This is a genomic window from Bradyrhizobium sp. AZCC 1721 (assembly GCF_036924715.1).
GTDB lineage: Bacteria > Pseudomonadota > Alphaproteobacteria > Rhizobiales > Xanthobacteraceae > Bradyrhizobium.
The window spans coordinates 2179734-2237404 of the sequence record NZ_JAZHSB010000001.1; the positions used below are offsets into that span (position 1 = coordinate 2179734).

Sequence of the window (57671 nt, forward strand, 5' to 3'; positions counted from 1 at the left end):
AGCCAATCAAAGGCAGAATCCGCAGAAGACTCAGTTCCCATTAATTGCTGAACGGCCCGGTTTTTTGTTGGATTGGCATTCGTCATCTTTTCCTCCATGGCACCCAGACAACGACATCGACCAAAATCCAGCGCTGAAATCGTATTAAAGACGCGCTGAAACATACGAGGTCGATTTAATTTGGTTGGCGATGAGATAATTAAATTAAAAGTTGCATCGTGTCCAATCACATTTAATTTGTTAATGTGAGGGCAGCCGGGCGGCAATGAGCGCGGACGCGATTACGATTGCGGCGGGGCGTGCATCACCGCCGGCCGCGTGTTTCGCCATGAAATGGTTCCTTATTCTCGGTGGGGAACCCCCTGCTGGGCGGAAATGACATCTAATGACATCGCAGGCTTCAGTGGACTGTCGTGCAGGAACATGGACGCCCCAGCGCTATGCGTCTCTCATGCGTTTGACGGGAGACGGTTTGCGCGACTTCAGCTCCAGCTTCGCGAGTCTGCGGTCCGCCCAGGGCAGGTGGAAATGATCGGTGACAAAATCAGAGGCTACTTTTCCAACAGACAATCGACCCGAGCGCGCCTGTGTATCATTGAACATTGTCACTCGCTGATCGCTCCTGCTGAAATTGAAGAACAGCCGACGATCTTGTTGCCAAACTCTCAGGGCTCTCAGAACACCGCGCGCAGCATCCGCCGTGCTGAATCGCATTGCATAGCGCGCAAGTTCCCAAGCTTCGATAAGCTTTGAAGACAAATCGGCGGACGATATGCCCATCTGATGAGAGTGAGGGACGAACCCTCGACGAACTTGGCAGCGAAACTGAAGAAGAATCTGAAGCTGGAAGCTAAGTCGACGAGCTGCTGCACTAAATTCCGGCGCGGGAACTTTGACGGGACAATTGAGAAATCACCTTGGGTGGGCCGACATGTCGTCCCAAAAAAGCCTCCGCCGACGGCGACCTCGTCCGTCGGAATGTATGGTTGGCGACGACGGAACCACACAACACGGTAACGTTGGTCGGTACAACGGTTGCTCAATAGAAAACCGCTGCGTGCACGGATGCGGCGCTTAAGGAAACAAAACACGATGGCCACCTACGACAACATCCCTCTGAGCTGGAACGACCCGTTGTTGAGCGGGGTTACGAGTTCGAGTTCGGTCACGCTTAGAGATGGCGGGACGCTTTCGTACAAGAGCATTACCGACACTGGCTCCACGGCGTCCGTTGTCGGCCTTGGCTCGTTCAGCCTCGACCATATGCGTATTAGCTCAAGGGAAGGTGTGCGCATTGGGGGTGACGGTGACGTCACGATCAGCAATTCGTATCTCGAGTCGACGGGACAAGGGAGCGATCATGCCGATACTATTCAGATCTATGCCCCCGGCAGCACCGGGAATGTGACGATCACGAATACGACGATCGTCGCCCACACCACCGCTGCAACTGCTGGTATGTTCGTTGCGGATGATTGGAGTGGAACGCTCACGTTCGATAACGTGGTATTCCAAGGTGGTCCGTTTGGCTTGCGTATTGCCGCGGATGCGAACGATATCTCGGTAGCGCTCAAGGACGTGTATTTTGTCGGGCCGTTTGGTTACGACGATATTCTCTTTCAGGAAGTCAATGCGGACATAAACATTACTCAGTGGGAAAATGTCCGCTCCGCAACGATCGTAAATGGTGAACTCGTTCCGGGCGAACTTATCCCGCCGCCTTTCCCGGTGGAAGGGGGTGGTGGTGGCGCTGGGTTGACGACGATCGACCACTTCTCGAACGACAGCGGCACATCCGGTGATGGCATCACCAACGACAGTACGCTGACCCTGAGCGGCAGCGCGGCCGCGAACAGCACGGTGAAGGTGTTCGACGGTACGACCCAGATCGGGACCACCACGACCAACAGCAGTGGCGCGTGGAGCTACACGACCGCTGCGCTGTCGAACGGCAATCATAGCCTCAAGGCCACGGCCACCACCACGTCGGGCACCAGTTCGACGTCATCGGTGCTTGCCGTGAAAATTGACACGGTGGCGCCCACGGCCCCGACGATGGCGACGCCCACCAACAACGCCAACGGCGGCCTGAACCTGACCGGCACGGCGGAAGCGAACAGCGTCGTGAAGGTGTTCGACGGCACGGCCCAGATCGGGACCGCGACGGCCAACAGCAGTGGCGTGTGGAACTACACCACCGGTGCCCTTGCGGCCGGTTCGCACAGCCTCACCGCAAGGGCGACGGATGCGGCAGGCAACACCGGCGCGGCGTCTGCCGTGGTCACGGCCAGCACCGGCACCTCGGCACCCCCGGCTACGCCGGCTACGCCGACCATCGCGTCGTTCTCGAACGACACCGGAGCGGCCGGCGATGGCATCACCAGCGACAATACCCTCCAGCTCAAGGGTACCGCGGCCGCCAACAGCACCGTCAAGATTTACGATGGCTCGACCCAGATCGGCACGACGACCGCCAGTTCGACCGGGAGCTGGGACTACATCACCTCGGTCCTGACCAACGCCAAGCATGTGCTGACCGCGACCGCGACCACCTCGAGCGGCCAGACCAGTGCCGCATCCGGTGCGGTGACCGTGACGGTGGATACGCTGGCGCCGACGGCCCCGGCCCTGAGCAGCAACGCCATCGTCAATACCAATCAGGTCAAGCTGTCGGGGACCGCCGAGGCCAACAGCACGGTCACGGTCTACGACGGCACCACGGTCGTCGGAACGGGGACGACAAACTCGACCGGAGCCTGGAGCGTCACGACGAACGCCTTGTCGACCGGCACGCACGCGCTGACGGTCAAGGCTGCCGACGCGGCCGGCAATGTCAGCGCCGCCTCGCAGTCGGTCAGCAGCGTGATCGGTGGGACGTCGCCAACGCCAACTCCGGGTGAGCTAGTCGAATCGGCTGGTGTGACAAGTCTCGTTGAGAGCGGCGGCAAATATTACCTCAACAGCAGCAGCGGATCCGGCCCCACGTTGAAGTATGGCGGTGCGGATTTTGTGGACGGGCAAGATGGCACCTGGACGCCGATCGGTGCGGAGAAGACGGCGACGGGCTATCAGGTTGCCTGGAAGGAGGCGAGCACCGGTCAGTACACGGCCTGGAACACCGACAACAACGGCAACTACGTTTCCCATGTCAGCGCCCTGACCGGCTCCGTGTCGGGCGGCTCCGTGTCGGGCACGAACTATGGCCTTAAATTGCTCGAGACGAGCTTCCATCAGGATCTCAATGGTGACGGACAGGTCGGTGCTTCCAGTGCACCTGCGCCGACTTCGTCCGTCGAATTGACCACCATGTACAAGAACTGGAGCGATATCGTCACGATCAAAGGCGTCGCCGATGCCAACAGTCAGATCAAGCTGTATGATGGCAACGCATCACTGGGAACGGTGAATACGGCTGCCGACGGCACTTGGTCCTTCAAGACATCGTCCGCCGTATCCGACACGGTGCACACGTATACTGCCAAGCAGATCGATAGCACCGGTCAGGTTGTTGGTACTTCGGGCAATGCGATCCTCGGCTCGACAGGGAGCAATACACTGACGAGCAGCTCCGGCGACGATGTCTTCGTTGGGAATGGAGGCGCTGACACGTTCGTATTTGCGCCGAACTTCGGGAACGACGTCGTCAAGGATTTCGGTACATATGGACGGTCCCACGATGTGGTTCAGTTCAGCAAGAGCGTCTTCGACAGTTTCGCGAGCGTTCTCGCCCATGCAACGCAGGTAGGCCAAGACGTCGTCATTTCGGCTGATGCGGACAACTCGGTGACGTTAAAGAACACCAAGCTGGGCGCCATCAATAGTCATGACTTCCACTTCTCGTAGTAGCTCAGCCTGAAAGCGTTCGGATGCGCTCAGCCAAATTTATGAGCGCATCCGAAATATCGGCATAAGCGTTGGTCGTGCGAAGGATCGCCGGAGAAGCAGCAAACGCTGGCTCGCAAACCGCTAGCAGGCATTGATGATCTCCGATGAGCCAGCTAGCGACGGCAACCTAACGCGTTGTTTGTATGAACCTCTCGAACGTTGGCGCCACGGCCAGCAGGTATCAACCTGCCCAGCCGCTAGCCGCCTAATACCTGACTGAAATGACCGCACCCGCTCGATAGCGCCAGCAAGGTCCGTAATGCGCAGGTCCAGGATACCAGCCGGACCCGAAAAACGGCACGGTCAGGGGGGTAGCACCCCGGACCCCTTCTACTAGCTCGCACCGAGCATGGCGAGGTCCGACTGAACGCGGCGGTCTTGCGTACCAGCGGTGCGCGCTAACATCCGCTCCTGTCATCGAAGTCGGCTGAACGGCCCTATCTGCTGCTTCTATTGAGCTCGTGGAAATAGCCAGACATGCGGTCAACGAGACCGACAAAATGAGAATTCGAGGCGCAGTCGACATTACGGTCCCTCTTGTTGATGTGTCCCGAGACTATCCTCAAGCTCCAGCTTGGCCCAGCCCGATCAACAGGGGAAGGTCCCGCCCCGGTATCCCCAACTCCCACGGGATTCCATCCTGAGGCTCGAACTGCCGTGGACTGTTCCCGCTAGGTCCCCTGCCAAGTGCGTTGGCGGGAGCTGATCGGCCACCGTAGCATCCGACCAGATTATCGTCCGGCTTCTGTCGGCGGCCCCTCATTACAACGCATAAACTTCACGGAAACATTGAACCTACTTCCCGCCACCGTCGTCTAATCTTCTCGGGAATTCCAGCTTTCCTGATGCAAGGGGGGCTTCTATGGGTGACGACCTTACAAGCAACGCCTACAATAGAACTCTTCAGGATTCGCTCAAAACAATAAAGCAGGCTAACGAGCAGCTTCACGTTGTGACCAAGGCTAACGCAACACCGGCAGCCCTCACATCATGCATGGAACTTTACGGGATATTGCTTGGGGAAGTCACAGATATTCGCAGCAACTTAGTGACCTACCTCGAGTGCACGCGTGCAGCGGGCCAAAATTCCTACGCAATAAAATGCGTTAACCGCGACCGGCTTCAAGAGGTCTCGTCGTTGTGATTATCGTCGTCTGCAAGGTTAACGCTTTTGTCTATTACAAAGTCTTCCAACTTCCGTCCGGCGCTTAAGGCGGCGACCAGCCATCTCGGCTGCTTTCCGCGCCCAGACCACTTTTGCGAGGGCTGAGAGGGGTTCCAGTATTTTGGCTGAACTTTTGGATATTTGCGTCGCGGACGGTTGGCAGGCGAGCCCTCAATGTCGCGCATCTCTACGCGGCTCAATTGCGCCAGCCGCCGCCGCTCCAATTGAAGTTTTTCTGTCGTGATTTTTTCGGACAGGAGTTTGGTGAGCTGCTCATGCAAGAGCCAAAGCTCGTCAAAATCCATTGTCTCCAAGTCTGTCCTGCGCATCGCGGGTCCGTTAAGGCTAACAGATTGCGGTCTTTCCGGAAGCATCCAATCCTCGAAATATCGCTGGCGATGACGCCAAATACGTGCGAAGTTTGAATCGATAGGTTTAGGTTTTAAACATTATTTGATTGTAAATTTAATAATTTAATTCAGTTAAAAGCAAGGGCGTATTTAGGGTTTTGAGCAGAGCGGGTGGGCGTCGGAAAGGGAGCATGACACGCTGCTATGAAATGATTGGGGTAGGGTCGTTGCTGTAGAGTTTTTGTGTAGGTGCCCAAATGGATTTTCAGATGGATTCTATCGGTTCATCCCTTTCTCGCCTTCAAGATGCGGTTGGCCGCTGCATGGTACCGTCCGCCGCATCGAGTGATGTTAGCCAACTTAGACACCAGATTGAGCTTCGGCAGCGTGTCCTGAAGGATATCGAAGTCATAAGATGCCGGCTGTCGCTTTTCTTTCGCCACAGAGGCAAGGGGCCGCGCAGGAAAGCACAGCGCCGGCGGGGGCGATCGAGCCTTGACGCACGCCAGGACCACGGCTGGCGAGCTCCTCGTCCTTGACTGCAGCTTTTTGATCGGTGCAGTTCAAAGGGCCGCCCAGGCTGGGGATTTCGCGCGGCTAGATTTCTGTGTAAAGCAATCGCGAAGAACGCCAGAATAATCCATTTTCCCGTGGAACCCTTGTAATCCCCCTTGATTGTTATTCGGGGGTGTGACATCGCATTATGTTCTAAGGGGAAATCAAGAGCGACGGCATGGCTCCGAAGAAGATCGATTTAGAGTCCTGGTCTCTGGATGAGCTTTGGGCGCTTCACGGAGAGATCAGCGGGATTTTGTCAGCGCGGATCAGGGCCGAAAAAGGCGAACTTGAGAAGCGCTTGGCGGTGCTTAGTCGCGGCACAATTGTCGGTGATGATTCGGGGAATTTGCAACCGGACCGCAAGCCTCGCCGCAAGTATCCCCGGGTATTGCCAAAGTATCGGAATCCTCAAACCTCCGAAACCTGGTCGGGTCGCGGCAAGCGGCCGAGGTGGCTGGTTGCGGCGGTCAAGTCGGGACGCAAGATCGAAGATTTCCGGATTGGCGAGGCCGGCACGAAGGCTCGTCAGCGAGCGTGAGCTGATCGACGGGGTATTGTATTATTAACCACAAAATTAATGGGTTAGAGGCGCGGCTGGCGAACTGAGATAATTTGCCGTCAGGCATTATCGATGCGCGGCAGAGGCAAGCGGTGACCAATCGGGATTGGACAGAAATCGAGAATGAGCTGAATGGGCTGGTGCCCGGCCTTCCACAAGGCGAAAAGAGGACGTCGCGCACTCAAAGCGTTCGCCAAACGATCCAAACGGACGAACAGGCGCTTCTGGCGCACATAGCTGACGCTCTGGTCCAAGAGAAACAATACTGACGTGTAATTCCCGAGCTTGAGTTGGCGCTACGCCGGCCATGTTGACTTGCAAGGTGCCGCCTCATTGAGCGCGCTTTGAATCAGTTCGGATCAATCTGCTCGACCGTCAGGCCAATTCTAGCGTCTAGTAGGCGTTGCGACCGCGCAGCACCTCAATCGGTGTCCGGACCAGGATAGCCAGATCCAATCGAGCGCTCCAGTTGTCGATGTACCAAAGGTCGTACTCAACCCGCCGTTCAATGGAGGCGGCGGTGGGTGTGGGTCCTCGACACCCGTGTATCTGCGCCCAACCCGTCAACCCGGGCTTCACGCGCCGCCGAAAGGCATAATTGCGGACAACCTTGTCAAACTGGCCATCTTGAGAGATGGCGTGCGGCCGCGGCCCGACAAGTGACATGCTTCCGTAGAGCACATTGATGAGCTGCGGTAACTCATCGATGCTCGTCCGGCGCAGCCATTTTCCAACGCGAGTCACACGGCTATCGACCGGCCGCGCCTGGATGACCGATGGCCCGTCCTCCAGCACGCGCATGGTGCGGAACTTGTAGATTGAGAAACTCCGACCGTTGAAGCCACAACGTTGCTGCCTGAAAAGGACCGGACCAGACGAGTCCAGCTTGATCGCTAATACAACTACAGCAAGCAGCGGCGACAGAGTAACCAGGGCAAGTCCGGCGCCGACCAAATCCGTAAACCGCTTGATGGCTCTCTCAAAGAATGTAAGTGGCCCTCGCTGGATTTCCACGCATACCGTGCTGCCAAGGTCCCGCGTGGGTCGCCTGAACATCTCCGAAAGCGCGCCAACGGGTACAAACGAGACGGGAGTCGGCAGAACCCGCAGTTCGGAGACAAATGCACGCAATTCCGACCACTGGTTCGGATCTGCCTCAACGATGATTTCCTCGACGTTTGAGCCGCGAGCATTTTCAATTACGCGAGCGCTAAGCCGCTTGCGGTGATCAGAACCGAAACGAGGCGAAGGCAACCTGAAATGCTTGGTCACACAAAATCCGAGCATGTTCAGCGTTGGCAAAAGTCCCACATCACTAGACTGTGGTTGATCCGAAATCAGAATGATATTGCCGCCGGCGAATTTTCTTTTGCTGAGGCCTCTCATGAGCAAGCTCTTGATGAGAGCTCGTCCGACAACGAGTAATGCAAGACTGGTAAGGGCAAAGGCCATTCCGGCGCCGCGAGGGTATTCGTCACTAACGTTGAGCGAGCCGGCCGCAGCGGCTAGAACGATAAATGCGAATAGCAAGGCGCCGCAAACGGCGCGAACCTGACTGCGCAGGACCAGTAGTTCACTTGGATTGTACATACCTTGCATTTTTAACAACGATACGAACATCGCCGATACGACGATGGCCGAGCCAATGGCGTTTGTGAAGCCGGCCGCGGTCCAACCAATGCAGAGCCGATACAAGAAGACTGAAACGATGCTTGCGAGGACGATGGTACCGAGATCGGTACAAATCGCGACCAACTCGATAGACCGATATCGGATTGGCCATTTTCGCTGTGAGCCCGAGGGAGGGCTGTACAGTTCGAGGGCAATCTCCTCGTGGAGGCCGGCTGCAACCTGTCGGTTAATAAAGTTCATGCCAGAACCAGACTGTTCGAGGCTTTCTGCAATAAGTTTAATCTATTATTAACGCTTTAAATAAATCAAGCAAAAACCGCGTCGAATTAAATGAGTCGGGTTATTTTTGGGCGCTGATTATAGCGGGACCGGATTCTCGTGCGGGAATGATCCGTGCAGCAACTCGTAGTGGAGCGCCGCATCGCCCGCCGGTGATGATGATCCTCGCGGGATCGATCTGCCCAATACTGGTCGCCCTCCAGTCAGCGTCGGTTGCTGGCGGGTCTAGTCGTTATGCAGCGTGGCTGAGCGATGTTGCGCCGCTATGGCGCGAGTAGGACAACCAATACGAAGAGCAGTTCCTTGGCGGAAGCCGTGCCGGCGCGGTCGCTTGCCACTCACACCGATACTCAGATCTATTGGCCGCATCAGCCGCGTGTTCCGGTTGTTCAGCCGGGAACTCAACGATTATGGGGTGGTGGTCGTAATCGGCGGCGGCGTTGTGATAATCGTCGTCGTTCCGGTGCCCGAAGCAGCAGCTTTGAGAGCAAAGAAGTTGGTTGCGTAGATGATCGGGTCGTTCACGGTCGCCATGATGGTTCTCAGGAAGACCAGGAACTTGGTGGTCTCCACGCTAACCGAGTTAGATGTGTAAATGACGTCCTTGTTCCGCATGGCGAAGGACTGGGCCAGGAAATAGCCGGATGGATCCCGCAGATTCACGTGAAAAATGATCGGAATGATCTCGCCCTGAAACGGTCTGACATCGACACCTATCTCTTTAGCAATCGCCCGCGTTTCGCCGCGGTATAAATACACCGACGCTGGATCGGCTTGAGAATCATTCAGTCCGCCTTGTTTTCCGATTGCCTCGGCCAATGACAGGCGCCAGGCGTCGAACTTGAATAGGCCTTGGGTCCCGCCGGCGCCAAACCCGACGAAGGTCTGCGGCATATTGAATAGGTAGATGACATCGTTGGGGAGTACATAAATGTCATTGGCGGGCTCATACATCAGCGCGCCAAAGGGCACGCTCGCACGATGTCCCATACGTTTGAGTGAGACCCAGGTGTCGTAGCCTTGCGCAGATGGGCCGCCCGCACGTGCGATCGCATCGAGCACGCGTTCGCCAGAGGGACTGGCTGGAAAACGGCCGGCGGTACGCACGTCCCCTAGGACGGTGATCAAAGAAGTGTTCTGCGTCGCGAGGCTGACGACGACTTGCGGTTCTAGGGCGCGAGCCTTGAGTTTGTCCGTGATCTCCTTGCTAATCTCAAAGGGCGTGCGGCCCTTGGCCCGAACGGAGCCCGCGTATGGAACCGAGATATTGCCTTGTTCGTCGACCGCTTGGTTGGGAATGGTGACAAAATTGCCGGCGCGAACGCCCGCATCGGACGTGAAAAGACCGCCGGCTGCGGCCTCAAAAATCGTGACACTGACAATGTCGCCGATCCCGAAGCGAAATGCTTTCGGCGGCGTTTGAGCGGCAAACGCCGTGGATAGCCTGGGTATGTGGTTTCCAAGAATGTTGACGACTTCCGGGGTCAGCTTGACCAGCGCGTAGGGGAGGGCGGCCGGCTCGCTGCCTTCCTTGGCTCTTTGGACGTCCGCGCCCAACGGGCCGCTACCGGGCGTAATGATACACCCGGCACAGAATAGGGTCAGGATGCCGACCGCGATTGTCGCGCCAATTTGCAGCGTGCGGATCAGAGCCGTTCCCCCAACTATCAACTGAGACCAATCGCCGGGCACGTTGGCACCGTCGCGCGAATCGAACCAGCCTGTTCGCGTATCTATCTGAAAAGCAGTCCCCGTGTGTTGCGCGGCTGCAACAGTTGCGGCCGGCGCTAACAACTAATTATCACCGAGATAGAATAACAAATCCCTGCTTAGCCGGAGTTGGACAGGCCGTAGCGGGCGCAGTGGTCGTCGCTGTAGTAGTCGCGCAGATAGCTGTCGTAGCGAGCCATTGCCTTGATGTCGGTCTTGTTGAGGACAGTGCCGATCAGGCTGTCGTGGATGGTAGGCGCGGTGTGCAGGGCATGCTTGACGACGTCGATCTTCGTCTGTCCCCATTCGACAACCAGGATAAAGTGGTCGACGAGCTGTGTGGTGGCGCGAACATCAACCAATGGAGTCAGGGGCGGAAGATCGACGATGACGTAGTCATAGCTCGCCCGTAGTCGGTCGAAGAGCTTGTGCATCGAGTCAGTTGAAAGGAGTTCGCTGCTATGCAGCAGGTCACTCCGTCGAACGGCCGGCAAGAATGCCAGGTTCGTTGTTGGATCCCGCCAGACTGTCTCTTCTATCGACCGGCTGCCATTGGTGACCTCGATTATGCCGGCGGCTGCATTTGGGGCTAGACTGGAGGACAGCGAGGGATTCCTCAGGTCGCAATCGACGATGATGACGCTCTTTCCACCATGCCCAATGAGCTGCGCCAGCGAAGCTGCAATTGTTGTCTTGCCCTCGTTGGGCAGAGCCGAGGTGATGCCAATAACCTGATTTGAGGTCTTGGTCGCATTGAGGTCAATTGCCAGCTTGATCGAGCGTATCGCCTCGGCGAACCTCGATAGCGGCCTGTCAACGACGGCACGGTGGATAGCCGAATCCCTCGCAATGGTCCGCTGGCCCGAATCCCCTTCAGTCGAACGCGATTTGGCTCTGCGCATCGGCGAATGCGGCACGACGAGCTCCGGCACCAACGCGAGGCATGGCAGTCCCAGTTCGGCTTCGATCTGGGCGGAGGTGCGAAAGACCCGATCCATTAGCTCTCGGAACAAGCCCAACATGACCCCGAAGCCGATGCCGCCAATCAAGCCCAGCGCCATGACGACCTTGCTTTTCGGCTTGCTCTTGCTTTGCGGCGGTAAGGCAGGCTGGATCACCCTCGTCTCGGAGATGGGAAAACTCTCCTGTTGCTTGGAGCCGATGTAGCGCTGCTGGAACATGTCAGACAGGCTGCGCAAACCCTTCGCACGGTTTTCCAGTTCCCTTATGGTCAGTTCAGCCGCATTCGTTGTGCGGGATTGGACCACCGCCTCGGCGAGCTGTTTCTCAATCTGTACCTGTCGCTGCTTGGCAACTTCGACGTCATTTCGAGTATTTTCGGCAAGCCTCCTGACCTCGTCGAAAATCGAAGAGCGCAGGTCACGCATACGATTGCGGAGAGTGAGAACGGCCTGATGGCTAGGTCCGAATCTGGCCGAATACTCGTTTTCGCGCCTCGTCAGTTCAAGATACTGTTGCCGGAGGCCATTTATAATCGGATTACTGCTGACGTCGGAGCCAACTGCGTCCAGGGTACCCATCGAAGACGAATTTGCCGGGTTGGTGCGCAAGATGGCTTCATACTGACTCAACCTCGCCGATGCTTCGGTGAGCTGCGCCCGAATGGCCATTAGTCGATTATTGAGCTCTGTGACCTGCTGCTCGTCGATCGACTTTCCTTCCGGGGAAACGATGTTGTTCTGAGACTTATATTGGTTAACTTCCCGTTCGGCGTTGAGCGCCTGGTCGCCAAGATCGCGCAGCCTGTCCTGAAGCCAAGTCGTTGCACTTCGATTGGCTTCGAATTTCGCGTTCAACTGCTCCGTGATGTATGCCTTTGCTACCGCATTCGCGATTTGCGCGGCCCGTTCGGCGTTACTCGAATTGAAGCTGATCTCCAGTATGCTGCTCATGCCGACCCGCTTTGCTGAGAGTCGGTCCTGGAACGCCGCGATAACGGCATCCGACAGCCTTTCCGGAACACCGGCCTTGGATTGATCCGGCGGAGTCGAGTTCCCTGTTGGTGTTCCGCGCCATAACGAGGATAGCGACGGTCCGGAACCGCTGAAATCAGGGTCATTGACGAGGTTGAGCTGCGTGATCACTGAAGTTGCTAGCGCGCTCGATTTGAGCACCTGGATCTGGGTCTCGATCTGGTTGAGATCGAAGGCTGGCTCCGAAAGTATCGACTGCTGCTGAACGAACTGTGCCCTGGGGTTTGCCAGAAGGACTTGCACATGCGCGGTATAGGTCGGTGGGGTGATCCGCAGGTAGATTACGCAGGATGTTAATGCGAATACCGCGGTAAGGATGATCACGAGATATTGGCGTCGCAATAGACCCAGCGCGAGATTGACAAGCTCCGCCACACCGCCAGATCCGGCATCGTCGCTGGGCGCCGGACCGGTCTGAGGACTGCGGCTCTTCTCGGCGTTTAACATGTTAGTTTGAAGCATTGTGGTGCTCGCTGCGCCGCCTGTGATTTCGCCGCCCGGCGGCCGCACCACTAATCGTGTGGGGCCGGACGCCGGTGGAAGCCTCCGGCCGAGGATTTGAGGCATTTAAATATAACAGGAAAGAAATCTGCTGTCCAAATTAAATGATGGTAGTTAATGTGACGCTTCCAATGCGCTGTGGCTCAAAGGCATGGACCAAGGCGGTGAGGCGGATTGAATTTCGGGCGGCGTGACCATCCGTCGCGGATCTGGAGTACCACCCATGAACATGGCCGGCGCTGCTTGGGACAAGCTAGGCTCCGGCGCAAGATGCCCGGCACGGTTGCGGGATAGCCGTTGTTCGGGGGAGTATGGCGGTTCAATCGCGCGAGCGATTAGGGGGTTTGCGAGAATTCGATTTTTTCCGGGAATGTGGTTGTTTTGACCGGGCGAGCAGCCTCTCAAGTTCTTCTCGCAGGCGGAGAATTTCCTCGTAACGAACCGTCAGATCATCCTTCATGTGCGGCCTATCGCGCTTTGGCATGTGCTGCAACTTAGCGAGAGCCCAATCGCCTGCAACAAAACTCCTTGATTAAGCTTGATAGACACTCAGGAAGTTAATTCTGGAACCGTCGCTCGCCGCTACTTATCTTGCGGTGGCAAATGGATCCATCGTTCAGAATGGCACTCCGCCGCCGCTACATTGAATCAGCCCGATCGCGTTTCCTATAAACGATACCCTCATTTAATTTTTAGAATCGAATTGACGGCGCTATTAAATACAGATTAATGTATTATTATTCTGTCGGGTTGCCATGCTGCTGATGCAAAATGCTTTCCGATCCTCCTTTACGATTTAGCCTCGGACACAGGCACCTATCTGCGGCGGCTCGAGGCTGTTTGCGACCGACGCTTCAATTCGATCAGCTACGGCGCTGACCCAATCATCAGGCCAGAATTGGCAGCATAGGAGTCACGACAATGGAAGCGGAACTCTTTACGGACGGCATCGGTGAAATCACCGTGGGCGGCTCGATCGTACGTGTGGACCTGTTCAGTCTTTCACCGACGGAACGGGACGCCAACAACGCTCCGAAGCGGGTATTCCGTCAAAGACTGATCTTCTCGGTGGAGTCGTTCGCGAACTCGGTCGAGGTGATGCAGAAGGCACTTCAGGGCCTGGTCGATGCTGGCGCAGTTCGGCGCACCGAACCGTCACATGCTGGTTCACCTACGGGCCAACCTACTCCGAATAGCCCACGGTCTCCGAATGTCTCAAGCAATTTCCGCTGAAACCGATAGTGCTGACGCGTTGGAAGTGGCGTCGCAGGACGCGTGTCCACAGACGGCGCTAGACTGTCTTGCCAGGGTGGCCACCCACCACGGCATTGATTTGCCAGCCGAGCGCCTGCGGCATGGCTATGCGGTCGACGGCACTCCGACGTCGGTGGACCTCTTGCTTCGGATGGCGAAGGAGGCGGGCCTGCGCGCGCAGGCCGCCCAGCTTGATTGGGGCGTTCTCTTCCGGATGGGACAGGCATACCCGGTTCTGCTCCGCCTCTCGAACGGTAATTGGGTCGTCGTTCTTCGCGCCACTGAGAGATCTGACGGCACAGCGGCGGTCGTTGTTTTTGACCCTCTTGCCGAGCGTCAGAATGAGCCGCTCGTCGTTGGCCAAGAGCAATTTTGCGCGCGATGGCGGGGGGACGCCATTCTGATAAAACGCGAAAACATATTGTCGCATGGCCGAAAGAAATTCGGGCTTCGCTGGTTCGTCCCCGACCTGATGCGTCAGTGGCGGCTGTTCACCGATGTCGCCATTTGTGCCGTGCTGCTTTACGCGCTCGGTCTCGCGCTCCCCATCTTCTTTCAGCTCGTCATCGACAAAGTCCTGGTGCATGAGAGCTTCACCACGCTTTATGTGCTGGCGGCCGGCGCCGCCGCTGCGCTGGCTTTCGATGCGATATTCGGTTTCCTGCGGCGCTACCTGCTGCTCTATGCGACGAACAAGGTCGACATCCGCATAGCGACCAAGACATTCGGCCATCTGCTGGGCCTGCCTGTAACCTTCTTCGAGCACATTTCGGCCGGCGTTCTCGTGAAGCATATGCAGCAGGCTGGGCGAATTCGTGAATTCCTGACGGGGCGGCTCTTCCTGACAACGCTCGACGCGTTGTCGCTATTGGTGTTCATCCCGGTACTGGCGCTCTACAGCTTGAAGCTGACCTCTGTCGTTCTGGCCTTCACCGCTCTCAGCGGTCTCGTTGTTGCCTTGTTGATGGGGCCATTCCGCCGGCGACTTTATGACTTGTACCAAGCGGAGGGTGCGCGGCAGGCGCTGCTGGTCGAGACCGTACACGGCATGCGCACCGTGAAGTCACTGGCCATGGAGCCATTGCAGGGCAAGACTTGGGACGACCGCTGCGCACAAGCGGTATCCATGCGTTTCGGAGTCGAGAAGATTTCAGCGACCGCCCAGGCAGTCACCGGATTTCTCGAGAAGATGATGACGCTTGGGATCATTGGCCTGGGTGCGCTCGACGTCTTTAGCGGCGAACTGACGATCGGCGCACTGGTAGCCTTCAATATGCTGGCGGGGCGGGTTTCTGGGCCGCTGGTTCAAATGGTCACCATGGTTCACGAATATCAGGAAGTCGCTTTGGCCGTTAAAATGCTAGGCGAGGTGATGAACCAAAAGCCGGAAAGGGACGGCAACCGCGACGGGTTGCGGCCGGATCTAACCGGGAAAATTGAGTTCGAAAACGTCTCCTTTCGGTACGGTGCCGAAGGTGCGCCGGCGCTGAATGACGTGTCGTTCTCGATTGCGCCTGGCTCGGTATTCGGAATAGTCGGCCGAAGTGGTTCAGGCAAGACAACGCTCACGCGCCTGATTGCTGGAATGTATCCGGTGCAGCAGGGCTTGCTGCGGATCGACGGCTACGATTCCCGGGAGCTTGAGCTCGAGCATCTGCGCCGAAATCTCGGCGTAGTTCTGCAGGATAGTTTTCTGTTTCGAGGTACGGTTCGAGACAACATCGCCTGCGTGAAGCGCGATGCGACGTTTGCCGAAGTAGTACGGGCCGCGCAGCTCGCCGGCGCCGACGAATTCATCGAGCGCTTGCCGCGTGGCTTCGATACGATGATTGAAGAGAACGGTTCAAACCTGTCGGGCGGTCAGAAGCAACGTCTCGCGATCGCCCGGGCACTCATCACCGATCCCCGTATTCTCATTCTCGATGAGGCGACCAGTGCGCTGGATTCCGAGAGCGAGATGATCATCCGCCGCAACTTGCGGCGGATCGCCGAGGGACGAACCGTTATTATCGTGTCGCATCGGCTGTCGATGCTCGCGGACGCCAACGAAATCCTGGTGATCGACCGTGGTCAGATCGTTGACGTGGATCGTCACGATCATTTGCTTTCGAAGTGCACTATCTACCGACATCTCTGGAACCAGCAGACGAAGCAAATCGCATGAGCACGGAGAAACCGCGAGCCGTTGCGAAAGCGGATAAGTTGCCGCAGCCCCGAAAGGCTGAGCGGCGCCGGGGAAGGCTGTTCAGGGCCTCCAGACAACCGCGCGTGATTGCCGAATTCCAGTCCGATGCGATCGAAGTAGAGCAACGATCGCCACCGAGATTCGCTCGCCTCACGCTCTATTGTATCCTTGCACTGATTGTAGCTGCGGTTACCTGGGCCACGGTGTCACAGGTCGACATGATTGTAACGGCCCAGGGCAAGCTGGTCACCATGCGTCCCAACCTCGTGGTGCAGCCGCTTGAGACCTCGGTTATCCGCGAGATCCATGTCAAGGCCGGTGATCGGGTAAACCGCGGCGACCTGCTGGCGACGCTCGATCCGACATTCTCGCAGGCGGATCACGACCAGTTGCGAAACAGGGTTGCTGCTTTCGATGCATCGATTGCTCGTCTGAAAGCTGAGTTGGCTGGATCCGATTATGTCGTGGCCGATTTCGGCGATGCCGATTCTGTCCTGCAGCACAAGATGTTCCTCCAAAGGAAGTCGGCGCGCGAAGCGCAGATGCAGAATTTCGATGCGCAGATTGCTTCCGCTCAGGCCAATTTGAAGACAGCGCAGAACGAAGAAGCGGTCCTGGGGCAGCGGCTTGATAACATGCGGTCGATCGAGTCAATGCGCAGCACGTTAATGGACAAGGAAGTCGGATCGAAGCTGAATTTCCTGCTTTCCCGCGATGCCCGCCTCGACGTCGAAAGCAATCTGGCTCGTGTTCGCGGCAATATCGCCGATTACACCCACCGGGTCGACAAAGCACGAGCCGATCAGAAAGTGTTCGCCGAGGATTTCCGCCGCACGGCGTACCAGGACCTGGTCGAGGCACTGACCAAGCGAGACAGCGCATCGGAAGAGTTAAAGAAGGTCGAGCTGCGCAGACAACTGATCGTACTCAGGGCCCCGGCAGACGCTATCGTGCTGGAGATTGCCAGCCGTACGATCGGTTCGGTCGTGCGCGAGGCGGAAACGCTTTTCGTGCTCGTCCCGCGAGATGTACCGCTTCAGGCGGAGGTCAACGTCGAGGGCAGGGATGTCGGGCAGATATCAATCGGTCAGCCGGTGCGGATCAAGTTCGAGCCTTTCCCCTTCCAGAAATACGGGACGGGAACAGGAACGGTCCGCGTCATCAGCCAGGATTCATTTGCGCCAGATCCTAAAGCCGAAGCTGCGCGTCGCACGACAGTTCCCTATTACCGCGTACTGATCGATTTGTCCGACGTGCAACTTCGGCTGCCCTCCGCCCGTACGCACCTGATCCCCGGCATGGCCGTTACGGCCGAAATGAAGGTCGGGCAACGGAGCGTGATCTCTTACTTCCTCTATCCATTGCTACGTGGATTGGACGAAAGTATCCGCGAATATTGAAGCAATCATAGCATGGCAGTCATTTCATGAAGATGGGTTCAAAAGTTTGCGTTCGACTGGTTGCAGGTGGGGCTCCGAGTGAGCCGTCACGAACTCGAACTTGGTGAACTATGCGGCGAGAGGTCTCCGGCCGTGCTGTTGCGCGAGCGCGGTTGCTGGTCGCAAACCCACCATTTCGATAAGCGCCTGCTGCGGCGCCGCGAGCCGGAGTTAAGACAGGAAGAAGGAATCGAGGACAGCTCATGCAAGATAGTCGTGTTGGAATAGGCGTTGTTGGATATGGCTACTGGGGGCCGAATCTTGTACGCAACTTCGTCGGCAATCCGTCCGCTCGCCTCGTCGGCGTCGCGGATTTTGATCCGGAGAAGCGCGCAGCGAGCGAGCGTCTCTATCCGGGAGTAGCTACCACTGGTTGCTACGAGGACCTGCTCAAGAATCCGAGCATCGATGCGATCGCCATCGCTACTCCAGTGCGAACACACTACGAATTGGCACTTTCAGCTCTCGAGGCCGGCAAGCACGTTCTGGTGGAGAAGCCTTTGGCACCAAGCGCGGAAATGGTGCGCCGACTAATCGATGAGGCTGATCGGCGTGGGCTGACGCTGATGGTCGACCACACGTTTCTCTACACGCCGGCAGTTCAGAAGATACGCGAGCTCGTGCAAAAGGACGAACTGGGCGACATCTATTACTACGACAGTACGCGCTCAAGCCTTGGGCTGTTCCAAAGCGATGTCAATGTCATTTGGGACCTCGCGGTCCATGATTTGTCGATCATTCAATACATTCTGAATGAGGATCCTGTAGCTGTCTCGGCGACGGGGTCGTGCCATGTGACCGGCACACCGGAGAACATGGCCCATATCACGCTGTTCTTTGATAGCAAATGCGTGGCTCATGTAAGCGTTAACTGGCTCTCCCCCATCAAGGTTCGTCAAACCTTTGTAGGCGGCAGCAAGAAGATGATCGTCTATGACGATCTCGAGCCGAGCGAAAAGATCAAGGTCTATGACAAGGGCATTACCCTCAGCGGTTCGTCCGAGAATGCCCATCAATTCCGGATCGGATATCGTGCCGGTGACATGTGGGCGCCTCATATCTCCGCGAAGGAGGCATTGCAGACCGAGATCGAGCATTTTATCGATTGCGTGCGTACAGGATCGCCGCCAATCTCCGGCGGCATGTCGGGCCTGCGTGTGGTCGAAATTCTTGAGGCGGCATCACGTTCGATAGCCGACCAGGGCCGTCCCGTTCCGCTGACGGGAAGGCGAAGCCCAGTAAGGCCGGTCAGAGCGATGGCCTGATACATGAGCGACCTCGATCAGCCCGATCCGTCAAGCGTTGCGCCAGGTTCGCAACGCTCGGTGCACCGTTCGATCGCTTTTTCCGCGGTCGAACGGTACGGCAATCTTGTGCTGTTCTTGGTCACTATTGCCGTGCTGGCACGTCTGCTGACGCCCGCTGAGTTCGGTATCTATGCGGTCGTCAATGCTGTGACGGCAGTCGTTGCCGCGTCCTTCCAGGAGTTCGGAGGTGCCAATTACCTGATTCAGAAGCGCGAGTTGTCGCGCGCCAGTGTGCAGACTGCTTTTACGGTCACATTTGGAATTTCGGCACTTGTCGGGCTGGCGCTGCTCGCACTTTCGGGCGTTCTGTCACATTTGTTCGAGCAGGAAAGTTTGCAGAAAGGGATCGCGGTCTCGGCGCTGAGCTTCCTGCTTGTACCATTCTCTGGAACGATTACCGGTCTGTTTCGCCGCGATATGGAGTTTGGAAAGCTCGCCATTTGCAATCTTGGATCGGGCGCCGTTGGGGCCGCGGTATCTATCGCACTAGCAATGTTGAGCTTTGGCTTTATGGCCCCGGTCTGGGGCGGCGTAGCGGGCAACGTGGTCTTGACTATCATGTTGCTGAGGCAGCATCGCGATCTCGGCGCGTTCAGGCCTTCAGTTGCACAGTTCCGCGATGTCGTGGGCTTCGGCCTGTATTCCAGCGGCGTAAGCGTCATCAACGTGCTGTACAACCTGTCGCCGCAGCTCTTCTTGGCGAAGATTCTCGACTTTACTTCTGTCGGGTTGTACAGCCGTGCCACGAGTATAACTCAGATTTTCGACAAGCTCGTTGTGCAGGTTTTGAATCCCATCATCATGCCCGCCCTTGTCTCGAGGAGCAAAGATGCATCGAATTTGAGGGTTGCCTATCTTGACGCGGTTGAGCTGCTCTCGGTTGTACAATGGCCCTTTCTGCTCTTCATCGCGATCATGGCGCATCCGATCATTCTGATCTTGCTCGGTCAGAACTGGCTGGAAATCGTGCCACTGGTTCGCTTGCTCTGCGTCGCGAATTTGGCTCTGTTCGCAGCCTGTTTGACCTATCCTACACTGGTGGCTACCGGAAGCGTGCGCGATGCGCTAACTTCGTCATTGATCTCCCTGCCGCCCTCGCTTCTCGTCGTTCTGTGTGCCGCTTTCTTTGGGGCCCAGGCCGTGGCAGCATCAGCATTGTTGACCCTGCCGTTCCAGGCTGCGGTGGCTTTGTATTTCATCGGGCGACGGCTTACCATTAAGCCAAAACACCTTTCTTGTGCGTTGCTCAAGAGCGCCGTGGTGACGGTTATGACCGCTTCAGGCGTCATGGTCTGCGCGGCGCTCATCGAGGCGAGGATCGTACCGTCCTTCGTGGGCCTGATCGCTGCGGGCGGTGTCGCGGCCCTCTGCTGGTGGTTAGGGCTGACGGTTACCGGACATCCCTTGCTGCATCATCTTCATCGAGCGGCAGGTGGGTTGGTCGTGAGTGCGCCGTGGCTTAGGCTGCGGCGTCTATGAGACTGTTGCAAGGTTGTTGAAGAGCTTGGAGATAGCAGATGCCCATCGCGAAGGACGTGCAGCTCGGTCGCGACGTCCGAATATTCCATCCGGATCTCGTTAATCTCTATGGCTGCTCGGTCGGAGACGACACGAGGGTAGGAACTTTCGTGGAAATTCAGATCGGCGCAAAAATCGGCGCGCGCTGCAAGATATCTTCGCACAGCTTCATCTGTGAAGGCGTGACCATCGAGGACGAGGTTTTCATCGGGCATGGCGTGATGTTCACCAACGACAAATACCCGAGGGCTACCACAGCGGACGGCAAGCTGCAGGGACCAGCAGACTGGAAGGTGGAACGAACTCATGTCGGCCGCGGGGCATCCATTGGCTCCAACGCCACCATTCTTTGCGGTATCACGATCGGCGCCGGGGCCATCGTGGGCGCCGGCTCGGTGGTGACAAGGGACGTTCCACCACGGGCTATTGTTGCTGGCGTACCCGCGCAGGTTCGAGAACCGCGCCACGTTGCAATGGAATCCGCGGACCGTTAATCAAGGATTAAATTCAACCTAAATTCCCCTGCGCGGCTATTTTCATTGCCTCGTTTATATGATTTAATTTTGCCCGAAAATAATGGTTTAAATGAATTTAATGGATCGGGCTCGCCCGGCGAGGATAACCACTTGATACCTTTTCTGGATCTGAAGGCTCAATATCGCCAAATCAAGCCACAGGTTGATGCCGCGGTTTTGCGGGTCATCGACAGCGCTCAATTTGTTCTGGGACCGGACGTCGCTGCCTTTGAGGATCGCTTTGCGGCTTATTGCAACGTTGATCACTGCCGCGCGGTCAATAGCGGAACCTCGGCGTTGCATCTTGCGCTGCTCGCGGCCAACGTTGGGCCGGGCGATGAGGTCATCACGGTGTCGATGACGTTCGTCGCTACGACAGCAGCCATCCTGTACAGCGGCGCCAAGCCGGTCTTCGTCGACGTCGACCCTGTCTCCTGGACAATGAACCCGGAATTGATTGAAGCCGCGATCACGCCCCGAACGAAGGCGATCCTGCCCGTGCACTTGCACGGACTGATGGCGGACATGGATCCGATCATGGAGATCGCCCGCCGCCGTGGGCTTGTCGTCATCGAGGACGCGGCGCAGGCTCATGGTGCAGAATACAAGGGTCGGCGCGCCGGATCCATCGGCGATCTCGGCTGCTTCAGCTTCTATCCGGGCAAGAATCTTGGAGCGTACGGAGAGGGTGGAGCGGTCGTTACCAACAGCCCGGACCTCGCTCGACGAATTTCGCTGCTCCGTGATTGGGGCCAGGAATCCAAATACAATCACGTTGTCGCCGGCTACAATTTCCGCATGGACGGCATTCAGGGCGCCGTGCTGAACGTCAAGATGGACCACCTCGAATCCTGGACCGAGGGGCGCCGGACAGTGGCCATGCAATATGACTCTGTGCTGGAGAAGCTTCCGTTCGAACGTCCCCGAGCGCCGACCCACAGCCGGCACGTCTACCATGTGTATGCGGTGAGGCTGCCTCGGCGCGACGAGACGCTGAAGGTGCTGCAGGAAGGCGGGATTGGCGTGGGCATTCACTATCCCGTTCCGGTTCATCTGCAGAAGGCCTACGCGAATCTAGGCTATCGCGCAGGCGATTATCCCGTCACTGAGCGGCTGGCGAACGAATTCCTCTCGCTACCGATCTATCCGGAACTTCGGCCGGATCAGGTTGCAGAGGTCGTGGCTCAGCTACAGAGGGCGGCAGTCGTCGAGGCTGCCTAAGGCATCCCGGTCGAAGCGAACGTCATGCACGTCTGCTTGCCGAGACCAAACAATAGGAGGGCATCTTGGCTGATCTGAAGGGTAGGCGCATTCTGGTTACGGGCGGGGCCGGCTTTATCGGTTCGCATATCATCGACCTGCTGTGCAACGAAGGCTGCGCCGAAATCGTTGCGCTCGATAACATGGTGCGAGGGCGGCCGGAAAACCTTCGGCGCGCCGTCTCGCGCGGGCCCGTGCGTCTGGTTCACGGTGATATCCGCGACCGTGAGCTCATGGCAGGGCTGGTGCAGGCGGCGGACATCGTCTTTCATCAAGCAGCACTTCGCATCACCCACTGTGCGGCCGAGCCGCGCCTTGCCATGGAAGTCATGGTCGATGCAACCTTCGATCTCCTGGAACTGTGCGTCGAGCACAATGTCGAAAAAGTCATCGCTGCGTCCTCGGCATCGGTGTACGGCATGGCGGAGGAGTTCCCGACGACGGAGCGCCAGAATTCCTACGACAACCGTACCCTTTATGGGGCGGCCAAGGCCTTCAACGAAGGGCTGTTGCGCACGTTTAATGAAATGCACGGGCTCGATTACGTCGCCTTCCGTTATTTCAACGTCTATGGCGACCGCATGGACATCCATGGCCGCTATACCGAGGTCTTGATCCGCTGGATGGAGCGCCTGGAAGCCGGCCTGCCCCCGATCATCTTCGGCGATGGTCAGCAAACCATGGATTTCGTCCATGTTCGCGATGTTGCTCGCGCAAATGTTATGGGAGCGAAGGCGAAGCTTACCGACCAGGTGTTCAATGTCGCGAGCGGGACCGAAACCAGCCTGCTTCAGCTTGCTGGGACTCTTGCATCAGTGATGGGTCACCGTGGCCTGACGCCGGAATTCGCGCCGGAGCGATCGGTCAATCCGGTGCCGCGCCGGCTGGCCTCGACAGGGAAGGCGGAGCGCCTGCTGGGCTTCCGCTCGAGTGTGCCGCTCGAACAGGGGCTTGGCGATCTTGTGAAATGGTGGCGAGCCGAACGCGGATCGCTCGTGGCAACCCACCAGAGGGAGACGGTGGCTTCGTGATATCGAAAGCACTGCCGCTGCTCGCGGATGAGGAGGCAAACGCCTCCAGTGCGGCGGTGCTGTCGGGATGGGTGTCGCAAGGTTCGCAGGTGGATTTCGCAACGCTGTCAGTGCAACGTTTGCCCGCACCGCACCCGCGCAAGGTCACATGGTGAGGCTGAAGCAGTGCCTTGAGGTTGACCGAAGCTATGGCAGCCTCAAAGACGCACTCAAGTTTAATCCACTTCGACCTGGCTAGTCATGATTTCGATCGTCGTCCCAGCCCACAACGAGAGTTCTGTGATTGCACGGACCTTGAATCCATGGGTCACCAACTCGGCTTCGGGCGAAATCGGCGTGGTCGTCGTTTGTAACGGGTGTGTAGATGACACCGCGAACGTCGCCCGGCGCTTCGGTCCAACCGTCCATGTTGTCGAATCGGATATCGCAAGCAAAACAGACGCCCTGAACTTGGGAGATCAAATTTCAGGCGTGTTTCCGCGGATCTACGCTGACGCCGATATTGTTATTACCGTCGATGCTATTCGAGCTCTGGCAAGACGCCTGGGGCAAGGCGACGTTTTGGCGGTAGCACCCACACCCCATATCAATCTGACGGGCTGTTCCTGGCTCGTTCGCAAATATTACGGAATTCGGTCACGGCTGCCATCTTCGCGCGAGGGGATTGGTGGGTCCGGCGTCTACGCCTTATCCGAGGCGGGGCGTAGGCGATTTGGACAGTTTCCCCACGTCATTGCTGACGATACCTATGTTCGCCTTCAGTTCAAACCAGAAGAGCGAGAGACGCTGCCATACGCGAGGTCCACGGTATTCCCCCCACGTACTGTGCTGCAACTGATCGCAGTCAGAACTCGTGCCTATAGGGGAACATCCGAGCTCGCCCGGCGCTTTCCAGAGCTGCGCGTGAACAGAGGGGAAGGCAATAATCGGACGCTTATTGCATTGTTCAAAAAACCTCATTTGTGGCCCGGATTGTTAATTTATTGTGCTGTCAACATTGCCGCCCGGTGCAGGGCGACCGTAGGTTTGCGAAGTGGAGTTCATCGCTGGCAACGCGACGAGACTTCGCGCACAGCACTATCGGCAGATTCACTTAAATGAACGCATAAATGAGTACGCCAGCTCGGTGTTTGATCGGGCTGATGAAATCGGCCGCGCGTTTACTACAGAGAAATATCTTGATTTTAAATAATCCGACCTTTATTTTGAATATTGAATTTAAACTAAATAAATTAAATGCAGGGATCCGCGGGCACGAGCCGAAATCCGACCCGCCGGGGCCCGTGCGAGTCTCGCAGCGTTTTAGGAGGCCAGCCGATGTTTCGGAGCACGGTCTTTCACCGCAAGAGGTTGCGGAACAACAGCACGCCACAGTCGCGCAGCGTTCGCACAAGATTGCTGGCGGTCTCTTCGGGCGGAGGGCATTGGGTGCAGCTATTGCGTATCAAACGCGCTTTCGAGAACTGCGAAGTCACGTTCGTCACTGTCCATGAGTCATATCGCGCGCAGGTGCCAGGCCATAAATTCTACCTGGTCAATGATGCCAACCGCTGGACTAAGATCGCGCTATTGAAGGCTGCGGGCAGGTTGGCTTGGATCGTTTGGAATGAAAAACCCGATATCGTGGTTTCGACCGGTGCGGCTCCGGGATACCTAGCGCTGCGGTTCGGACGAATGATGGGTGCGCGCACCATCTGGCTCGACAGCATCGCCAACGTCGAACGGCTTTCGATGTCTGGAGACAGAATTGGTCGTTGCGCTGACCTCTGGTTGACCCAGTGGCCTCACCTGGCGCGACCTAATGGACCCCATTACACAGGCTCGGTGCTATGATTTTCGCGACAGTCGGAACGCAGGGGCAGTTTGACCGTTTGATCCGAACAATCGACGAGTGGGCCGGCGCGCACGGAAGAACGGATGTCTTTGCGCAGACGGGCCCATCAGACTACCATTCCAAACATATCCGCGCAGAGCGGTTTATCGATCCGACCGAATTCCGGAAACGCGTCGAAGCGGCAAGCCTTGTGATTTCCCATGCCGGAATGGGCTCTATTATTACTGCTCTCGAGCTTGGAAAGCGGATCATAGTCATGCCTCGTCGGGCGAGTCTGGGCGAACACCGCAACGACCACCAACTCGCAACCGCAAAGCGCTTCGCTGAACAAGGCTGCATCATGGTTGCTTTCACCGAACATGAGTTGGTCGATAAGCTGGATCAACACCAGATCTCCGACGAGCCCGAGCGGCTCAGCGCGCTAGCGTCGCCACGCCTCATATCTACAATTCGGACATTTATTGAGACCGGCCGCATTGGTTTCGAGAATAGAGACATTTCGTCGTAGGCCAGAGTCAGGTAAAACGTTGATACCCCGTAGACAAGAGGCGCTGGCTTCATGATCCCGATCGCAAAACCGTGTCTCGACGAGACTGAAGCCGATGCCGCGCGCGAGGTCACTCTCTCCGGCTGGATATCGCAAGGGCCGCAGGTGGCGGCCTTCGAGCGCGAATTCGCCGCAATGGTTGGCGCGCCTCACGCAGTTGCGGTGTCAAACTGCACTACTGCGCTGCACCTCGCACTGCTTGCCTTGGGCGTCGGGCCCGGCGACGAGGTGATCACCGCGAGCCACTCCTTCATCGCAAGCGCCAACAGCATCCGCTACTGCGGCGCGACCCCGATCTTCGTCGATATCGATCCAGCCACCTACAATCTGGATCCGGAGCGCGTGGCCGAGGCCATTACCGAACGCACCCGTGCGATCCTGGCCGTTCACCAGATGGGCATGCCGTGCGATCTGACCTCACTTGTCGCATTGGCAAATCGCCATGGTGTTGCCCTGATCGAGGACGCCGCCTGCGCAATCGGCAGCCAGATCAACGTCCATGGCGATTGGGAGTTCATCGGGAAGCCGCACGGAGCGATGGCTTGCTTCTCCTTCCACCCTCGCAAGGTCATCACGACCGGCGAGGGCGGCATGTTGACGACGTCCGATCCCGATCAGGACCGCAAGCTCAGGCTCTGGCGTCAGCATGCAATGGACGTGCCCGACACGGTGCGGCACGGCTCACCGCAAGTCATCTTCGAAAACTACCTGTTTGTCGGCTTCAACTATCGGATGACGGACATGCAGGCTGCCATTGGGCGAAAACAGCTCGAACGGCTTCCTGATCTGATCGCGCGTCGGCGCGCACTCGCGGCCCGTTACAGCGAACTCCTGGGCAATTTGGAAGGATTGATCCTGCCGCACGAACCGGAGTGGGCCCGATCCAACTGGCAGAGCTACTGCGTGCGCCTGCCGGACCGGGTCGATCAGAGAACGCTGATGCAGAACCTTCTTGATCAAGGCATTGCCACCCGACGCGGGATCATGTGCGCGCACCGCGAGGCGCCCTATGCAAGCGGCGAGCAGCGCCACGATTTGCGTCAATCCGAACTCGCGCAGGATCGCGCGATCTTGCTTCCGATCTACGCACAAATGGCCGAGGGGGATCAAGTGCGTGTCGCAAACGCGTTGAGATCCGAGCTGGGGTACTGAGAACCCTCCGCTTCCTCTTCGCTGACATCTCCGAGCGAGGCGTGAGGGCGCCGGCATTTGATATGCACTGGCGCGGAACATTCATGCGGGGCTATTTTGTACTCGCACGTTCACCTGAGAGAGACAGCATCTCGCTACGCTTACCGTTCGCAAGGACTGCGGCTATCAGGTCGCGGGCGTTGCTGTCATCGGTCGACGCGTTGCCAACCCATCGTTGATATTTTCGCCCGATTTTGCTGCCGATCAATCCAGCGGAGACATGGACGATGTCCGAAAGCACGCGCTCGAAAGGCTCGGGATTCCGCATTGCTGACGAGTACAGGTTCTCGATGACTTCGGCTGCATGATTCAGGCTAAATCGTTGCTCCGCCAGCCGGCGGCCAAGAAGCCCTAACTCGCACCGCAGCTCCTGCGACCTGACAAGCCGCTCGAGCGCTATGCGCAGCGCCGGTGCCCCCGCTCCGAACGAACCGGATCCGAGACCATACCATCCCTGCTGCAGAAAGACCGGTGCACTTTCGGGCGTCAGCAACTCGCTGAAGCCTTCCTCGCCGATAACCACAAGGGGCTTTCCGAACGCCATTCCTCGCAATGCCGAGCCACCTTGGCCGATGATCACATCCGCCGCAGCGTAGGCAGGGCGTGGATCGGCCATCTCGCCGGCCATCAGCACGACTTTGTAACCAGCAGCCGCGTTGACCTCTTCGGCACGTCTGCCCACATCGCCGCGCGCCCGGCCGTCACCAACGATCATCAGCCGTACCCGATGGCCCGCCACCGCCAGCTCACGAACTGCATTGCAGGCTGACAATAGACCCTCGAGCTTGAGGTCTGGCACCAGCCGGCAAACCATGGCGAGAAGGACTTCATCCGGCTCGACACCTTGATCGGCGCGAAAGCTCCTCCCGTCGATGGACGGATTGTCGGCTCTTGTATCCACCGGTGGCTCCAGCAGCTCGACGTGCCGGTGCCCGGCGTCAATCGCTGCCTGACGGATGAGCTCGGTCCCCACCGTCAATGGCACATTGCGGGGCAAGAAAGACGCCACGGACATCGACATCACAGTCCCGACGACGGCAGTGCGATGGGCCACCTTTCCGCCGAGGAAGGCCTCGATGATGGGAGGCCACTCATATCCGTGTACCACGTCAATACGGCGACGCTGCACCAGATGGCCGATCATGCGGATCACTTTCGGAGACGGCCGGCCCCGTTGCGCCGGAAGCTCGATGTGTTCGAGCGCCATTTTTCTTACTCGTTCCACCAGCGGGCCGGCCTCCGAAAGCACGATCACTTCGTGCCCCCGATCGCGGATCGACCCGGCCAACTGAATAGCGTTGAGCTGTGAGCCCCCCAGTTCCATCGAATGAGGGTAGAGAAGCACCTTCATGCCCGTTTCGCCTTTGATCCCACCCGGAGAGCGCCAGCCAGCCATATGTCCGGGATAATAATCGCGTTCGCCAGATAATTCATCGCAATATTAATATTGGCTATCAAATTATCCTATGATGCTGTTTTTTCGGAGGTAAGACAATCCATTCTGTATTATATTATTAAATATGACGTATTATTAAGATAGGTTTATTTTGCTGCGGCAACCAGGAGAGAGCGATCACTGGCGTCGCGAGATCGATCATGGTTCGGTTTCGAAGAAGGAATTATTTTCGACATGACTGCGCTTCATGAAGATGGCCGAGACGCATCGCTGAGAGTTCTCGTGGCGCTGGCTAGTTATGGCACGTCCAACGACCGGTACCTGGAGCGGCTGATTCGCGAATACCGGTCCATGCCATTCGACATCGACATCGTCGTCCTCTCAAATATCGACAAGTCCGGTCAGGGCGTCGAATGTCGCGTGGGCACCCCAGCCAAGAATCCCTGGTCACTGCCTTTTGCGCACAAGCCGCTGTTCGCCGAGCGGGCCAACAAATACGACCTGTTCATCTATTCCGAAGACGACATCCTGATAACCGAAAAGAATCTTCGGGCCTTCCTGGATGTCACCGCGGTGCTTCAACAGGACGAAATTGCGGGATACTTGCGAATAGAAAAGGGAGCGGACGGCGAAGAGAACTACCCCGACATCCATGAAAATTTCCATTGGGATTCGACCTCAGTCCGTTCCAGAGGCCGCTACACGCTCGCCCATCTCACTAACGAGCATGCGGCCTGCTATGTGCTTACACAAGCCCAGCTCAGGACGGCTATCCAGTCGGGAGGCTTCCTGGTGGATCCGTACGAGGGCAAATACGACCTTCTTTGCACGGCGGCGACAGACCCATACACGCAATGTGGTTTGAAGAAGTTTGTTCCGGTTTCTCACGTCGACGACTTCACCGTTCATCATCTGTCCAACAAATATGTCGGCCGGGTCGGCATCAGCGCGGCTGAACTCAGAGATCAGATCGAGGCGCTGATCCGGATTGCTGAACGGTGCAAGACACCACCTCCGCTGTTCAACACTGAGACGAAGCTGTCGCGTGGGCTTTACTCGAAGGACTATTATGAGCCCGTCAGTGAAGATGTCATTTCCGCAATTCCGCCAGCGGCGCGCAGTGTCTTGTCAATCGGATGCGGATCGGGAGCGACGGAGAAAAGACTGATCGAACGAGGATTGCGAGTCGTTGCGATGCCCTTGGACCCCGTCGTCTCCAGCGGCGCCGCCGCCCGTGGCGTCGAAATGATCTATGGAGATATCGACGAGCTGGCGACACTTGCGCACGGAGAAAAGTTCGATTGTATCCTGTGCTTGAACGTCCTGCATCTAGCACACGATCCCGTAGCGGCGTTGTCCACGTTGAAGGATTGCCTATGCGACAGCTCGAGTGTGATCATTCAAACACCGAGCATGCTTTCTCTTCGAACCATCCGACAGACGTTCCGCGACATGCCCGTTCTTCTTGGAAAGGGCTACTCCTCGACCGGGGTGCATTTGAGTACGGCTCGCGCGGTGAAGAGCTGGTGCACCAGGGCAGGGATGAAAGTGAATCGGACGATCGGGACATTGAATCGCCAGGAGACAAGCAGGCTTGGCAGGATCGCGTCGGCGGTCGGTGATTTCCTTCCCGCGCCGCTTGCAATCTCGATGGCAACATCCATCGTCGTGTCGGCGAGACGGTTGCCGGATGAGCGCAGTCAGCTTGCATCCCAGAGCATTCGCGCACACGACACAAGGAGAGCTTTGTCATCCAGTGAAAGCGAAAGTCGGACAGCTCATTTCTAGCTGATCCGCACAACTCACAAGTTTGCCACTCCCCGTATCGGTGACTGCCTTGTGTAAAGGAACAGAATGAATCAGAACCACATCTCCGGCAGCCAGGTAGCGCGGCGAATTGCGTTCGCCACGATCGGCGATGCGAGCGAGGTCAGGTTCTGGTCCGGCACTCCATTTCACATGTCGAAATCGCTCGCCAGCAAGGGTCACGAGGTGGTTCATATCGGTCCCCTGAGCGCACCGATCCTGCCTCTGTACAAGGCGTATTCCAAACTTTGCCGTACCTTCCGCACGCGGGGCCTTTCTCCATTCCATGCGGGGCCTGTCGTTGCCCAATATGCAGCGGACGCTGCGCGCAAAATCAGCGCCGTCTCGCCCGATATCGTCTTCGCGCCTGCCGGATCAACCTTTGCCTGGAGCGTGCCTAAGGGCGTTCCGCTCGTGTATGCGTCCGACGCGACCTTTCGGCTTGTCGAGAACTATCATCCTAACTACCGGAACCTGTCACGCGCCGCCCGGGAGATCGCTGAACGTCTGGAACGCGACACAATCGCGCGTGCGGATCTGGTCCTCTACCCGTCTGAATGGGCCGCCGAATCTGCGGTTAGGGATTACGGCGCCGACCGTGCGCGGGTGCATGTCATTCCTTGGGGCGCCAATCTCGAAGAGGCGCCCGATCGCGCCTCTGTGTTTGGACGCCGCAAGTCGGGTCCGTGCCGGCTCCTCTTCATCGGTGCCAATTGGGAAGAGAAGGGCGCGGACATCGCGATTGGGGCCCTCGCTGAACTGAGGGACAGGGGCCTGGAGGCGGAGCTAGTGATTTGCGGATGCACTCCGCCCGGGCCTGTCACCCAGGAGGGCCTGACGATCATCCCTTACCTCGACAAGAATGATCGTGAACAGCGCAACCGACTGGATCAACTCTATCGCGACGCGGATTTCTTTCTGTTGCCAACCCGGGCAGATTGCTACGGTATCGTATTTTGCGAGGCGGCGGCCCATGGCGTACCGAGCATTGCGCCAGCGACGGGTGGCGTGCCCAGCGCTATCCGCGACGGGGAGACAGGCATCTTGTTGCCGCCGAATGCGACGAAGGGGGACTATGCGACGGTCATCTCCGAGACTTTTGCAAACCCGGACCGGCTGGCACGCCTGCGACAATCGAGCCGCGGCGCCTTCGAGGCCCGACTGAACTGGCAAGCCTGGGGCCGGCGTGTCTCAGATCTGATAGAAACTCTATGATTGTCCTGAACTATCACGAGCTGGTGGAAGCCTCGCCTTCGAATGCGTGGTGCCTGACGCATGAAACATTCGATGCGCATCTTGCGCTTTGGGGGGACAGGCTGGTCTCGCCTCAGAGATTTCTGGAGCAATGCCCAGATCCGAAAGCCGGCCGCACCGGTGCGGTCCTACTCACCTTCGACGATGGATTTCTTTCCGACTACACGCATGTCTATGCTCGCTACGTGAAGACCGGTCTGATTCCGGGCTTCATGTCCTTCATTCCGGTAAATTTCGTTGGATCGCCGGGACACATGAGCTGGGAGATGATTGAGGAACTTGGCAGGGGTGGCGTTGCGATTGGCTCACATGGCATGGCCCACGTCGATTTGACCACTGCCTCGGATGTCGAACTAGATCGCGAACTTAGGGGTTCGAAATCGATGCTCGAGGACCGCCTTGGCCGACAGGTTACTCTTTTCGCCTTCCCATACGGGCGCTTTTCCCGACGGGTTTGGGACGCAGCTCTGAAGGCCGGCTATACGCACCTCTTTACAATCCAGCTTGGGTATCATCGCGGGTTCGAATCCTTTCTCTATTCCCGCCTTTGTCTGACGAACAACATGGATGCCGAATACATGCGCCAGCACTTGCTCGATCCGGATGCGAAGCGCGGCGTTGCCTGGAAGATCAGCACGAACCTGGGGCTCTATCGCCAACTGATGCGCTGGCGGTATCGGTAGCGTCATCGGGCCATCGCTCTGAAGGTGGCCTTAACTCTCCCCGGTGTCGATGTGCCTATTCGGCTTCCAGCATCGAGACGGCGAAGACATTGACATAGCGGATGGTGACGGTGGAAAGCATTGCAACAAGGGCGCTTAGTCAGGCTGAAAGGTCGCGAGCTTCTGCCGGCGGACAAGTGGCGGCGCAGTCGACGCGGAGCCGGAAGACCTCTGCGCTCATTCCAATCTTCGTTTTCTCGCTGGCCCTGCCGGTTATTTTCTACATCGGCCCGACACGCTTGTCCCCCTACCGGCTGGTGCTGGTACTGACCTTCATTCCGTGTTTGATGGCTTGGCTTTCTGGATCGGTTGGGCGAACACGGCTGCCGGACATTTTTGTGCTGTTGGCGGCGATATGGGGCGCGATCGTTTTGGTTAGCACTCACGGCATCGACAAGGGTCTGCAATCCGCAGGCATATTTGTTATTGAGACATTCGGAACGTTCCTGTTCGCAAGGCGATACATTCGAGATATCTTCGCATTTCAGCGGATGGTGAGATCTCTCGTGTTCATGGTCCTTTTCCTTCTGCCATTTGCACTGTACGAGAATGTCGCAGGCTCGCCGATCTTGATTGAATTGTTCGGCAAGATCTTTTCCGTTTACGATATCGTTGGCAGTGAAGCGAGATTCGGACTTAGACGAGCTCAGGGCTCCTTTGAACACTTCATTCTGTTTGGCATCGTTTGCTCAAGTGCGTTCGCCTTGAGCTTTTATGTGTCAGGTGCCACCGCGCAGCTGGGGGGGCGATTAAGCTCGGGTCTTGTGGCAATGGCGGTCGCCACTTCCCTTTCCTCGGGGGCAATTCTGTCGCTTGTCGTCCAGGCAATGCTGATCGGTTGGGACAAGGTCACGAAGAGCGTCGCGCGACGTTGGGGAATATTGGCCGCAATTGCAATTGGTGCCTACTTTGTCGTGGACTTGAGCTCCAATCGCAGCCCTTTCGATGTCTTTATTTCATATCTGACGTTCAACTCGGACACTTCCTACATGCGCGTGCACATCTGGCACTACGGGACACAATCAGTGATGCACCACCCGATCTTTGGAATTGGCCTGAATGATTGGGTACGTCCGTCGTGGATGGGCGGCAGCATGGATAATTTCTGGTTGGTTACTGCCGTTCGCTACGGTATCCCCGGCTTCGTGTTCATGGCCGGCGGCTTTCTTTCGATTTGCTTCGGTTTGGGACGGCTGAGAAACCTCTCATTCCAGGTGGCCCAATGCCGAAAGGGTCTGATTATCACGATTTGCGGACTGGCTCTCGCGGTCTGCACGGTCCACCTATGGGATGCTCCTTACGTCTTGATCATGTTCCTGCTCGGCAGCGGCATGTGGATGTTTGACCCCGGCAACAGGGCCGCTCCCGTCTCCTCCGCCGAGGGCACTCAATCCCGTTGGGTCACTCGTCCCAGGCTGTGAAGCTGTTTGGTTTGCTGGCCTATCGCAGGGGGTGACTTCGCTCCCCTTGAAGAGGCCCGCCACACCCTCATGGCCGTTTAATGAGATCTCCAAGGACGAGCTCATCGCCCCGCCAGCTCGCCCAGCGCACGTTCTCCCACTGCTCAATGTTGATGCGCCGACCGTTGACCACGTCGAATTGGTACGCTCCGTAGCGGAAGGAGCCACGCACAAAGTAGACGTTCTTCAGGCTCACCGAGGAGCCCCCGTCTGCCGGGATACGGAGTCCGTGATTGCCGCCCTCGAACAATACGTTCTCGAAGACGTGCGAGCCTTGCCAATTGTCGGCCGAGAAGTAGCCCGCGGTCGTTGCTCCGGCCATCTTGAACGTCGAGTTCTTGACCGTGACCGCGCCTGTAGATCCCGGGGAATAGCACTGCAACCCGTCCGCATGATCACTTCCGACTCCGGTAGCCGTGATATAGACCCAAGTTAGATTGATATTGCCGCTGACGCAGCGCACGCCCTCTCGTGACTGAATGCGAACGCGCGTGAGACTACAAGAGCCTTTGCAAACAATGGTCGGCTCCCCCGAGTTCTCAACGATCGACAAGTCGGTTCGGGACGAACCCGGCGGCAACGTGATACGACTCGTGCCGCTCGTGACGTTGGCATAGACGGAATCGTTAAAGCTCAGCGGAACCTCGGCCGAATTCGGCGCCGGATGAGGCATAGGGACGGGCGTCGGGGAAGAAGTGGCCGCCACAGGTATAGTTGCGGTAATCCCAAAGCTGCTGGGGCGCATCTCGAGCGCCTGCCCGGGGGGGGCCAAGGCGTGATTACTGCAAGCCTCCTCCGCCCTGTCAGCTCCTGTGTGCCGTGAGAGTGCCGCGCCCGAGGAATCACGGCACCTCCACAGAGCAGATTCTGTCGAGGTAACGGTGGATTGGACAAGAGCCACCCCTGCCGACAACAGGGCCAGCGTCATCAAGTAGCGCATGAAAGCTCCAAAGCGGATTTTCTACCAAATCTTTGCAAAGCCATCCAGCCCGGACGGTTTGATTTGATCGGCCGAACGCCGCGAAGTACCCGTAGTTTTGTTGGACAAGCGATCACGTCGGGTGCCGGAGCTCTGCTGCTGCGGGCGACGGATCGGATGAGACTGCTCGGGCTCCGTCTGATCGGAAACTACCCTCCATTGCCTACCTCGCAGGCCGCAATTATGGTGGACAATCGTGGCCAGCTTGTCTTTCTTGACCAAGAAATTGCGATTCGTAAGACTATACTGACCGTATTCCGCGCCGCGAAGGGGGCAGAAAATCACCTATGTCGGCAAGGATCGGTTCAAGCTCGCTGGCCAAGGCGCCTGAACAAACCGCGTTGACCCCGTATAGCGGGGTCGAGCAAAAGCGTGGCCATTTTGATCATTCGCCGACGTCCTTGCCGAGTTGAATGTGCATTAGTGGATCGCGACGTCTTCTCTGGGACGGGCTCTGTCGGCGGCCGCGTTCGAATGTGCTCAGGCCCTTGCGTGGGCGATGGTCGCTGATCGGCGTCGAGAAGGTATCTGGGCTATGTCAAACGCTAGCATCAAACTCGCCATCATCATCGTCTCATACTGCAATGTCGATGATGTCGATCGCTGTTTGAAGTCGCTCGCTCGTTCGGATTACGATCACTTTGAAGTTCTCATTTGCGAAAATGGGGGTGAAGCAGCCTACGGGAGATTACTGGCTGAGCTCGTGGGATCAGATCGAACGCTGCAGCGAATTTCCGATGCGTCGGACACCCTTGACCAGCCGCAGAAACGATTGGCCTCAGTGGCGAAATGCCGATTTCAGACTCGCGCAAATGTCGTCCGAGTTGGGCTCGCGACCGAGAACCTTGGTTACGGAGGCGGCGTCAACGCGTGGCTTGAGCCATTACTCGGCGCCCCCGGTTGGGGGGCAGTGCTTGTGCTGAATCCTGATACCGAAGTGGATAGCCGCGGCCTGGCTGAATTGATAGCCAAGTCTGCTGAGGGATTCGGTATGGTTGGCGCAAGCCTCGTCTTCGACGACGCCCCCAATAAGGTCATCAATTACGGACTGCATTGGTCTCCTATGACGGGCCGTGTCATCGCCGTGGGAAGGAATGCGGCAGTTGGCAGTGCACCGTCGGTCGAGGATCTTGCCAGAATCGATGCGGTAAGCGGGGCGTGTGTTCTGGCAACGCGAGCGTTCGTCGAAGACGTCGGTCTCATGGCCGAAGACTATTTCCTGTACATGGAAGATCTGGATTGGGGACGTCGCCGGGGAAAGCACCGCATCGGCTTCGCGAGCAAAGCCATCATTCGCCACATTGGAGGAACGACTATCGGATCTGCCGTTACTCCCGAGAAGCGTTCGCATCTTTCGATCTATCTGTCTGCCCGCAACGGCATTCTCTATGCTAGGCGCTTTGCGGGATGGCGTTGGATCTGCCATTTCGGAGTCGGCCTGTTGTTCGCAGCGCGATATGCGCTCAAAGGCTCCTTGTCGGCCGGACAAGTCGCTTTCGCGGGGTTGCTCGATGGTGCAAAAGGCAAGACCGGGCGTCCGGAGGCAGGGCTCGGGCCGCAACAGCCCGGCTGATCGGCGCGTCATCCCAATCGCGATCGACGGCACACCCACAGATCTGAGAACCTATGACAAGAAGGCGGCAGCATCCCGATTGCTTTTCCATGTCGGCAGTCGAAACGAAATTAGCACGATGAGTATGCTTTTGAATTTGGGAGCGATCGTCTCCCACGTGATATGTGTATTCCTCTGGCCGGGAGCGCCTCTTTTTGCAGAATAAAGTAGAGGACACTTCTTGAATTGGCGGGAGAATGGATTTTGATGAGGCAATACATTTGGAAGAGTATTTTTCTCCATTTTAATTGAGGCTCGTGCTTTGGAAGCCGTGAACCCGAGGAGCCGCAAGCCATTCCGGCAAGTATCGGATCCTATCAAACTCCTTATTCCGACATTTACTCTGTGCAGCAACTGCCAGGCTGCTGCCGTTTTCTCGCAATCAAATTAACTGAGCCGAAATTGTCGCTCCTTACGATGAAATCCATGATTAGCGGTGCTTAGAAGCCGATTTTTTCATCATGTGGCTTTTTAAGCACACGGGGCGGATGCCTGAGTGAATTATAAGGAATTGCTGTCGCTTTAAATCTGTGCGGTGAGACTTTGGCCAAGTAGCTGAGAAATTACCTTGGATGGGCCGTCATGTCGTCCCAAAAAAGCCTCCCCGGACCGAGCAAGACGAATGCCTTGGTGCTGCGCCAATAAAGCCGCACCTGGGGTACTGTCGCGCGGGGAATTTGAAATTGGGCGCGCCCCTGGGGACGAACTGGATCGAACCTACCAGGAGAAAACTAGATGGTAGCCATCCCTCTGAGCTGGAACGACCCGTTGTTGAGCGGGGTTACGAGTTCGAGTTCGGTCACGCTTAGAGATGGCGGGACGCTTTCGTACAAGAGCATTACCGACACTGGCTCCACGGCGTCCGTTGTCGGCCTTGGCTCGTTCAGCCTCGACCATATGCGTATTAGCTCAAGGGAAGGTGTGCGCATTGGGGGTGACGGTGACGTCACGATCAGCAATTCGTATCTCGAGTCGACGGGACAAGGGAGCGATCACGCCGATACTATCCAGATCTATGCCCCCGGCAGCACCGGGAATGTGACGATCACGAATACGACGATCGTCGCCCACACCACCGCTGCAACTGCAGGTATGTTCGTTGCGGATGGTTGGAGTGGCACGCTCACTTTCGATAACGTGGTATTCCAAGGTGGTCCGTTTGGCTTGCGTATTGCCGCGGATGCGAACGATATCTCGGTATCGCTCAAGGACGTGTATTTTGTCGGGCCGTTTGGTTACGACGATATTCTCTTTCAGGAAGTCAATGCGGACATAAACATTACTCAGTGGGAAAATGTCCGCTCCGCAACGATCGTAAATGGTGAACTCGTTCCGGGCGAACTTATCCCGCCGCCTTTCCCGGTGGAAGGGGGTGGTGGTGGCGCTGGGTTGACGACGATCGACCACTTCTCGAACGACAGCGGCACATCCGGTGATGGCATCACCAACGACAGTACGCTGACCCTGAGCGGCAGCGCGGCCGCGAACAGCACGGTGAAGGTGTTCGACGGTACGACCCAGATCGGGACCACCACGACCAACAGCAGTGGCGCGTGGAGCTACACGACCGCTGCGCTGTCGAACGGCAATCATAGCCTCAAGGCCACGGCCACCACCACGTCGGGCACCAGTTCGACGTCATCGGTGCTTGCCGTGAAAATTGACACCGTGGCGCCCACGGCCCCGACGATGGCGACGCCCACCAACAACGCCAACGGCGGCCTGAACCTGACCGGCACGGCGGAAGCGAACAGCGTCGTGAAGGTGTTCGACGGCACGGCCCAGATCGGGACCGCGACGGCCAACGGCAGTGGCGTGTGGAACTACACCACCGGTGCCCTTGCGGCCGGTTCGCACAGCCTCACCGCAAGGGCGACGGATGCGGCAGGCAACACCGGCGCGGCGTCTGCCGTGGTCACGGCCAGCATCGGCACCTCGGCACCCCCGGCTACGCCGACCATCGCGTCGTTCTCGAACGACACCGGAGCGGCCGGCGATGGCATCACCAGCGACAATACCCTCCAGCTCAAGGGTACCGCGGCCGCCAACAGCACCGTCAAGATTTACGATGGCTCGACCCAGATCGGCACGACGACCGCCAGTTCGACCGGGAGCTGGGACTACATCACCTCGGTCCTGACCAACGCCAAGCATGTGCTGACCGCGACCGCGACCACCTCGAGCGGCCAGACCAGTGCCGCATCCGGTGCGGTGACCGTGACGGTGGATACGCTGGCGCCGACCGCCCCGGCCCTGAGCAGCAACGCCATCGTCAATACCAATCAGGTCAAGCTGTCGGGGACCGCCGAGGCCAACAGCACGGTCACGGTCTACGACGGCACCACGGTGGTCGGAACCGGGACAACAAACTCGACCGGAGCCTGGAGCGTCACGACGAACGCCTTGTCGACCGGCACGCACGCGCTGACGGCCAAGGCCGCCGACGCGGCCGGCAATGTCAGCGCCGCCTCGCAGTCGGTCAGCAGCGTGATCGGTGGGGCGTCGCCTGCGCCGACGACACAAATCGAGTCGGCTGGTGTGACAAGTCTCGTTGAGAGCGGCAATAAATATTACCTCAACAGCAGCAGCGGTGGGACCGGGCCTGCATTGAAATTCGGCGGCACGCCGGTGACCGAGGGCATGTGGGCGGGCTGGGCACCGATTGGCGCTGAGAAGACCGCAACGGGCTACAATGTAGTATGGAAAAACGCGGGCACCGGTCAGTACAATGCTTGGAGCACTGACAGCAGCGGCAATTATATCGCCAATACTCTCAGCTTCGTGTTAGGGACCAACACCACGCTAAGATCGCTCGAGACCTCTTTCCAACAGGACCTCAACGGCGATGGCACAATCGGCGCGCCCGCCGTGGTGATCGAGTCGGCCGGCTCGACCAGCCTGACCCAGATCGGGAGCAATTATTTCCTCTACCAGGCCGGTTCTGGTCCCGTCTTGAAATTCGGAGGCACGCCGGTGACCGCGGGCATGTGGGCAGGCTGGGCGCCGATTGGCGCTGAGCAGACCGCAACGGGCTACAATGTAGTATGGAAAAACGCGGGCACCGGTCAGTACAATGCTTGGAGCACTGACAGCAGCGGCAATTATATCGCCAATACTCTCAGCTTCGTGTCAGGGGCCAACACCACGCTAAGATCGCTCGAGACCTCATTCCAACAGGACCTCAACGGCGATGGCACAACCGGCGCGCCCGCCGTGGTGATCGAGTCGGCCGGCTCGACCAGCCTGACCCAGATCGGGAGCAATTATTTTCTCCACCAGGCCGGTTCTGGTCCCGTCTTGAAATTTGGAGGCGCGCCGGTGACCGAGGGCATGTGGGCAGGCTGGGCGCCGATTGGCGCTGAGCAGACCGCAACGGGCTACAATGTAGTATGGAAAAACGCGGGCACCGGTCAGTACAATGCTTGGAGCACTGACAGCAGCGGCAATTATATCGCCAATACTCTCAGCTTCGTGTCGGGGACCAACACCGCGCTGCAATCGCTCGAGACCTCCTTCCAGCAAGACCTCAATGGCGATGGTTCGATTACTAATTCAAGTGGGAATGCGCCGATTTCGGCCGTCGCCTTGACCACCATGTACAAGAACTGGAGCGACATCGTCACCATCAAAGGCGTCGCCGATGCCAACAGTCAGATCAAGCTGTACGATGGCAACACGTCAATTGGAAAAGTTACGGCGGCGGCCGATGGTACCTGGTCCTTCCAGACATCGTCGGCCGTGTCCGACACGTTACACACCTATACTGCCAAGCAGATCGATAGCGCTGGCCAGGTCGTTGGTACTTCAGGCAGCGCGATTCTTGGCTCGACAGGCAGCAATACGCTGAAGAGCACCTCAGGTAATGATATCCTGGTTGGCGGCGGCCAGTCCGACACTTTCGCGTTTGCCGCAAATTTCGGCCGCGACGTCATTAAGGATTTCACGGCCAGTGGAAGCGCGCAGGACACGATCCAGTTCAGCAAGACGGTGTTCGACAGCTTTGCGAGCGTTCTCTCGCACGCGAGCCAAGTTGGTCAGGATATCGTCATTTCTAGCGGAAGCGATACACTCACACTGAAGAATACCAAGCTGAGTTCGCTGAGTAGTCAGGACTTCCACTTCGCCTGAGCAAGGTTTGTAAAAGGGAGTTGGTATAAATCTGCCTTGGGGATATCACCTCAATAAGGGCATGGTTCAAGGGGCAAGTACCATGACTGATGTCGCACGGCGGGCGGAAATCCTCCCGTCTGAGAAGTTAGACGAGATAGACGTATCGAATTGGGCGGTATTTGTCGCCGCCTTGGGGATTCTGGCGAAACGTGCGCGCTCGCGCTTGCGCATTTCAGAGCTGATTGGATCGGCAGAGCGTTTGGTCGAAGCCATTCGACAGCGCCTATTCCCGCGATGGCGCTCGACGCGGGACTACGATGAACCGCGATCTGAGATGAAGGCCTTCTTGGGGTCTTGCCGGCGGATTTTTTGGGGCCTGGCAATGTTCAGTGGCCTGAGCAATCTTTTGATGCTCACGGGCTCATTCTTCATGCTCCAGGTCTATGACCGGGTGCTACCCGGACGGAGCATACCGACATTGGTAGCGCTCTTGCTCCTTGCCACAGTGCTCTACGTCTTTCAGGGGGGCCTGGATCTGGTCCGAAATCGAATAAGCGCGCGCATTGGCCGCTTCTTCGACGAAACGCTGGGGGCGCGAGTCTTCGATTCGATGGTTCGTCTTCCGCTGAAGACCCGGGGCGACGGTGACGGCATGCAGCCTCTTCGGGATCTTGATCAGGTCCGAAGCTTTCTTTCGGGAGGCGGACCAACTGCGCTGTTTGACCTGCCCTGGATGCCCGTTTATCTCGGCATCTGCTTCCTTTTTCATTTCTGGATCGGCGTGACCGCCCTGATCGGTGGGCTATTGCTGGTCTCCATAACAGTATTGACAGAAACGCGAACGCGCGGCCCGGCAAAGGCATCTGCGCAGTTGGCGGTTTCACGTAGTGCGCTTGCTGCGGAGGGGCGACGAAACGCCGAAGTTCTGCAGGCCATGGGCATGAGGCGGCAGGCTGCGCAGCGTTGGCAGGCCACGAATACCAAGTACCTTGCCGCACACGAGAGAACGAGCGATGTGGCGAGCGGGCTCGGTGGGCTGTCCAAGGTGTTTCGTTCATTTCTCCAGTCGCTAGTCCTTGCCGTTGGCGCGGTCCTTGTCATCAATCAGGAATCTACGGCCGGCATCATCATTGCTGGATCGATCCTGACGGCGAGGGCACTTGCCCCGGTAGAGACGGCGATCGCCAACTGGAAAGGTTTCGTCGCCGCGCGTCAGTCCGGACAACGGCTGGATCAGCTGCTTGAACTTCTGCCCAAGGAGAAGGAGCCGCTCGCGCTGCCGGCGCCGACCGAAACGTTCGTGGTGGAGCAGCTTTATGTCGCGGCGCCGGATTCAGACAAGCTGATCCTTAATGATGTTTCGTTCCATCTGCGAAAGGGCGAAGCCGTCGGAATCATCGGGCCGAGCGGTGCCGGCAAGTCGACGTTGGCCCGTGCGCTTGTTGGTGTCTGGCCACGGCTTCGTGGCAAGATCAAGCTCGACAACGCTGCGCTGGATCAATGGTCCTCGGAAGCATTGGGTAAACATATCGGCTATCTGCCGCAGGATATCGAACTGTTCGAGGGCAGCATCGCCGTTAATATTGCGCGATTCGATCTAAAAGCCACCCCGGACGCCGTCCTGGAAGCGGCGCGAATTGCAGGCGTGCATGATCTCATCCTTTCATTCCCGGAAGGCTATAGTACCCAGGTTGGTGAGGGCGGAATGTCCTTGTCCGCTGGCCAGCGACAGCGGATCGGGCTTGCGCGTGCCTTCTACGGCAACCCCTTCCTGGTTGTGCTTGATGAGCCGACCTCAAATCTCGATGCAGAGGGGGAGGCAGCGCTAACCGAGGCAATCGTCAACGTGCGTAACCGCGGGGGCATTGTCGTAGTGGTTGCCCATCGTCCAAAAGCGCTTGAAGCCGTCGATCACGTATTGGTGGTGGGCGATGGAAGAGTGCAGTCGTTTGGTCCGAAAGAGGAGGTTCTCAGGACCGTGCTACGGACACCCGTCCCGCTCAAGGTGGTGGCGGATAGCCAGGGAGGCGGCAGATGGACAGTGCGGTAACCCCGGCGCTGCACTCGATTCAGCGATACATGGTCGTCGGGATCATCATGACGACTTTCGTGACGTTTGGAATCGGCGGCTGGGCAGCAACTTCGCAGTTGTCAGGCGCCGTGATCGGACAAGGCGTCGTCGTCGTCGATTCGAGCGTGAAGAAAGTTCAGCACGGCACCGGCGGCATTGTCGGCGAACTGCGGGTGCGGGACGGAGACAAGGTTAGTGCGGGTGACATATTAATTCGTCTTGATGAAACTCAGACGCTGGCTAGCGCGACGATCGTCACCAAGAACCTCGACGAACTGCTCGCTCGCCAGGCTCGCCTTGAAGCAGAACGGGACAGCGTCGACGAGATCGCATTTCCGAAGGCGCTGCTGGAAAGGATGAAAGACAGCCGTTCCGAAGCCGGGCGCGCCATCGCTGCCGAACGGGCGTTATTTGACCTTCGCGGCCAGGCCCGGAACGGGCAGAAGTCGCAGCTCAAGGAACGACGAGCGCAGCTACAGGACGAAATCAAGGGCTATACAGGACAAGCCGAGGCCAAGCAGAAGGAAGTTAATTTCATCCTTGGAGAACTGGAAGGAGTTCGCGGCCTCTGGCAGAAGAATCTCGTGCCGATCGCTCGGCTCAACGCGCTGGAGCGCGACAGCGCGCGTCTGGAGGGCGAGCGTAGTCAATTGGCTGGGATGATCGCGCAGGCAAAGGGTAAAATTGCCGAGGTCGAACTTCAGATCATTCAAATCGATCAGGATTTGCGAACCGAGGTTGGCAAGGATTTGATTGAAACCCGCTCAAAGCTGTCCGAACTTGCTGAACGCAAGATCGCTGCCGTAGACCAGCTCAATCGCATCGACATTCGAGCACCCCAGTCTGGCCGAGTTCACCAGCTTGCGGTCCATACTGTCGGAGGCGTGATCGCCCCGGGCGAGCAGATCATGCTCATCGTGCCGGATGCCGACGCCCTCGCAGTTGAGGTCAAGATTGCTCCCCGAGAAATTGATCAGGTCTATGTTGGTCAATCGGCAACGCTTCGGTTTGCGGCCTTCAATCAGAAGACAACCCCCGAGATAGATGGGGAAGTCGCCGTGGTCTCAGCAGACCTCACACAGGAACAGCGGACCGGCGCGAGCTACTACACGGCTCGGGTTCTGCTCAAGCCCGAGGAACTGGCAAAGCTCGGATCGGCCAAGGTGGTGCCAGGCATGCCGGTCGAGGTCTTTATCAAGACGCCGTCGAGAACCGCGCTGTCCTATCTGCTCAAGCCCTTGCAGGATCAGGCGCAGCACGCGTTGAAGGAACGCTGAACGTTCCGTCCAACTGAATCTCGTCACTGGCTAACCGGGTAACGGCAGTGTTTTCGATGACGATGCAGGTAAGCCGTCCTGTTGCGTAGGCTCCCGTGTCGATATTGATCCGGTTCAGCCGCAGATCGGGCTCGTTCACCGGTGTATGGCCGTGCACTACGAAGCGTTCGAACGGCTGTTCCCAGTTGAGAAAATCGTCACGGATCCAGAGCAGATCATCCTCGGTCTGCTCGTGGATTGGAACGCCGGGGCGAACGCCGGCATGGACGAAGAGAAAGCCGCCACAGCTAAACGTCAATTCGAGCGCTTGCAGAAAATCGAGATGCTCTCTCGGAAGAGTTTCCGCGAACTCGGTCGCCAGCATGGTCTGTTCGTTTCGATCAGGATTGATGCTCGGTTTAAGACCGTAAGACAGCAGGGTTTCGAGACCGCCGTACTGTCGCCATTCGTCCAAGCTTCGTGGATCGGTAAGGAAACGCGGCAAGAATGTTTCATGGTTTCCGCGAAGGAAGATTGCTTGGTGGGACTGCTGCCATCGTAGCAGCAGATCGAGCACACTTCGCGAGTCGGGTCCCCTGTCGATATAGTCACCGACGAAGACGGTAATTGGGCGGGGGACCGGACGTTGTTCGCAATCGGCATCGATTGCGGCCAACAGCCTCTGCAGAAGATCGGAGCGGCCGTGCACGTCGCCCACTGCATATATTCGAATACCTTCGGGGAGTGCCGCATGCGTTTGGTTGCCCTGGCCAAGCGTGCCGGTCGAGAGGTTAGCCTTCGACATGGATTGCGCGCGTCGCGAACCCCAAGCTCGATCCGCCGACGCCGCTCTAAGGTGGCGAATGTACGAGCGCCACAACTCCCACCTCCGAACACGTGTCGGTTCGGAGCTACGGGGCAGAGGCGGTTTTGACCTCTCGTCGAGCGGAGCGGTCAGCACGTCCTTCTGTCGTGCCGTTTGCTCGCATTCGAGCTGCTCGATACCCAAATCAGGCGTCACGTGAGCGCTTTGATCGTTTGCAAAGTAGCGTCCACTAAGCACATCCATTCGCCTGTGATGAAACGTCATCGCTGCGATTGAAACGAGTAGAACCACTTCCATGCCAATAATGACAAGGAGCCCTTCGAGCATAAAATAAACTAACTCTTATTTTAAATACCAATATAATATATTTAAATGTAGCTTGCGAGGGGATTGGATGCAATATAATATCTTATATTAAATTTGAGGTATTTAACGTGGTTCGCTGGTTGTTCGACCAGGTCACTTGGGATGGGCAAGCTCTTCTGGTGCCTGCAACAACAGATTCCGGCCAAATAGTATGCAAGGTGCCGCGCAACACGATCCATATGCTGCGCCTGTATTCCGACGCGATCGGTCGCGAAATACATCTGGAGCGGCAGAGGATCGCCGAGAAGCTCGCGCCGTTTTTGGCTGCGAAGTTGTCGCAGGCCCCTAACGTCGAAGCGGTGGAGTTATTTCCTTGGGAAGTCCGGGATTGACGAGAAAGCGTTCCTGAGTGGAAGACTGCTCGCGCGTTAGATATGCAGGAAGCGGGATTGCTTCCATAGGACGCCGGGTGCGACAACCGGCAACTTCGCAATTCCCATGAGATGTCAGAACGGGCAGCTAGGTCGAGACCCTATTCATCTTCGACCTACCTTGAATTCGCGATGATAGTTGGGCAGATTGACGCATATGCAAACCCGGTTCCGTTGTCCGACCTGCAGCCGAATCCCGAGCCAGTAACACGCGGAGAGCGCGGAAGCCCAATGGACTCAAGGTTTGATCATCGGATAACCGAAGAACAGGCTGACGAATGGTTGGCGCTCTGCCGGCGCTTTTTTCAACTTCTTGCAGCTCGCAAGAAGCGACAGTTCAATCGAAGAGTGTCGATCGCGGACCTACTTTCCGAACGCCATGACAACGCTGCCGCTTGTGGGTTCGGAGAGGGCACGACAATGTATGATAATGTGCTCGTTCTGAGTGAGGTCACCGTTGGACGAAATACTTGGATCGGTCCGGGCTGCATTCTGGATGGATCGGGTGGGAGTCTTGAGATCGGCGATTGGTGCTCCATTTCCGCCGGTGTTCAGATCTACACACACAACACCGTGAATCGCTCTACCTCGCTTGGAGCGGAGCCGGTCGACTACGCGCCGACAAGGATCGGTCACGGGGTCTACATCGGTCCAAATGCCATCATTCAGATGGGGGTCACGGTAGGTGACAGAGCGGTGATCGGCGCAAACTCACTGGTCAATCGGGATATCCCACCAGGAGCTAAGGCGTTCGGGTCTCCTGCACGACTTTACGGCATTGAAGCATCTCGGCCGAAATCCGGACGGCCCGACGAGTAAACTAATCCCTCAATGTTTGGCAGCAATCGGAGCCGGGCGATCGAGGACTTAGTCCAAGTCGCCGAAGCCTCGTGAAGCGAGCAAACCATCGATCTGACAATCTGACATGCCGTTCCGCAGCGAGGCGTCCATTTCTCCCTGTCAGGCCACAAGTTGCGGACGGAACAGAACGTCGACGCCATAACTCGTGGAGTTGTAGCTATTCGTTGGGAAAAGGGCGCCTGATCCATAAGCGTACACGCCGTTTCCTCCACTCGTCGCGGACGATGGTGCAGTCAGCGGTCCGTTGGTAACCGCCGAGTTAAACAGGCCGGGATCGGCGGCGTAGTTTCCTGACGTGTGATAGGACGCAACATACGTTGTCCCGGCCGTGATCGTCACCGGTGTGGCGAAGTCCACCTGCTGCCAGCCGCTCGCCGTCTCGTTGGTAAAGGTGGCGGTTGCAAGCAGGGTACCGGTGCTGGTCCAGAGATGCGCGACATGGGTGCCGGTGTTCGACGCGCCCTTGTAGAAGCGCAGCCCTGTGACGTCTCCGGTACTGGACGCCTGGAATTTGAGCCCGAGCTCGACTGAGTTCGGGTCATTGACTGATACCAAGCTCGGTGTCGGATTGGAGCTGAACAGGCTTACGATGCTCGCAGATGCCGCGTTGACGGTCAAAGAAGCCGTTGCGTTGGCCGTCCCGCCGCGGCCGTCCGAGATGGCATATGTAAACGACGCCGGTCCCGTATAGCCGGAGTTGGGCGTGAACACTACCGTGTTGTTTTGGGCGTTGAAGCTTGCGGTGCCGTTGACACCGCTACCTGCGCCCGTGATCGTCAAGGTATCGCCGTCCGGATCAGTGTCGTTGGCAAGCAAGCTCGACGCTGCCACGGAAAGTGGGGTGTTCTGAGTAACATTGAAGCCGGAATCATTCGACGCAACGGGTGCCTGGTTAGTTCCGCTGCTTGCGGGGCTGAAGATCACGTCGACCCAGTAGTTGGCTGCACCATAGGTGCTCGTGGGGAACAGATTGCCGGTCCCGTAGACGTAGACGCCGTTGTTGCTGGCAGGCGCCGTGAGCGGTCCATTCACGCGCGCGGTAGTGAAGTAGTTGCCAGTAGCTGCGTAATGGCCGTTGCTGTGATAGCTGGCCACGTAAGTAGTCCCGGCGTCGATTGCTACCGGGTTACTGAACGTCACGGTCTGCCAGCCGCTCGCCGTTTCATTTGTGAATGTTGCGGTTGCGAGCAGAGTGCCCGTGCTGCTCCACAACGAGCCGGTATGGGTACCGGTATCGTTGGCTCCCTTATAGTATTTGATCCCCGTGATGGTGCCTGCCGAGGATGAGGTGAACCGCACGCCGAGATTAACCTGCGCCGTATCGGGGTCCGATAGTATCGCCGGCGTGTCCGAACTTGAGAACAGGCTCACGGTGAGCGGCGTCACCACGATGTTGAAGGTCTCATTGGTGGTGAGGCCGCCAGCGTCGGTAACTGAAACCCGCACACCGACCGTGCCGGTCGAGGTGGGTGTTCCGCTGAACGTCCGTGTCACTCCGTCAAACGTCAGCCATGCGGGAAGTGCTGACCCGTCGAGGGCAGTCGCGGCGTAGGTCAACGTGTCGCCGCTATCGACATCGGCGAACGTGCCGGCAGGTAACGTCAGGGAGAAGGTCGAGCCGACGGTCGTGTTCTGATCACCGGTCTGGACCGCAAGCACCGGCGCATCATTTGCGCCATGAATAGTAACCGTAAGTGTCGTCGACGAAGTGGCGCCGGCGGCATCGCGCATGGTGTAGTTGAAGACCTCGGTCAGCGTGTTGGTCGATAGCCGCAACGCCTGCACGGCTGAGGCGGTCTCATTGACGGTGTAGGTGTACACGCCCGAAGCATTGAGCACGAGACTGCCATACGCACCGGCGAGTGCCGTGCCGAGCGTACCCGCGGTCGCGCCGAAGCTCACGGCTGACACAGTCTTGGTGTCGCCCGCATTCTCATCGGTGTCGTTGGTCAGCACATTGCCGGTGGCGACCGAGCCGCCGGTGGCGTTGTTGGTACCGCCTCTTTCGGTGGCGTCGCCGGTATCGGCTACCGCCGTCGGTGGCGTATTCGGCGTCGACATCACAACAATATTGAAGGTCTCACTGGTGGTGAGGCCGCCAGCATCGGTAACTGAAACCCGCACACCGACCGTGCCAGTCGAGGTGGGTGTTCCACTGAACGACCGTGTCGCTCCGTTAAACGTCAGCCATGCGGGGAGCGCTGCCCCGTCGAGGGCAGTCGCGGCGTAGGTCAACGTGTCGCCGCTATCGACATCGGTGAACGTGCCGGCGGGGAGCGTCAGGGAGAAGGCCGAGCCGACGCTCGCGGATTGATCGCTGGTCTGGACCGCAAGCACCGGGGCGTCGTTTGCGCCATGAATAGTAACCGTAAGTGTCGTCGACGAAGTGGCGCCGGCGGCATCGCGCATGGTGTAGTTGAAGACCTCGGTCAGCGTGTTGGTCGATAGCCGCAACGCCTGCACGGCGGAGGCGGTCTCATTGACGGTGTAGGTGTACGCGCCCGAAGCATTGAGCACGAGACTGCCATACGCACCGGCGAGTGCCGTGCCGAGCGTACCCGCGGTCGCGCCGAAGCTCACGGCTGACACGGTCTTGGTGTCGCCGGCATCCGGATCAGTATCGTTAGCCAGCACATTGCCCGTGGCGGCGGAGCCGCCGGTACCATTGTTGGGGCCGCCTTTTTCGGTGGCGTCGCCGCTATCGGCCACCGCCGTCGGCGCGATGTTGCTGGTGCCGCTCGGCGAAAACACGACATCGACCCAATAATTTGCGGCGCCATAGGTATTGGTCGGGAAGATGCCGGTCGTGCTGGTGCCGCCATATGAATACACCCCGTTGCCGCCGGCGACCGTCGTGGTGGAGGGGGCAGTCAAGGGGCCGTTCGTGACGGCCGTTGTGAAGTAATTGTTGGTCGCCACATAGGCGCCGGTCGTGTGGTAGGAGGCAACGTAGGTGGTATTGGCGGCGATGGAAACCGCGGACGACAGATTCACCGTCTGCCAGCCGGAGGCTGCCGTGTTGGTAAAGGTCGCGCTGGCAAGAAGGGTGCCTGTCGAGGTCCAGAGATCAACGACGTCGGCGCCAGTGTCGCTGGCGCTGCGATAGAACTTCAGCGCCGTAATCTGACCGGCCACGGAGGAGGTGAACTTCACCCCGACCTCGAGCTGTTGCCCGTCATTAAGGCTGGTCTGTGCCGGTATATTTGACGCGCTGAACAGGCTTACCGGAGCCGCTCCGGGTGGTGCTACCGTGAAGCTAACCTGCGCTGTAGCGGTCCCGCCGCGTCCGTCCGAAATCGTGTAGCTGAAGCTAGCCGGACCGGTATAGCCGGAATCGGGCGTGAATGTGATGGTATTGTTCTGCGGATTGGGCTGGGTATTAAGCACGACGGTGCCGTGCGTTGGTGCGCTCACCCCGATGACACTCAATGCATCGCCATCGGGATCGCTGTCGTTGCTGATCAGGGACGATGCTGCGATTGTCGCAGCCAAATTCTGTGCGATGGTTGGCCCGACGTCGTTCGCGGCCACCGGTACGCCATTGACGGTGGACGGATTGAACATCACGTCAACCCAGTAATTCTCTCCCGAATACGTATTTGTCGGGAACGCGCGGTTGCTGCTGTAGACATACACGCCGTTGCCATTGGCGAAAGCGGTCAGTGGACCGCTTGTCACATTGCTCGTGAAATAGTCAGGGCTGACGGAGTAATGGCCCACATTCGTGTGATAGGAAGCGACATAAGTGGTGTTCGGCGTCAGTGTGACCGGATTGGAGAAGGTCACGCTCTGCCAGCCGGATGCGGTTTCGTTTGTAAAGGTAGCGGTCGCCAGCAAGGTACCTGTACTGGACCAAAGTTCGCCTGTGTGGGTGCCCGTATCCTGGCTACCCTTGTAGAAGCGGATCCCGCTTACAGTACCGGCCACCGAGCTTTGAAACTTCACGCCTAGCTCGACCGCGCTTGCATCCGTGACGTTGACGATAGCAGGAGTTGCCGAGCCCGAGAAAAGCGTAATGTAAGATGGAGCAGAGACGACTACGGTGCGACCTGCTGAAGGCGTTTCCAGATTGATGGAATCGTCGACCGCGCGGCTCTTGATCGTGTAGGTCCCGGCAACCTGCGGCGACCATGTATAGGTCCAATTCTCGTCGCCGATTGCATTATACCAGGTTACTCCACCGTCAGTCGAAACCTCTACGGCGCCGATCACGCCACCACCAAGGTCCGATGCCGTACCGGAAATTGTGACCACGCTTTGCGCGGTAAAGCTTGCTATCGGATTGATGGTGGAGGTTGGAGCGGTGGTATCGGTTGAGGCGGTCGTGGGGACCAGCCCCGACTGAAGCGTTCCCGGCTGGATGCCCATGTCGGCCAGAAGGTTGACCATCGCCTGTTGGACGCGCGGGTCGCTGGGAGTTGGTTGCAGGTCGTGATTGTCGCTCAGGCCCCACGACCAGTAGACCGTTCCGGCGCCGAAGACCAATGCGCCGCTCGGCGCGCGATAGAGGGTTAGATTATGTGTCGAGACGCCAGCTCCGACTGTGTTGCCGTAGTCGAGTAGATAGGTACTGACTGGGAGCGTTGTCGAGGAGAGCCGGACCAGGCCGGCCGGATCGAACCCGTTGTCGGGCGCTTCATCCCACTCATAGCCGAGATAGTTCTTCGTCAGCGTCGCCGTCTGCCCCTGCTGAAGATTGGCGACGCTGGTATTGCGCCAAAAGCGCAGGTTGGCGTCGTCGTAGGGAATGGTGATTGCCTTCAGGGCGTCGGGTTGGGTGACGCCGACATCATCGACCTGGAACAACTGTCCGATCAAGGCATTTTCCGGAATACCTCCGCCGGTCGCCGGCGGGCTGAAGCGCGGATCACGAAACGTTCCGGTCCACTGGTTTGTCGGATCAATCGACGAATTTGCCCAGGTCTCTTTATAGGAGATCAATGTGCGGTAGGCTGTGCCGTCGCTACTTATGCTGTTGCCCCAGCGCGTGCGCCAATACATCTCGTTGCCGCTCCAGAACGACAAATTCACGCCGGCATCGCGTGCCGCCTGGACGTTGTCGCGTTGCTGCCCCGACCAGTATTCGTCGTGGCCAACGTCGAGATACATTTTGTGGTTAAGGAGCAAGCTGCCGTAACGGTCAGTATCGACGCCTGCCATGTAGGAGACATCGTAACCGTTCTGCTCCAGCCAGTAGATCGCCGAGTACTCGGCCCCGAACAAATAATCTTGTGGACCGGCGGCCTGACCAATTCCGCCACGGGTGGCAATCGGACGGTTGTAACTCACCGCATACGCGCGTCCTGCGCCTTGACCCGTTGCTGGACCGTTGCCGCCATAGAAATTTGCTCCGCCCCAGCCATTATAGGCCTGCCACGTCGTGTCCGACGTTTGGAAAATGATGTCGCTGGTGCTGCTGTCATCCCTCACGATGAATGGGATATGATTTTCGCCGAAGGTTCCATCCTGGCGCACGAGCTTCGCAATGTAGACGCCGGACACTGCATCCGCCGGAATGTCCCAGGATGCGGAAACAGACCAATTGCCGGCATCGACTAGGCCCGTGGTCGCGTCGCGCAGCGGCGCAGGCTGATTTTGTACGCCCGTGTGCTGGATCGTGGTGACCAATCGAGCGCCCATGCCGCCGTAGTATCCGAGGCGATAGATCTCGATCCGGTAGTTCGATGAGTTCGTATTGATCTTGAAGTCAACTCTGTTGCCATTATCGACGCTGATGTCGGTAGCAAAGCCTTCGATATTCGAACTGCCAGCGCCGTCGATATCCCACACGCTTTGTGGGGTTCCTTGCTTCTGATTCTCGAGAACGATCGCGTTTGTGGACGCTGCCGCGGCGGCCGCGACAACGTTGGGCGATGCCGTTGTGGTCGCACTCGAAGCCGTTGCAGTCGTAACCGAACCCGACAGAACTCCGCCTTGGCCGCTCCCAGGCCCCGGATCGGCCTGGCCTCCTACCAACGCCCAATCTTTGATTGGAGCAACATTCTGTAAAGACATCTCCGCGCTGACTGAGGCTCCCATGATCCCGGCTTGGCCGGTTAACAGGAAATCTGCTCCGCCTGACACTCGGCTGTCATTCACTTGGCCGCTCAAACGCACATGCGCCGTGTGCGCCGCTATCTGGTCGAGCACCTGTGTTGGAGCAAGGAAGTAGCCGCAACCACAAATGGCGGCAGCCGCCGGAGGGGGCGCAGATGAGCCAATGATAGTTGGGGCCAACGGCGCGGAAGGGACCCTGCCTAGGAGCACAACGGGATCTGACATTGCTGGCTCGGCTGCCGCAGGGGCTGGCACTCGAACTTCCGCTGTCAACCCTGCGAAGCGAGCCTCGGCGATTTCAGTGAATGTCGACGCGACGGCACCTAAGCCGATCATGCCCGGACCTTCCCACCATTTCCGCGCGGCGAGAAGCGACTCGCTATCAGTGTCCAAATCGGGTGCGCGGGCATTTCCTCGCAGGACAGTGCGTGGCCAAGTCCGCAGTCCGAGAGCAATACGGCCCAAACCGGAATCTTCGTAGAAGGACCTCATGATATCCTCGCGCGAGAAAGGGGAATACGTATGAGAGGCTGCAGCCGTGATGACTGGGCGGATACAGGAGCGACAGCTTCAATGGACGGCCCACTCGTGGATCGCTGGACCGCGATGCTGCGCTGGGTAGTGACCTCAAGCGAGCACGCATGCTGGTTCGACAAGTCACAGCGTTCGATCTGCCGCTCGGCCATGGTCGCGTCGCTATCCGCAATAGTTGCTAAGACCATGGCCGCACCGGCAACGTTTAATTTCCATTGAATTTAAATGAAATATTAATTCTTTAAAGATATTTAATATCAAATTTTATCCCGTGTCGAGCAGCAAAGTTTTGGCGATGATCAAATGTCGGTCTAAGCCGACCCAATCGGCAAATAACTTTGGTTTTCCAGCAGATTGGTCCGGGAAGGACGTTTGGCCTGTTATAACCATTCTGATTGTTTTTTATTGAGGTGATCAACCTGAGATTTAATATGGGGTGGAGCTCGCCCCAATTGGCCTCTCCAGCGCGGAGGTTCCGACAACGCTCCGCAGACGCTTTGCCGAGGTCATTCTTGCGTCGGGTCTGCTCGCGACGGTTTCCTTCCGCAACTAAGCGAGGGCCTTTCACTGGGAAAGGGGATGATGGTTGAGCAAGACTGCGTCCTGCGAGCCAAGTTGAATGCCTCGCTGCGAAAATGGTCGCAGTGTGATCCCAAGCGCCCCCTTGAGACCTAGGCGATTAGACGGTGACAATGGAGATTGCAGCCGTCGCCATTGCAGTGGAGGTGCCAGTTAAGCCGGCCATCCTCGCCGCAGGCGTCTCGCGCGCCAGCAAGCATTGAGCTCCAGCTAACGGAGGGACACGCCGATATTGTTGGTGTGATCAGGATAATGCCACGGTGGAAAAGGGTCGCTCAGATTGCGCCAGCTCTCCGGATCGAAGCCAAACTCCGAACGGGCAAGGCAGGCATCGAGCGAGGCTCGGATGTACCCTTCGTCCATGCCTGAACCGATGAACACGAGTTCCTGGCGACGGTCGCCCCAATTGCCATCCCACCGGCTGTTGAGATGTTCTTGAAATTGAGGATGGCTTGGCCAGCTCGGCTTCGGGACCGTCGCCCACCAAAAGCCCATGGGCTCGCACCGACGTTGTATCCCGGCAACGGAGAGAAGGCCCACCCAATCCGGACGCGTAGCAAGCCAGAAATGTCCTTTGGCGCGTATGACACCCGGCCAGGGCTCGTTGAGAAAAGACAAGAGTCTGGCGGGATCGAAGGGACGTCTTTCCCTGTAAACGAAACTGGATATGCCGTACTCCTCTGTCTCCGGCACATGAGAACCGGGGCTATATAGTTCCCTGTACCAGAGCGGATGTGTCGCAGCCTTCGCTTCATCGAAAAGGCCGGTGTTCAGAATCGCCTCGAGAGGAATCTTGCCGAAGTCAGTCTCGACCTGGCGTGCCTGGGGATTGAGCGCGGTGATTACCTTGCGAATTTCCGCACGCGTCGCCTCCGTCGCTTCTGACGCTTTGTTGATCACCACCACATCAGCAAACTCGATCTGCTCAACCAAAAGATCGACGAGCGTCCGCTGGTCGTACGTATCGCGCAACTCGCCACGGTCGCGCAGCAGATCGCGACTGCTATAGTTGGCGAGCAGGCTCAAGGCATCCACGACGGTGACCATCGTGTCGAGTCTCGCAACATCGGAAAGGGAGACACCGGCCTCGTCGCGAAACGAGAACGTTGCCGCAATGGGAAGGGGTTCAGCAATCCCAGTTCCTTCGATCAGTAGATAATCAAAGCGCCGTTGTTCAGCCAATCGCCTGACCTCCACCAGGAGGTCGTCCCGTAACGTGCAACATATGCAACCATTGCTGAGCTCCACGAGCGACTCGGTCGTGTGTGAAAGATTGGCACCACCGTTGCGGACCAGATTCGCGTCTATGTTCAACTGACTCATGTCATTGACGATGACCGCAACGCGCAGGCCTTCGCGATTCGTCAGTACGCGATTAAGCAATGTTGTTTTGCCCGCGCCCAGAAATCCGCTGAGCACCGTTACTGGCAGCCGATCGGCCTCGTTCGGTCTGTCCTTCATACGTCTTCCCGGCTCAAGACCTGCGGGCGGAACAGTACGCAGGCATGCAGTTCTACTGCGTTCGCAGTTCGCTCCGCGATTAAATGTCGGAATTCATTTAATATGGCTCCGCCGATTATGTAAAGTTTAGTCGGCTCCCCGGAAATTAAATAACAAGTAGATGCTTGGTACCCTGCTGCGAGTCGATTTGGGTCATCAATGGCTTTTTGACAAATCGCGAGCGGCCAGGTGGTGCAGCCTCGCATACGTGCGCATGGAGAGGCAGAACGCTGATTGCCGAATGCGTCGGAACACGCCAGCGGCGGAAATAATCGCTAGCAAACGTCCTTCTCAGTTGAAGTGATTATGCATGTTTCCATGCATATGAGCGCAACGCAAAGCAGAAAGGCAACGGTTGCCACCGTCCTCTCCAACTCTTGCCAAGATTGCTGGTCAGCAGAGCAGACCAGTAGAGCAAAGGAGCATCGAGGACCTGGCCGTGACCATCAAGAATGCCGTGACCATCAAGAATATCGTCATCCCCTTGGAAGTTGAATATCTCCAGGCGGCTGCAAAGCAGCGCGGTATCTCGCGTACGCGACTTGTGCGGGCTGTGATGGAGAAGGTCGTTAAGGATGAACTGGTCGCAGATATTCTGGGAGAAAACGGAGTGCCGGCCGAGCCGGTCCCAACCAAGTATCGACGCTTTCGGGATCCGGCTACTTAGTAGGTTCTATCCCTTTCATGGACATGAATGCGTGCGCTGGTGGCAAGCTGGCTCTCTGCTATCGCGGTTGTAGTCGAGCCGCAGCGAAAGTTGCAGCGCCGACGACCGATTGATCCCGCAACGCTACTGACCGCGTGTGAAATCTAGATCCTGCGCAGTTGGCCGGAAGATGATAGGCGGGGGCGAGATCAATCAGGCAGGACAAGAGTTGCGTCGGACCGGCGGCAAACCGCGGTCGAGCCACTGCTTGTAGCTTGATAAGCTTGAAGCCATTTGGCACTCTTCGGCGTGTGCGCTCCAGATCGGGGTTCTTATGAAAAAATCGTTCTTTGCAATTGCTGGCGCAGCCATTTCGCTCGTGGTCCTTTCAAGCAGCAGCGCTTACAGCGGTCCTTATCCCTTCGGGGATGAGCCTTATCGGCTGGATTGGGGATATGATTCTGCGGTGGAATCCGGATGCTTGAAGTGGAATTGGCAGTTGCAGCAGTGGAATGATCACTGTGCGCGCTATGTCCAGCCCAAAGCCTATATGCGCCCCCGCGCTTCGCACGTCGTAGTCCGCACAAAGGGGTAGGGCTGGCCTATTCGGCCGCGATTTTACGTGGAGTCAGCGCGTGATCAGGAGCGCTGGATCGTGCATGCGACCTGGCTGTGCTTTCCGAAGTTGAGCAGCGCGTTCTCGCGGAAGCCGTCCAGCCATACTCCGCGCCCGGCATATCGGTAGCCGACGCCCATCGGGACCAACCGAACGTGAATGCCCCCGCGGTGGCCCGTGTGCAGCGATGCGGTAACGACTTCACCGACGACGCTCGTTGCAATCGGGCAGAGCGGATACTGCCTGCCATTCTCGCAAGTGAAAACGATTTCGGAGCAATTACCTATTGAGCCGGGCCCAGCGGTTATCAAACCGAGGTCCGCCGCGCCGGCCGGATGCGCGCTTGCCCATGCGGTGAATCCCAATGAAGCTGTGATCAAAACGAATTTGCCCAATGCGGCGCGCATGGCTGCCCCCCGAGTAAAAAAAGAGAATGCAGTCAACAGAGCAAGAATCAGCCGTACCGTCAAACTGATAATCCGTTGCGCACCGGCACGACCATGACGTCGGCGGTGGTTGCTGCTGGTCAACCTGGATCGACCCCGGCCCTTGCGATTTCCCGTTGCGGACAATCTCCCGACGAATCCGCCATCAGGGTCGGTGCTGACCAATCAAATCGCGGCGGTTAGATTCTTTGCTCCCCGCCCGCCTTCATCACGTTCACAGTAATCTTCTGGATTTCCGTACGGCCGCCGGCATATTTGACCTCGATCGTCAACACGTCATTACCGAGGAAATCCGCAGGCGACTTGTAGAACGCGACATAAGCCGGCACTTCCAGCGCAAGGCAGGCCTTGTAGTTGGTAGCCTTAACCTTCGCGTTCTTGACGACAACCTTGCCGGAGGCGGGCGGGCTGACCAGTCGAATCGTTGGCAGTGGCCCGGATGTGCAATCGGGTTGCACGTTGAGGTAGACCCCGATCCGGGTGTCCCTGTTCGGCACGCTTTTGACCGTTCGCTCGACCGTCCGGGACTGCTCCTGGGCCGAGGCGCAGCCTGCCATGCCGGCGAAAAACAGGGCGCCGGTGAGCAATAAAACCTTCATCTGATGGCCCCGCTCGGCCGCCAATGCTGGTCAGTTCGAGGCAAGCCGCTCATTTCAAAGCCATTTCCAAGGCGATGGCCGCCATCTCAAGTTTACCACAGCGAGGCAAAAAGCGGAGGTTAACCAATTGATTTTGTTGACCCTAGGAACGGTTAACAATAGCTTAATACGTCAAAAGTTTGGAATATTTTTTGCAAACTTGAATTAAACGCATTTTTTTTGGCGGAGTACTTAGACTAATGAACGCGCAATTTCAGGTCGCTCAGCTTTCCGGTTCCACTCTCGCCAACAGTTCCGCACCTCCCCGAATTTTCAAGCTGACGAAGCCGATGGGCGACCAGGCGGTGGTCGTCAATCTCGGTTACGACCAGAAGGTCAAGGTCGATTTTTCAGGGATCGCGAATGAGAAGATCACGCTCGTCCATGTCGGCGATAGGTTGATCATCCTGTTCGACAACAAGTCGACCGTGACAGTCGAGCCGTTCTTCGATTCAGGGCATGATGCCCTGAAGAACCTGACTATCGAAGTGGCGCCGGGGCGCGACGTTTCGGTCAGCGAATTCGCAAGCCTGTTTCCGATCACCACGGACCAGTCGATTTTGCCGGCGGCCGGCGAGGGCGGCGGCAATGCCCAAGCCAGCGGCGCGAACTTCAGCAATAGCTCCGTCGATCCGCTGGCAACGGGCAATCCGCTCGACCTGCTCGGACAGGAGTCGCTCGGCACTTTCGCCCTTACTCCCGAGACTTTCAACGGTACCCCGAACGTCGCGCCCTCGGGCAGCTTCACGCTCGCGGGCGTCTTGACGGTTCATGACGAGACGCTCGGTGTACAACTCACCGCAGATGATCAAGCCAATCCACTCTTGCCGGCTGTCTTCCAGCAGGCCGGA

Annotated in this window: 40 protein-coding genes (2 of these 40 cut by a window edge); 28 read left to right on the forward strand and 12 right to left on the reverse strand. The window is 57.7% G+C overall.

All coding sequences use genetic code 11. The features are described 5' to 3' along the window. Positions 1–164, reverse strand: the 5' portion of a protein-coding gene (locus tag V1273_RS10560) for a calcium-binding protein (RefSeq protein WP_334409533.1). The gene continues 1522 nt to the left of window position 1, outside the view; only the first 164 of its 1686 coding nucleotides appear in the window; the start codon lies at positions 162–164; its stop codon lies off the left edge, out of view. A gap of 364 nt (positions 165–528) precedes the next feature. Here V1273_RS10560 and V1273_RS10565 point away from each other — a divergent pair, with 364 nt between their 5' ends. Next, positions 529–753 (forward strand): hypothetical protein, encoded by a 225-nt coding sequence (locus V1273_RS10565; RefSeq protein ID WP_334409534.1) that lies wholly within the window; start codon positions 529–531, stop codon positions 751–753. A 339-nt stretch (positions 754–1092) separates the two neighbouring features. After that, positions 1093–3843 (forward strand): Ig-like domain-containing protein, encoded by a 2751-nt coding sequence (locus V1273_RS10570; protein WP_334409535.1) that lies wholly within the window; start codon positions 1093–1095, stop codon positions 3841–3843. Positions 3844–5007: 1164 nt separating this feature from the next. Here V1273_RS10570 and V1273_RS10575 read toward each other — a convergent pair. Further along, a complete protein-coding gene (locus V1273_RS10575; RefSeq protein ID WP_442894076.1) occupies positions 5008–5355 on the reverse strand; it encodes an H-NS histone family protein in 348 nt (115 codons plus the stop codon). A gap of 778 nt (positions 5356–6133) precedes the next feature. Between V1273_RS10575 and V1273_RS10580 the strand changes: the two genes are divergently transcribed. Beyond that, on the forward strand, positions 6134–6496 hold the full coding sequence (locus tag V1273_RS10580) for an H-NS histone family protein (RefSeq protein WP_334383169.1): 363 nt from the start codon (positions 6134–6136) through the stop codon (positions 6494–6496). A gap of 414 nt (positions 6497–6910) precedes the next feature. On the opposite strand, the gene V1273_RS10585 is transcribed toward V1273_RS10580, so the two are convergent. The 3 genes from V1273_RS10585 to V1273_RS10595 form a co-directional block, all read right to left on the reverse strand. Continuing rightward, positions 6911–8389 carry an exopolysaccharide biosynthesis polyprenyl glycosylphosphotransferase gene (locus V1273_RS10585; RefSeq protein WP_334409537.1) on the reverse strand — a complete coding sequence of 493 codons (1479 nt, stop codon included), beginning with the start codon at positions 8387–8389 and terminating at the stop codon, positions 6911–6913. A gap of 447 nt (positions 8390–8836) precedes the next feature. Next, complete coding sequence (locus tag V1273_RS10590; protein ID WP_442893811.1) at positions 8837–10075, reverse strand: polysaccharide biosynthesis/export family protein; 1239 nt, start codon at positions 10073–10075, stop codon at positions 8837–8839. 182 nt (positions 10076–10257) lie between these two features. Beyond that, positions 10258–12594, reverse strand: coding sequence for an AAA family ATPase (locus tag V1273_RS10595; protein WP_334409540.1), 2337 nt, complete (start codon positions 12592–12594; stop codon positions 10258–10260). Between the two features lie 960 nt (positions 12595–13554). Here V1273_RS10595 and V1273_RS10600 point away from each other — a divergent pair. The 13 genes from V1273_RS10600 to V1273_RS10660 all read left to right on the forward strand — a co-directional run bounded on the left by V1273_RS10600 (position 13555) and on the right by V1273_RS10660 (position 26675). Beyond that, entirely contained in the window at positions 13555–13866 is a 312-nt protein-coding gene (locus V1273_RS10600) for a hypothetical protein (RefSeq protein WP_334367633.1), read from the forward strand. Beyond that, complete coding sequence (locus V1273_RS10605; RefSeq protein WP_334409541.1) at positions 13844–16051, forward strand: peptidase domain-containing ABC transporter; 2208 nt, start codon at positions 13844–13846, stop codon at positions 16049–16051. The genes V1273_RS10600 and V1273_RS10605 overlap by 23 nt, the downstream gene beginning before the upstream one ends. Then, positions 16048–17472 carry an HlyD family type I secretion periplasmic adaptor subunit gene (locus tag V1273_RS10610; protein ID WP_334409542.1) on the forward strand — a complete coding sequence of 475 codons (1425 nt, stop codon included), beginning with the start codon at positions 16048–16050 and terminating at the stop codon, positions 17470–17472. Before V1273_RS10605 ends, V1273_RS10610 begins: the two co-directional genes overlap by 4 nt. Positions 17473–17714: 242 nt before the next feature. Further along, entirely contained in the window at positions 17715–18776 is a 1062-nt protein-coding gene (locus V1273_RS10615; RefSeq protein WP_334409543.1) for a Gfo/Idh/MocA family protein, read from the forward strand. A gap of 3 nt (positions 18777–18779) precedes the next feature. Continuing rightward, the gene (locus V1273_RS10620; RefSeq protein WP_334409544.1) at positions 18780–20297 is read left to right on the forward strand and encodes an oligosaccharide flippase family protein; all 1518 of its coding nucleotides are present in this window, start codon (positions 18780–18782) and stop codon (positions 20295–20297) included. Between the two features lie 38 nt (positions 20298–20335). Next, positions 20336–20830, forward strand: a complete 495-nt coding sequence (locus V1273_RS10625) for an acyltransferase (RefSeq protein WP_334409545.1) — start codon at positions 20336–20338, stop codon at positions 20828–20830. A 132-nt stretch (positions 20831–20962) separates the two neighbouring features. Beyond that, entirely contained in the window at positions 20963–22072 is a 1110-nt protein-coding gene (locus tag V1273_RS10630) for a DegT/DnrJ/EryC1/StrS family aminotransferase (RefSeq protein WP_334412190.1), read from the forward strand. 74 nt (positions 22073–22146) lie between these two features. After that, entirely contained in the window at positions 22147–23142 is a 996-nt protein-coding gene (locus V1273_RS10635; protein WP_334369212.1) for an NAD-dependent epimerase/dehydratase family protein, read from the forward strand. Next, positions 23139–23297: a hypothetical protein gene (locus tag V1273_RS10640; protein ID WP_334383157.1), complete on the forward strand. Its 159-nt coding sequence runs from the start codon at positions 23139–23141 to the stop codon at positions 23295–23297. Before V1273_RS10635 ends, V1273_RS10640 begins: the two co-directional genes overlap by 4 nt. Before the next feature lie 85 nt (positions 23298–23382). Then, entirely contained in the window at positions 23383–24243 is an 861-nt protein-coding gene (locus V1273_RS10645; RefSeq protein ID WP_334409547.1) for a glycosyltransferase, read from the forward strand. Between the two features lie 216 nt (positions 24244–24459). Further along, positions 24460–24975: a UDP-N-acetylglucosamine--LPS N-acetylglucosamine transferase gene (locus tag V1273_RS10650; protein ID WP_334367642.1), complete on the forward strand. Its 516-nt coding sequence runs from the start codon at positions 24460–24462 to the stop codon at positions 24973–24975. Continuing rightward, positions 24972–25484: a glycosyltransferase gene (locus tag V1273_RS10655; RefSeq protein WP_334383155.1), complete on the forward strand. Its 513-nt coding sequence runs from the start codon at positions 24972–24974 to the stop codon at positions 25482–25484. Before V1273_RS10650 ends, V1273_RS10655 begins: the two co-directional genes overlap by 4 nt. A 51-nt stretch (positions 25485–25535) precedes the next feature. Then, positions 25536–26675, forward strand: a complete 1140-nt coding sequence (locus tag V1273_RS10660; RefSeq protein ID WP_334409549.1) for a DegT/DnrJ/EryC1/StrS family aminotransferase — start codon at positions 25536–25538, stop codon at positions 26673–26675. A gap of 91 nt (positions 26676–26766) precedes the next feature. On the opposite strand, the gene V1273_RS10665 is transcribed toward V1273_RS10660, so the two are convergent. Further along, positions 26767–28065 (reverse strand): glycosyltransferase family 4 protein, encoded by a 1299-nt coding sequence (locus V1273_RS10665; protein WP_334409550.1) that lies wholly within the window; start codon positions 28063–28065, stop codon positions 26767–26769. 279 nt (positions 28066–28344) lie between these two features. Here V1273_RS10665 and V1273_RS10670 point away from each other — a divergent pair, with 279 nt between their 5' ends. The 4 genes from V1273_RS10670 (at position 28345) to V1273_RS10685 (ending at position 33313) form a co-directional block, all read left to right on the forward strand. After that, the gene (locus V1273_RS10670; RefSeq protein ID WP_334409551.1) at positions 28345–29898 is read left to right on the forward strand and encodes a class I SAM-dependent methyltransferase; all 1554 of its coding nucleotides are present in this window, start codon (positions 28345–28347) and stop codon (positions 29896–29898) included. 66 nt (positions 29899–29964) lie between these two features. Continuing rightward, positions 29965–31131: a glycosyltransferase family 4 protein gene (locus V1273_RS10675; protein WP_334409552.1), complete on the forward strand. Its 1167-nt coding sequence runs from the start codon at positions 29965–29967 to the stop codon at positions 31129–31131. Then, positions 31128–31853, forward strand: a complete 726-nt coding sequence (locus V1273_RS10680; RefSeq protein WP_334409553.1) for a polysaccharide deacetylase family protein — start codon at positions 31128–31130, stop codon at positions 31851–31853. Before V1273_RS10675 ends, V1273_RS10680 begins: the two co-directional genes overlap by 4 nt. A 101-nt stretch (positions 31854–31954) precedes the next feature. Then, positions 31955–33313, forward strand: coding sequence for an O-antigen ligase family protein (locus tag V1273_RS10685; RefSeq protein ID WP_334409554.1), 1359 nt, complete (start codon positions 31955–31957; stop codon positions 33311–33313). A gap of 67 nt (positions 33314–33380) precedes the next feature. On the opposite strand, the gene V1273_RS10690 is transcribed toward V1273_RS10685, so the two are convergent. Next, positions 33381–34097, reverse strand: coding sequence for a hypothetical protein (locus tag V1273_RS10690; RefSeq protein ID WP_334409555.1), 717 nt, complete (start codon positions 34095–34097; stop codon positions 33381–33383). A 769-nt stretch (positions 34098–34866) separates the two neighbouring features. On the opposite strand from V1273_RS10690, the gene V1273_RS10695 reads away from it, so the two are divergent. From V1273_RS10695 to V1273_RS10710, 4 genes are all read left to right on the forward strand, one after another. Beyond that, positions 34867–35904 (forward strand): glycosyltransferase family 2 protein, encoded by a 1038-nt coding sequence (locus tag V1273_RS10695; RefSeq protein ID WP_334409556.1) that lies wholly within the window; start codon positions 34867–34869, stop codon positions 35902–35904. Positions 35905–36678: 774 nt separating this feature from the next. After that, entirely contained in the window at positions 36679–40071 is a 3393-nt protein-coding gene (locus tag V1273_RS10700; protein WP_334409557.1) for an Ig-like domain-containing protein, read from the forward strand. 316 nt (positions 40072–40387) lie between these two features. Continuing rightward, positions 40388–42103 carry a type I secretion system permease/ATPase gene (locus V1273_RS10705; protein ID WP_334369213.1) on the forward strand — a complete coding sequence of 572 codons (1716 nt, stop codon included), beginning with the start codon at positions 40388–40390 and terminating at the stop codon, positions 42101–42103. After that, positions 42088–43401: an HlyD family type I secretion periplasmic adaptor subunit gene (locus V1273_RS10710; protein ID WP_334367657.1), complete on the forward strand. Its 1314-nt coding sequence runs from the start codon at positions 42088–42090 to the stop codon at positions 43399–43401. Before V1273_RS10705 ends, V1273_RS10710 begins: the two co-directional genes overlap by 16 nt. On the opposite strand, the gene V1273_RS10715 is transcribed toward V1273_RS10710, so the two are convergent. Then, positions 43355–44533 carry a metallophosphoesterase family protein gene (locus tag V1273_RS10715; RefSeq protein ID WP_334409558.1) on the reverse strand — a complete coding sequence of 393 codons (1179 nt, stop codon included), beginning with the start codon at positions 44531–44533 and terminating at the stop codon, positions 43355–43357. The genes V1273_RS10710 and V1273_RS10715 overlap by 47 nt on opposite strands. A gap of 119 nt (positions 44534–44652) precedes the next feature. Here V1273_RS10715 and V1273_RS10720 point away from each other — a divergent pair, with 119 nt between their 5' ends. Beyond that, on the forward strand, positions 44653–44904 hold the full coding sequence (locus V1273_RS10720) for a hypothetical protein (protein ID WP_334409559.1): 252 nt from the start codon (positions 44653–44655) through the stop codon (positions 44902–44904). Between the two features lie 270 nt (positions 44905–45174). Beyond that, positions 45175–45762, forward strand: coding sequence for an acyltransferase (locus V1273_RS10725; protein WP_334409560.1), 588 nt, complete (start codon positions 45175–45177; stop codon positions 45760–45762). 141 nt (positions 45763–45903) lie between these two features. Here the strand turns inward: V1273_RS10725 and V1273_RS10730 are convergent, their stop codons facing one another. Both V1273_RS10730 and V1273_RS10735 read right to left on the reverse strand, forming a co-directional pair. Beyond that, a complete protein-coding gene (locus V1273_RS10730; RefSeq protein ID WP_442894077.1) occupies positions 45904–52197 on the reverse strand; it encodes a DUF4082 domain-containing protein in 6294 nt (2097 codons plus the stop codon). A 987-nt stretch (positions 52198–53184) separates the two neighbouring features. After that, positions 53185–54435 carry a GTP-binding protein gene (locus tag V1273_RS10735; protein ID WP_334409562.1) on the reverse strand — a complete coding sequence of 417 codons (1251 nt, stop codon included), beginning with the start codon at positions 54433–54435 and terminating at the stop codon, positions 53185–53187. 478 nt (positions 54436–54913) lie between these two features. Here V1273_RS10735 and V1273_RS10740 point away from each other — a divergent pair, with 478 nt between their 5' ends. Continuing rightward, positions 54914–55141 (forward strand): hypothetical protein, encoded by a 228-nt coding sequence (locus V1273_RS10740; RefSeq protein ID WP_334367663.1) that lies wholly within the window; start codon positions 54914–54916, stop codon positions 55139–55141. Positions 55142–55759: 618 nt separating this feature from the next. On the opposite strand, the gene V1273_RS10745 is transcribed toward V1273_RS10740, so the two are convergent. Together V1273_RS10745 and V1273_RS10750 are read right to left on the reverse strand one after the other, a co-directional pair. Next, complete coding sequence (locus V1273_RS10745; RefSeq protein WP_334367664.1) at positions 55760–56143, reverse strand: hypothetical protein; 384 nt, start codon at positions 56141–56143, stop codon at positions 55760–55762. Between the two features lie 218 nt (positions 56144–56361). Beyond that, positions 56362–56781, reverse strand: a complete 420-nt coding sequence (locus tag V1273_RS10750; RefSeq protein ID WP_334409563.1) for a hypothetical protein — start codon at positions 56779–56781, stop codon at positions 56362–56364. 239 nt (positions 56782–57020) lie between these two features. Here V1273_RS10750 and V1273_RS10755 point away from each other — a divergent pair, with 239 nt between their 5' ends. Then, positions 57021–57671, forward strand: partial view of a DUF5801 repeats-in-toxin domain-containing protein gene (locus V1273_RS10755; protein ID WP_334409564.1) — the beginning only. 12306 nt of this gene lie beyond the right edge of the window; 651 of the gene's 12957 nt are visible here — the first part of the coding sequence; its start codon is at positions 57021–57023; its stop codon lies off the right edge, out of view.

What these genes read in the sequence shown, in the direction of transcription:
- V1273_RS10565 (WP_334409534.1), top strand. Translation starts at nt 529, where the DNA reads ATGATCGGTGACAAAATCAGAGGCTACTTTTCCAACAGACAATCGACC.
- V1273_RS10570 (WP_334409535.1), top strand. Translation starts at nt 1,093, where the DNA reads ATGGCCACCTACGACAACATCCCTCTGAGCTGGAACGACCCGTTGTTG.
- V1273_RS10575 (WP_442894076.1), bottom strand. Translation starts at nt 5,355, where the DNA reads ATGGATTTTGACGAGCTTTGGCTCTTGCATGAGCAGCTCACCAAACTC.
- V1273_RS10580 (WP_334383169.1), top strand. Translation starts at nt 6,134, where the DNA reads ATGGCTCCGAAGAAGATCGATTTAGAGTCCTGGTCTCTGGATGAGCTT.
- V1273_RS10585 (WP_334409537.1), bottom strand. Translation starts at nt 8,389, where the DNA reads ATGAACTTTATTAACCGACAGGTTGCAGCCGGCCTCCACGAGGAGATT.
- V1273_RS10595 (WP_334409540.1), bottom strand. Translation starts at nt 12,594, where the DNA reads ATGCTTCAAACTAACATGTTAAACGCCGAGAAGAGCCGCAGTCCTCAG.
- V1273_RS10600 (WP_334367633.1), top strand. Translation starts at nt 13,555, where the DNA reads ATGGAAGCGGAACTCTTTACGGACGGCATCGGTGAAATCACCGTGGGC.
- V1273_RS10605 (WP_334409541.1), top strand. Translation starts at nt 13,844, where the DNA reads ATGTCTCAAGCAATTTCCGCTGAAACCGATAGTGCTGACGCGTTGGAA.
- V1273_RS10610 (WP_334409542.1), top strand. Translation starts at nt 16,048, where the DNA reads ATGAGCACGGAGAAACCGCGAGCCGTTGCGAAAGCGGATAAGTTGCCG.
- V1273_RS10615 (WP_334409543.1), top strand. Translation starts at nt 17,715, where the DNA reads ATGCAAGATAGTCGTGTTGGAATAGGCGTTGTTGGATATGGCTACTGG.
- V1273_RS10620 (WP_334409544.1), top strand. Translation starts at nt 18,780, where the DNA reads ATGAGCGACCTCGATCAGCCCGATCCGTCAAGCGTTGCGCCAGGTTCG.
- V1273_RS10625 (WP_334409545.1), top strand. Translation starts at nt 20,336, where the DNA reads ATGCCCATCGCGAAGGACGTGCAGCTCGGTCGCGACGTCCGAATATTC.
- V1273_RS10645 (WP_334409547.1), top strand. Translation starts at nt 23,383, where the DNA reads ATGATTTCGATCGTCGTCCCAGCCCACAACGAGAGTTCTGTGATTGCA.
- V1273_RS10650 (WP_334367642.1), top strand. Translation starts at nt 24,460, where the DNA reads ATGTTTCGGAGCACGGTCTTTCACCGCAAGAGGTTGCGGAACAACAGC.
- V1273_RS10655 (WP_334383155.1), top strand. Translation starts at nt 24,972, where the DNA reads ATGATTTTCGCGACAGTCGGAACGCAGGGGCAGTTTGACCGTTTGATC.
- V1273_RS10660 (WP_334409549.1), top strand. Translation starts at nt 25,536, where the DNA reads ATGATCCCGATCGCAAAACCGTGTCTCGACGAGACTGAAGCCGATGCC.
- V1273_RS10665 (WP_334409550.1), bottom strand. Translation starts at nt 28,065, where the DNA reads ATGAAGGTGCTTCTCTACCCTCATTCGATGGAACTGGGGGGCTCACAG.
- V1273_RS10670 (WP_334409551.1), top strand. Translation starts at nt 28,345, where the DNA reads ATGACTGCGCTTCATGAAGATGGCCGAGACGCATCGCTGAGAGTTCTC.
- V1273_RS10675 (WP_334409552.1), top strand. Translation starts at nt 29,965, where the DNA reads ATGAATCAGAACCACATCTCCGGCAGCCAGGTAGCGCGGCGAATTGCG.
- V1273_RS10680 (WP_334409553.1), top strand. Translation starts at nt 31,128, where the DNA reads ATGATTGTCCTGAACTATCACGAGCTGGTGGAAGCCTCGCCTTCGAAT.
- V1273_RS10685 (WP_334409554.1), top strand. Translation starts at nt 31,955, where the DNA reads ATGGTGACGGTGGAAAGCATTGCAACAAGGGCGCTTAGTCAGGCTGAA.
- V1273_RS10690 (WP_334409555.1), bottom strand. Translation starts at nt 34,097, where the DNA reads ATGCGCCCCAGCAGCTTTGGGATTACCGCAACTATACCTGTGGCGGCC.
- V1273_RS10695 (WP_334409556.1), top strand. Translation starts at nt 34,867, where the DNA reads ATGTCAAACGCTAGCATCAAACTCGCCATCATCATCGTCTCATACTGC.
- V1273_RS10700 (WP_334409557.1), top strand. Translation starts at nt 36,679, where the DNA reads ATGGTAGCCATCCCTCTGAGCTGGAACGACCCGTTGTTGAGCGGGGTT.
- V1273_RS10705 (WP_334369213.1), top strand. Translation starts at nt 40,388, where the DNA reads ATGAAGGCCTTCTTGGGGTCTTGCCGGCGGATTTTTTGGGGCCTGGCA.
- V1273_RS10710 (WP_334367657.1), top strand. Translation starts at nt 42,088, where the DNA reads ATGGACAGTGCGGTAACCCCGGCGCTGCACTCGATTCAGCGATACATG.
- V1273_RS10715 (WP_334409558.1), bottom strand. Translation starts at nt 44,533, where the DNA reads ATGCTCGAAGGGCTCCTTGTCATTATTGGCATGGAAGTGGTTCTACTC.
- V1273_RS10725 (WP_334409560.1), top strand. Translation starts at nt 45,175, where the DNA reads ATGGACTCAAGGTTTGATCATCGGATAACCGAAGAACAGGCTGACGAA.
- V1273_RS10730 (WP_442894077.1), bottom strand. Translation starts at nt 52,197, where the DNA reads ATGATCGGCTTAGGTGCCGTCGCGTCGACATTCACTGAAATCGCCGAG.
- V1273_RS10735 (WP_334409562.1), bottom strand. Translation starts at nt 54,435, where the DNA reads ATGAAGGACAGACCGAACGAGGCCGATCGGCTGCCAGTAACGGTGCTC.
- V1273_RS10745 (WP_334367664.1), bottom strand. Translation starts at nt 56,143, where the DNA reads ATGCGCGCCGCATTGGGCAAATTCGTTTTGATCACAGCTTCATTGGGA.
- V1273_RS10750 (WP_334409563.1), bottom strand. Translation starts at nt 56,781, where the DNA reads ATGAAGGTTTTATTGCTCACCGGCGCCCTGTTTTTCGCCGGCATGGCA.